Source organism: Aeromonas veronii, assembly GCF_040215105.1.
Lineage (GTDB): Bacteria > Pseudomonadota > Gammaproteobacteria > Enterobacterales > Aeromonadaceae > Aeromonas > Aeromonas veronii_G.
Genome location: NZ_CP157875.1, coordinates 4,318,708 through 4,376,378, shown reverse-complemented (window position 1 = coordinate 4,376,378; position 57,671 = coordinate 4,318,708). Strand labels below are relative to the sequence as shown.

Here is a 57,671-nt window from a genome sequence, read left to right as displayed (position 1 = left end):
CGAAGAAGGGATCCCGGTTGTCGATGGCGAACACTTCGGGCGCTTCGCTCGGGCGGAACAGGGCGATCTGGCGTCCTTCCAGCAGGGCGCAGACGCCGGTACCCGGGAATATGTCATTGAGTTGGCATGCGAGTTTCATCACTTTGCCTCCATTTCTATCTGGTAGACGGGGATGCGCTCGGCCGGGGTGGCCGGTCTGTGCTGCTCCCGCTCGGTGACGAACTGCACGTCCGGATCGCGCTTGTCGCTGTTGATGAAGTGGCTGAAGCGTTTGAGCTGCTCTTCTTCATTCAGGGTGCGGGACCACTCGCATTCGTAGCTGTCGATGAGGGCCTGGATGTCGCGCTCCAGGGTCTCGTTCAGTCCGAGCTTGTCATCGACGATCACCTCGCGCAGGTAGTCGATACCGCCTTCCAGGCTGGTGAGCCAGCTGGCGGTACGCTGCAGTTTGTCGGCGCTGGTGACGTAGAACATCATAAAGCGGTCGATCAGCGTGATCAGGGTCTCGCGGTCGAGATCCGAGGCGAGCAGGTCGGCGTGGCGCGGTTTCATGCCGCCGTTGCCGCCGACATAGAGGTTCCAGCCCGCGTCGGTGGCGATGATGCCGACATCCTTGCCCTGGGCCTCCGCACATTCGCGGGTACAGCCAGAGACACCGAACTTCATCTTGTGGGGGGTGCGAATGCCCTTGTAGCGGTTCTCGAGGAAGACCCCGAGGCCGACGCTGTCCTGCACCCCAAAGCGGCACCAGGTGCTGCCGACGCAGGTCTTGGCCATGCGCAGCGCCTTGGCGTAGGCCTGGCCGGTCTCGAAACCGGCGGCCAGCAACTTGCGCCAGATGGCGGGCAAGTCGTCTTTCTGGGCGCCGAACAGGCCGATGCGCTGGGCACCGGTGATCTTGGTGTAGAGCTGGTAGTCGCGGGCCACCTCGGCTACCGCCAGCAGGCCTTCCGGCGTGACTTCACCACCGGCCATGCGCGGGATGACGGAGTAGGTGCCGTCCTTTTGCATGTTGCCGAGGAAGATGTCGTTGGTGTCCTGCAGCTGGGTGTTCTGCGGGGTCAGCACATAGTCGTTCCAGCAGGAGGCGAGGATGGAGCCGACGGTGGGTTTGCACACCTCGCAGCCATGGCCGTGACCGTGCTTGGCCAGCAGCTCGTCGAAGCTCTTGATCCCCTCCACCTTGACCAGGTGGAACAGCTCCTGACGGGAGTAGGGGAAGTGGCCGCAGAGGTGGTTGTTGACCTCGATGCCCTGCTTCACCAGCTCGGCGTTGAGCACCTGGCTGATGAGGGGTACGCAGCCGCCGCAGCCGGTACCGGCCTTGGTGTGCTGCTTGATGGCGGCGAGCGTGGTGTGGCCCTCGGCGACCGCCCGGGCGATGTCGCCCTTGGAGACGTCGAAGCAGGAGCAGATCTGGGCGGATTCCGGCAGGGCGTCGACCCCCAGGGTCGGCTTGGCGCCGGCATAGGCGGGCAGGATCAGCGCATCCGGGTGGGCCGGCAGCGGCAGGGCATTGAGCATCATCTGCAGCAGGTTGCCGTAATCTTCCACGTCACCCACCAGCACGGCGCCGAGCAACCGGCTGTTGTCCTCGCTCACCACGATTTTCTTGTAGACGCCAGCCTGATCGTCCTGGAACACATAGCTGTGACTGCCGGGCGTGCGGCCATGGGCATCGCCGATGGAGCCGACGGAGACGCCGAGCAGCTTGAGCTTGGCGCTCATGTCCGCCCCTTCGAAGCGGTTGTCGCCGCCGAGCAGGTGGTCCACGGTGACCTGGGCCATCTTGTAGCCCGGCGCCACCAGACCGAAGAAGCGTCCCTGCCAGGCGGCGCACTCGCCGATGGCATAGATGTCGGGATCCGAGGTGAGGCAGTGATCGTCGATCAGCACACCGCCACGGTCGGCGATGGTCAGCTCGCAGTAACGGCCGAGGGTGTCTTGCGGACGGATACCGGTGGAGAAGACCACCACGTCCACTTCCAGCATGCTGCCATCGGCGAAGGCGAGGCGATGCTTCGCCTCCTTGCCGCCGTGCATCAGGATCTCGCTGGTGCTCTTGCTGGTGTGAACCTGCACCCCCATGGATTCAATCTTGCGGCGCAGCAGCTGGCCGCCCTGGCCGTCGAGCTGTTCCGCCATCAGCACGGGAGCGAATTCCACCACGTGGGTCTCGAGGCCCAGCGCCTTGAGGGCTCCCGCGGCTTCCAGACCGAGCAGGCCGCCGCCGATCACCACACCGCTCTTGCCGCTTTTGGCGGCGCTGCGGATCTCTTTCAGATCCTCGATGGTGCGATAGACGAAGCATTCGTGGTGCTGGCTGCCCTGGATGGGAGGGACCCAGGGATAGGAGCCGGTCGCCAGGATCAGCTTGTCATAGGCGACCACAGTGCCCTTGTTGGAGTGCACCTCGCCCTTGGCGCGATCGATGAGTTTGACCGCCTCGCCGAGCAGCAGGCGGATGCCGTGTTTCTCATAGAAGCCGGGTTTGACGAGGGAGAGATCTTCGCTGGTGTGGTGGGAGAAATAAGAGGAGAGATGGACACGATCGTAGGCGGGGCGGGGTTCTGCACCGAAGACGGTGATCTCGAACTGGCCGGGGTCGGCCCGTTCGATCAACTCTTCGATGAAGCGGTGCCCCACCATGCCGTTACCGATGACGGCCAGTCTGACTTTGCTCATGATTGCCTCTGGTTTGGAGTAATAAAACATCAATCTGACGTTAGGCTACCCAGTTGCAGGGGGCGGGCAATTGATGCAAATCAACTGTCTATTTATATATCTCCTATGGGGTAATTCGAACAGGTTGAAAGGCTATCCATAAATGGGTGCCTGAATGGCTCTACTTCCCATGGCGAATGGGATTGGGGTGTGTCGGCGTCGCGACCTCAGGGGGGCGGGAACTGGCCCCAGTGGTGGGGCTGGAAAACCAGGGTGAGTGCAGGGGCGTGGCTAATTTTTATACCGGGACTGTCGTTAACTTTCGTCGGTCAGTTGCCATAGGGTGGGCGGGCACAGAGATCCCGGATGAGATGGCGTAGCCAGCGATGGGCCGGATCGGCGTCCAGTCGCGGGTGCCAGAGCAGGGCCAGGGTGATGGCGGGCAGGGAAAAGGGCAGGGGAAGCCTCACCAGATCCGGGTAGAGGCTGGCGCAGTGCAACTCGGGCACGGTCGCCACCAGATCGCTGGCCTGCACCAGCGCCAGGGCCGTGGCAAAACCCAGCACCAGGGTCGCGACATGGCGCTCCAGCTTGAACACGGCGAGGGCGTCGTCGATGGGGCCGTGCTCCCGCCCGCGCCGCGACACCATGACGTGCTGGGCGGCGGCATAGCGTGTGGCGCTCAGAGGGCCCTGGCACAGGGGATGATCGGGGCGCACCACGGCGACGAAGTGATCCCGGAACAGGGCCTGGGTATGCAGCTCGGGTGCCGTGCTGGCGCCTATCACCCCGGTTTCGAAGTCCAGTTCACCGTGGCGCAGGGCGCCGCTCTCCTTGTCGGGCTTGGCCACGAAGTGCAGCCGTACCCCGGGGGCTTCGGCGGCGAGCCGGGCCAGCAGGGCGGGGCCGACGGTTTCCACGAAGCCATCGCTGGCACGCAGTCGGAAGGTTCGCACCAGCCTGGCGGGCTCGATCTCCTGCAAAGGGCTCAGCATGGCGCCCGCTTCCTGCACCAGCGCGCCGACCCGCTCCCGCAGCGCCAGGGCGCGGGGGGTGGGCACCAATCCGCGGCCCGCCCGTACCAGCAGGGGATCCCCCGTGGTGTCACGCAGGCGGGCAAGGGCCCGACTCATGGCGGAGGGGCTCAAGCCCAACCGCCTGGCGGCGCCCGCCACGCTGCCCTCGTCGAGCAGGGTAGTCAGGGTGATCAGCAAATTGAGGTCCGGTGTGCTCATGATGATGCCCTCGCCGAGTGATACCTTGAGCCCGCGGTGACGCTGCCAGCCCTTCTTGCTCATCATACAAGATGCCACGGCGGGATATATGGCGTGAGATGCACTGATTAGCTGCAAGCCGTGCGCCTTCCGCCCGCTCAGCCCCCTGACTAGGCTATCGGCATCTTCCCTCTGCCGAGATCCACCTATGTCATCCCCCATGGTCACCCCTGTTTTCACCGCTCGCTCCATGGGCCTGCCGGCCTTGGGGTTCTCGACGCTGTTGCCCATGCTGGCGGGCAGCATGGGCAACATGGCGCTGCCGGCATTGGGGGTCGAGTTGGCCATTCCCCTCGCCAGCCTGCAGTGGGTGCTGGTGGCCTACCTGCTGGGGATCACCAGTCTGTCCGTGGTGGCGGGCCGTCTGGGCGATCGTCTCGGCCGTCGCCAATTGCTGTGCTGGGGTGTGGTGTTGTTCACGCTGGCTTCCCTGCTCTGTGCCCTGGCGCCGAGCATGGGTTGGCTTGTCGCTGCGCGGGCTCTGCAAGGGGCGGGGGCGGCCTGCATGCTCTCCCTGGCGCTTGCCATGGTGGGGCGGCAAGTGGCCCCGCAGCGGCGCGGCTGGGGCATGGGGCTGCTCGGCACGCTGTCGGCCTGCGGCACGGCCCTCGGCCCCCTGATGGGCGGTTGGCTGGTCGACAGTCTGGGCTGGCAGGCCCCCTTCCTGTTGCTGGTGCCCCTGGGTCTGCTGGCTCTGGTGCTCGCGCTGCTCGGTCTGCCTGCCGACGAGGCTGGTCCTCGGGGTGATGGCGTGAGGCTGGGGAGCCTGCTGCCACTGGCACTGCTGCGGGAGGCACCCCTGCGGGACGGCCTGCTCGGCAGCGCCCTGGTGGCGAGCGTGATGGTGCTGACCCTGTTGATCGGCCCCTTCTACTTGCACGGAATGTTTGGTCTCAGCCTGACCGAGGTGGGCCTTTGGATCTCGGGCGGCCCCCTGCTGGCGGCATGTACAGGCCTGCCAGCCGGTTGGCTGGTGGACAGGCTGGGTAGCGGAGCCGTGTTGCGGATCGGTCTCGGGGGCATGCTGCTCGCCACCCTGGGGCTAGTGATGCTTCCGACATCCTGGGGGCCCCTCGGCTATCTGTTACCCATCTTGCTGCTGACGGCAGGGTATGCCCTGTTCCAGACCGCCAACAACGGCGCCGTGGTGGGTGGGGCGCACGAGCGGGATCGTGGCGCTGTGGCGGGTTTGCTGACCCTGGCCCGCAACCTGGGGCAGTTCGGTGGTGCGGCCGGACTCGGCGCCCTGTTCAGCGCCCTGGTCGGGAGCGAAATGGGGGGAGCCAGCGCCATGGCACTGAGAACGGGCATGCAGCTCAGCTTTGTGGCGGCCGGGTTGCTGCTCGGGCTGGCGCTCTGGTTGAATCGTCGGACCGGGTGAGAGTTGCCCCGGGCATGAATCGCGGATACAAAAACGCCTCCGCGAGGGAGGCGCTTTTACCGGGTCTGAGTGCACTTACAGGATGAAGCGGCTCAGATCCTCGTCCTCGATCAACTTGCCGAGGTGGGCGTTGACGTAGTCGGCGTTGATCACGAAGGTCTCACCGGATTTTTCGGAGGCGTCGTAGGAGATGTCTTCCATCAGTCGCTCCATCACGGTGTGCAGGCGACGGGCGCCGATGTTCTCGGTGCGCTCGTTGACCTGCCAGGCGGCCTCGGCCAGGCGACGGATGCCATCCTGGGTGAACTCGATCTTGACCCCTTCGGTAGCCATCAGCGCCTGGTACTGATCGGTCAGGGAGGCGTTCGGCTCGGTCAGGATGCGCTCGAAGTCTTCGGTGGTGAGCGCGGTCAGCTCGACCCGGATCGGCAGACGGCCCTGCAGCTCGGGGATGAGGTCGGACGGACGGGCCACCTGGAAGGCGCCGGAGGCGACAAACAGGATATGATCCGTCTTCACCATGCCGTGCTTGGTGTTGACGGTGCAACCTTCCACCAGAGGCAGCAGATCCCGCTGCACCCCCTCGCGGGAGACGTCGGGACCCGAGCTCTCGCCGCGCTTGCAGATCTTGTCGATCTCGTCGAGGAAGACGATGCCGTTGTTCTCCACCGCGTGGATGGCCTTCTGCTTCAGCTCTTCCGGGTTGACCAGACGGGCCGCCTCTTCTTCGATCAGCGCCTTCATGGCCTCCTTGACCTTGATCTTGCGCTTCTTCTTCTGCTGCTGGCCCAGGTTCTGGAACAGGCCCTGCAACTGGTTGGCCATCTCTTCCATGCCCGGCGGGGTCATGATGTCGACGCCCATGGGGCTGGCGGAGAGCTCCAGCTCGATCTCCTTGTCATCCAGCTGACCTTCCCGCAGTTTCTTGCGGAAGATCTGGCGAGTGTTGGAGTTGTCGGCCTTTTCTTCCTCACCCCAGCTGTTGCGCGGGTTCGGCAGCAGGGCGTCGAGGATGCGCTCTTCGGCGGCCTCTTCGGCGCGGTACTTCATCTTCTCCATCTCGGTCTCGCGCACCAGCTTGATGGCGACATCGGTCAGGTCACGGATGATGCTGTCCACTTCCTTGCCCACATAGCCCACCTCGGTGAACTTGGTGGCTTCCACCTTGATGAAGGGGGCGTTGGCCAGCTTGGCCAGACGACGGGCGATCTCGGTCTTGCCGACGCCGGTCGGGCCTATCATCAGGATGTTTTTCGGAGTCACCTCGTGGCGCATCTCCTCGGAGAGCTGCATGCGGCGCCAGCGGTTGCGCAGGGCCACGGCCACCGCGCGCTTGGCGTCGGCCTGACCAATGATGTGGCGGTCCAGCTCGTGGACGATTTCTCTCGGGGTCATCTCGGACATGATGCAATTCCTGTATCCGGGGCGGGCAGGGCCCACCCCTTGCAAAATGGGGTCGCCTTATTTCGGCTCGACTTCTTTCGGCGCATAGTCCAGCACTTCAATGGTGTGGTTGCCATTGGTGAAGACGCAGATATCGCCCGCGATCTTGAGGGACTTCTCGACGATGCTCCTGGCATCCAGGTCGGTATTTTCCAGCAGGGCGATGGCGGCGGACTGGGCGAAGTTGCCGCCGCTGCCGATGGCGATGAGGTCATGCTCCGGCTGCACCACGTCACCGTTGCCGGTGATGATGAAGGACTTGTGCTCATCGGCCACGGCCAGCAGGGCCTCGAGGCGACGCAGGGCGCGGTCGGTGCGCCAGTCTTTGGCCAGGGCCACGGCGGCACGTTCCAGGTTGCCCTGGTGGGCCTGCAGCTTGGCCTCGAAGCGCTCGAGCAGGGTGAAGGCATCGGCGGTGCCGCCGGCGAAACCAGCCAGTACCTTGCCGTTGTAGAGGCGGTGAACCTTGCGGGCGTTGCCCTTCATGACGGTGTTGCCCAGGGAGACCTGGCCATCGCCACCGATCACGACTTGGCCGTTGCGGCGGACAGAAACTATGGTAGTCACTTTACTTACCTCGCTTGAGCCGAAAAACGGCCTGACTGTGCATGGCAAGAAAGATGGGGGTCGGATCCGGGCTTTTCAACCCTGAGTCGCAAGGGGGGCAAAAGGGGGCTCGTTTGGGTTGAAGGTCACATTGCAGATAAAAAGAAGGCAGGGCGCCGGCCCTGCCTTCCTGTTTTCGGTGAAGGGATCAGCCCTTCTTGGGGATACAGCCGCTGATGCCGGCCCCCTGCAGCTTGCGGTTGGCGCCATCGGCGGCGGCCTTGCCATTGAAGGGGCCGACCATCACCTTGTAGACGGCGCCATTGGCACCATTGACCACCTGCAGGCTGGAGGAGAGCCCGGCGGTGAAGGCGATGCGGGCCTTGAGCGACTCGGCAGAATCCTGCGAGCGCAGGGCGGCGCACTGCATCATGTAACGCCCGCTGTCGGCCGCTGCCGCGGTCTGGGAGGCGGCCTTGGCCTTGGCGGCCTGTTCCCGCTCCATCTCGGCGCGCAGCTCCCGCTCCATCCGGTCACGTTCGGCCTTGCGATCGATCACCTGCTCCTGGGCGCTGGCCACCGGCGCGCCGGTGGCGGGCTTGGTCGGCTGCACCGGCTGCGGCTGATAAGGCTTCACCTGCCCGATGGGGGTGCCCGGTTGCGGGATGGCGGTCTCCACCGGTTTGGGCAGCTTGTCCGGCTGCAGGGTCAGGGTCTCGGCAGGAGGCGGTGGCAGTACGCCCGGCTGGGGCGGCGGCTCGATGACGTCCACCTGCTTGTTCTCCAGTCGTTCGATGTAGCTCCACTTCTCCTGGGGCAGGCCATTGCCTTGGGCTTTGGGCTTGTTGGCCTTCACCTGCTCTTCGATGGTGGGGGCATCGGCCCCCTTGCCATTGATGAGGTAGAGGAAGGCGCCAAAGCCGACCACCAGGCCCCCGGCCAGCAGTGCCGGGATAACAGGAAAGCGGCGAGGTGCCGCTTTCTTGGTGTTACGACCACCGGCCCGACGTCTCGGGCTGTTGCCGACGTAATCCCGGGTTGCCATCTATTACATGCGCTCCAGGGTGTGGATGCCCAGTACGCCGAGGCCGAGTTTCAGTACCTTGGCGGTGGCGGCGCACAGCAGCAGACGGCTGTTGCGGGTGGCTTCGTCGACGCCATCCTTGTTGATCGGGCAGGCTTCGTAGAAGGTCATGAAGTTGCCGGACAGCTCGTACAGATAGGTGCAGAGCAGGTGCGGCATGCCCTTGTCCGCGACGCTGTTGACCGCGTCGGAGAACTGGATCAGCTTCTGGGCCAGGGTCTCTTCCGCTTCCTCGTTCAGCACTATCTTGCCGGTCAGGCTGGCTTCGTTGACGCCGGCCTTGCGGAAGATGGACTGGATCCGGGTGTAGGCATATTGCAGGTAGGGTGCGGTGTTGCCTTCAAAGGAGAGCATCAGATCCCAGTCGAAGATGTAGTCGGTGGTACGGTTCTTGGAGAGATCCGCATACTTGACCGCGCCCATGGCGATGGCGTGCACCACCTTGGCCTTCTCTTCGTCGGAGAGATCGCTGTTGCGGCTCTCCAGCAAGGCCTTGGCGCGCTCTTCGGCCTCGTTCAGCAGCTCGACCAGCTTGACGGTGCCGCCGGAACGGGTCTTGTAGGGACGACCGTCCTTGCCCAGCATCATGCCGAAGGCGTGGTGCTCGAGGGGCACGGAGGCCGGTACATAGCCCGCCTTGCGGGTGATGGTCCAGGCCTGCATCAGGTGCTGGTGCTGACGGGAGTCGATGAAGTACATCACCCGATCGGCGCCCAGGGTTTCATAACGGTACTTGGCACAGGCGATGTCGGTGGTGGTGTAGAGGAAACCGCCATCGCTCTTCTGGATGATGACCCCCATGGGCTCCCCATCCTTGTTCTTGTACTCGTCCAGATAGACGACGGTGGCGCCTTCGCTCTCGACCGCGAGGCCACGGGCCTTCAGATCGGTCACGATGGCGGGCAGCATGTCGTTGTACATGGACTCGCCCATGATGTCCTTCTCGGTCAGAGAGACATTCAGGCGGTCGTAGTTGCGCTGGTTCTGCTCCATGGTCATGTCGACCAGCTTCTTCCACATGGTGCGGCAGTATTCATCACCACCCTGCAGCTTGACCACGTAGTTGCGAGCGCGCTCGGCGAAGGCCTCGTCTTCGTCATACAGACGCTTGGCCTGGGTGTAGAAGGCTTCCAGATCCTTGAGCTGCATGTCACTGGCGTGCTCGTTTTCCATCTTCTCCAGATAGGCGATCAGCATGCCGAACTGGGTGCCCCAGTCGCCGATGTGGTTGGCACGCACCACCTTGTGGCCGAGGAACTCCAGGGCACGGGCCGCCACGTCACCGAGGACGGTGGAACGGATGTGGTGCACCGCCATCTCCTTGGCCACGTTGGGGGCGGAGTAGTCCACCACCACGGTTTGCGGCGCGGGCAGCTTCACGCTGGCGTTGTCGCTGTGCACCATGGTCTCGACCTGACCGGCCAGCCAGCTGGTGTCGAAGAAGAAGTTGATGAAGCCGGGACCGGCGATCTCCACCTTGGCGACGAGGTCGGAGGCGGGCAGATGCTCGATGATGGCGGCAGCCAGCTCGCGGGGGTTCTTGCGGGCCGGTTTGGCCAGCAGCATGGCCAGGTTGGTGGCCAGGTCACCGTGAGCTTTTTCCTTGCATCGATCCACTTGCACCCGGGCTTCCAGGTCGGCGGGCAGGACGCCAGCGGACTTGAGATTGGCTACCGTTTGTTCAAGTAGATGATGAATATGCTCTTTCATAACTGACCACCGAGGTTGCGCGTCGAAAAATGACTGACTGGATAAGGGCGTGAATTTTACCCGCATCGGGCCGAGAAAACTACAGGAATGGCCCGCCCCTGTCGGGGTGGCGGATATTTCACTGCTTTTGACCGATAATTCCAGAATATTACGTGGAATAACTGGTGCTTATCCATTTCTACTGCATATCGAAGCGACTTGTCCAGGCTATTTTCCCCTGTTTGTTAAAGGGTCTTTCGGCCGCCATTGTCATGAATGATCTCCTCGCCCCGGGCGGTCGTATCATTAGGTGACATCGACCGAGGATGATTTCGATGAAACTGGCGCTCTTCCCCCTCTCCGCTCACCTGCTGCCCGGCGGCATCATGCCGCTGCGTATCTTCGAGCCTCGCTATCAGCGCATGGTCGCCGAAGCCGAGCGCAGGGAGTTTGCGCTCTGCATGCTGGATCCCCGCCAGCCCGAGGCGCTGCGCAACATGTATCCGATCGCCACCCGGGTGCGGATCGCCGACTTCGATCTGCTGCCGGACGGCCTGCTCGGCATCACGGTGCTCGGGGTGAGCCGGGTGCGGATCACCGATCTCTGGCAGGAGTCCGATGGCCTGCGGGTGGGGGAGGTGGAGCCCCTGCCGCCCTGGCAGACCAGTCGGCTCAACGCCGATCAGCACTCCCTGGCCAAGGCGCTGCAGGATGTGTTCAACGACTACCCGGAGTACGCCGCCCTCTATGTCCAGCCGGACTGGGACGATGCCAGCTGGGTGGTGCAGCGCTGGCTCGAGGTGCTGCCGATCCCGGTGGAACACAAGCAGTGGCTGGTGGCGGCGGAGAACAACCAGCCGGCGCTCTCCTTGCTGAGCGGCCTGCTGGTAGCAAGCCACTGAATCCGGGTGCCTCGTGATCTTTTTCTGGCGGACGTCGTATCTCTTTGCATCTATGGATGGGTGACCACCGAGGCAGGGCGAGATGACATATACTAGCCAACCATCACATGTTCCATTCAGGACCTCGTCCCCCATGGATAATCCCGATGGTGATCTGACCGCCCAGCTGCTGCGGGTGGCGGAGCAGGCCGACAAGGCCGCCTTTGCCGCCCTGTTCCACCACTTCGCGCCGCGCATCCGGGGTTATGGCCTGCGCCACCTCGGCAGCGAGGCCAATGCCCTCGAACTGGTGCAGGAGACCATGCTGCTGGTATGGCAGAAGGCGCGACTCTATCGCCCCGACAAGGGGGCCCCCACCACCTGGATTTACACCGTCATGCGCAACCAGTGCTTCGACATGTTGCGCCGTCGCCGTGCCAGTAAAGAGGATCTCTGTGCCGAGGAGCTCTGGCCCCTGCTGGAGTTCAGGGCGCAGGAGGATCAGCTGAGTGACGGGGAGGGGAGCGTGCTGACGAGCCAGATGGCCCATCACCTCGCCATCCTGCCGCAGGCCCAGCAGCAGGTGGTGCGCGGCATCTACCTGCAGGAACTCTCCCAGCAGGAGCTGGCGGAGTTGCTCGGCGTGCCGCTCGGGACCATCAAGTCGCGGCTGCGGCTGGCACTGCAGAAACTCAAGGAACAAGTGGAGCAAGACCATGATTAAAGCCCATCCCACCCCGGCCCTGCTGCGCGCCTACGCGGCCGACGAGCTGCCGCTGCCGCTGACGGTCGGGGTCGCCGCTCACTGCGAGCTTTGCGCCGAATGTGGCGCCGACGTGAACGTCTGGGAGGCGGAGCTGGCGGCCAGCCATCTGGAAGAGGCGGCCCCGGCCCCCGCGCTGGATGCCGTGCTGGCGGCCATCTTGCAACAGCCGGCCGCTCATCAGGAGGTTCAGGCCCGCCCGGCCACGGAGCTGAGAGTCGGGGATCGGGGCTATCCCTTGCCCCGAGCGCTGGCCCGCTATCACCAGGCGAGCTGGCGGCGTATCGGCGGCATCCGCCACTGTCGCCTGCCGCTGGCGGAACAGGGGATACGGGCCAGCCTCTTGCACGTGGCGACGGGCGGGCAGATCCCGGATCACACCCACCAGGGCTATGAGCTGACTCTGTTGCTGGCCGGCAGCCTGCAGGAGGGGGAGGTGCGCTATCAGGCGGGAGACTTCATCTGGCGGGATGCCCGCCACCATCACAGCCCCCATACGCCGGACGGCTGTCTCTGCTACATAGTGCAGGATGCCCCCATCCGCTTCACCAAGGGGTTGCCACGGCTGCTCAACCGTATCAGCCATCGTCTTTATTGAGCTATCAGACCCATAAAAAAGGGACCCTTGCGGTCCCTTTTTTCATGGCGGCTCGGCCCTGTCAGGCGACGAATACCAGGTAGACGGCGAAGGCCACCACGAAGCGGTAGATGGCGAACGGGATGAAATCGAGACGACGGATCAGCGCCAGGAAGGTCTTGATGGCGATCATGGCGACCGCGAAGGCGGTGATGAAGCCCACCGCAAACATGGGGAAGTCCGCCATGGAGAGAAAGTCCCGGCTCTTGTAGAGATCCAGGCCGCTCGCGGCCACCATCATGGGCACCGCCAGGATGAAGGAGAACTCGGCCGCCGCCTGACGGCTGATCCCCATCAGCATGCCGCCGCTGATGGTGGCGCCGGAGCGGGAGAAGCCCGGCCAGAGCGCCAGACACTGGAACAGGCCGATGCCGAGCGCCTGCTTGTAGCTGATGTCATCCAGGGTTTCGGAGCGCACGGCGGGGCGGCACTTCTCGGCGATGATGAGCAGGATGCCGCCGGCCACCAGGGCGTACATGACGGTCTCGGGTCCGAACAGATTGGCCTTGATCCAGCTGTGGATGGCCAGACCGATGATCACCGCGGGCATCATGCCGAGGATGATGTGTACCAGGGAGAGGGTGGCGTGGCCAGGCGCCGGTTTCTGACCGAAATGAATACCGATCAAGCCGAACAGGCGGCGCCAGAACACGGCGACCACCGCCAGAATGGAGCCCAGCTGGATCACGACTTCGAAGGTGGCAGCCTTGGGGCCCTCGAATCCGAGCAGGTGGCCGACGATGATCATGTGGCCGGTGGAGGATACGGGTAAAAACTCGGTCAGGCCTTCCACTATGCCCAGCACGAAGGCGACAAACAGGGCGTAGGAATCGGTCATGGATCAGGTCTCTTGGTTGATGGTGCCGGATAAAATCAGCCCCGAGCGGAGTCGGGGCAGCCAATGATGGCGGAAAAGCCCGCTGGCAACCAGAGAATATTTTGGCGTCACTCGCTGGTGCTGGCGGGATATTTTGCTGCCATTTTCCATCCCATGATGGCATGGCAATAATTAAGGAAGAATTAACCCTCTCAACATTCTGCTCAATCCATGATGGTCAGGATCTTCTGCTGCAGCTCTGCCTCCAGGGGGGGCAGACTCAGGGCATCCACCGCGCTGACAATCTGCTGCGCACTGCTGGCACCGATCAGGGCGCAGCTCACCACGGCGTCCCGCAGTACCCATTGCAGGGCGAGCTGTGACAGGGCTTGTCCCCGCTGCCTGGCCAGGGCGTGCAGGGCGCGGATTTTCTCCAGCTTGTCCGGGGTGATCTGGTCGGGCTGCAGGAAGGGACTGGCGCTGGCGGCGCGAGAGTCGCTCGGGATCCCGGCCAGATAGCGATCGCTCAGCAGGCCGCCCGCCAGGGGGGAGAAGGCGACCACGCCCACCCCTTGTTCACGGCAGACTGGCAGGGTCTGCGCCTCGATGTCCCGCTGAAACAGGGAGTACTTGAGCTGATTCACGAGGCAAGGGGTGCCGAGCTCGGCCAGCCGGGTCGCGGCCCTGGCGGCAAGCTCGGCGGGGTAGTTGGAGAGACCGATGTAGAGCGCCTTGCCCTGACGGACCATGAGCGCCAGCGTCTGGCAGGTTTCCTCCAGCGGCGTGCGGGGATCCGGCCTGTGGTGATAGAAGATGTCCACATAGTCGAGACCGAGCCGGCGCAGGCTCTGGTGCAGGCTGGCAAACAGATATTTGGCGCTGCCTCCGTCACCGTAGGGGCCGTCCCACATCACATAGCCCGCCTTGCTGGCGATGATGAGCTCGTCCCGATAAGGGGCCAGGCTGCCCTTGAGCAGGGTGCCGAACGTGGTCTCGGCGCTGCCCGGCGGGGGGCCGTAGTTGTTGGCCAGATCGAAGTGGGTGATCCCCAGATCGAACGCCTGATGCACCATGGCCTTCACCCTGGCGGGATCGCTCCCCTCGCCGAAGTTGTGCCAGAGCCCGAGGCCAATGCTGGGCAGACGCAGGCCATGGCGGCCAGCGGGTCGGTAAGGTTGGCGCTGATAGCGGTCAGCGGCGGCCTGGTAGTGCGCATCCATGTCCATCAAGACTCCTGTGTCGATTCGACGCTGATGGCCCCTGGCCCGCTTCCTGAGACACGGGCCAGGGCGGCATCAGCCGGCGGGAATAAAACGGTAACGGGTTTGGTGGTGATAACGCTGGCCCGGCAGCAGCCAGGGATCCCCCAGCGCCGGGCGATTCGGGCTGTCCGGCAACTGCTGCGCCTCCAGGCAGAAGCCGGCGTGATCCCCGTAGCCCCGGCCGGTGCGATCCGGTGTGTTGGCGAGCCAGTTGCCGCTGTAGAACTGCAAGGAGGGCTGATTGGTATAGACCTCCATCGCCAGCTGCCGATCGGCGGAACGCACGCGGGCCGCCCAGGTCTGCCCGGACTTGCCCTGCTGCTCCGCCCCATGCAGCAGATAGGCGTGATCGTACCCCTTGGCCTGCATCTGCTGGGCATGGCTCAGCCAGGCCTGGCCGATAGGGCGCTCGGCGCGCAGATCGAAGGGGCCCTCCACCGGGGTGATGGCCAGCGGCAACCCGCTGGCATCGGTGGGCAGGAAGCTGTTCGCCCGCAGGGTGATGGCATGCTGACGCACATCCCCAGCGGGGCTGTCCCCATCCAGGTTGAAATAGGCGTGGCTGGTGAGGCTGACCGGGGTGGGGGCATCGCTCTTGGCCTCGAAATCGATCACCAGATCCTGCCCCTCCAGCCGATAGGTCAGCGTGACCCGCAGCTGACCGGGGAAGCCCTGATCCCCCGCCGGAGAGACCAGGCTCAGGCTGATGCTGTCGCTGGTCTGCCGAACCCGCTGCCAGCGGCGGCGATGAAAGCCATCGCGGCCGCCGTGCAGGCAGTGGGGGGGCTGGTTGGCATCCAGCTGCCAATGTTGACCGTTTCGGGTCAGTTCGGCGCCGCCGATGCGGTTGGCAAAGCGCCCCGCCACCGCCCCCAGCCACACCTGCTGGGCGGGGTAATCCTCGTCGGCGCAGCCGAGCAGCACCTCTCGTCGCTCTCCCCTCACCAGCAGGCTGAGGGAGGTCAGGGTCGCGCCGAAGTCGAGGCCGCGCAGGCGCAGCCCCGTCTCGTTCTCCAGTTCGAAGGGGATCAGGGGGTCGTGCGCCTGTCTGGCCTGGGTCATAGCCTGCCCGCCCCGGCCTTGGCGCTGCAGACATAGCAATCGGCCTTGAGACCGAAGCGGGCCGGGTATTCGGACTCGACCCTGGCGATCACGGCGTCCACCTGTTCCGGGCGCAGCAGGGCGACGATGCAGCCGCCAAAGCCACCCCCCGTCATGCGCACGCCGCCCTCAGTGCCGATCTGGGCCTTGATGATCTCCACCAGACCGTCGATGGGGGGCACGGTTATCTCGAAGTCGTCCCGCATGGCGGCGTGGGACTCGGCCATCAGTTCGCCGAGGCGCACCAGATCGCCGCTCGCCAGGGCATCGGCGGCGGCCAGGGTGCGACCATTCTCGCCCACCACGTGGCGGGCGCGGCGATAGCTGGTCTCATCGAGCCCCTCCTTGCCTGCTTCCAGCGCGGCCAGATCCAGGTCGCGCAGCGCCTTGACCCCGTAGTGGCGGGCGGCGTGCTCGCACTGCTGGCGGCGGGTGTTGTATTCGCTGTCCACCAGGCCGCGACGCACGTTGGAGTTGACGATGAGCACCGCCAGGTTGGTTGGCATGGGGATGAGGCGGGTTTCCAGGGATCGGCAATCCAGCAGCAGGGCGTGATCCACCTCGCCGCTGGCGGAGATCATCTGATCCATGATGCCGCAGTTGCAGCCGACGAACTGGTTCTCCGCCTGCTGGCCGTTGAGGGCGATCTCGGCCTGACTGATGTCGAGCCCCAGCGCCTCCTTGAAGGCCTGGCCGATGGCCACTTCCAGGGAGGCGGACGAAGAGAGCCCCGTGCCCTGAGGCACGTTGCCGGAGACCACCAGGTTGAGGCCGCGCAAGGCATGACCGCGCGCCTGCAGGTATTTCACCACGCCGCGGATATAGTCGCTCCAGCGCTGATCCGGGTGGTGGGTGATGGCTTCATCCAGGTTGAACAGGTCGCGCTGGTTGCCGTAGTCGGCGGCGATCACATGGACCAGGTGGTCATCGCGCAGGCCGATGGCGACGCAGGTCTCGTAGTCGATGGCGCAGGGCAGCACGAAGCCGTCGTTGTAGTCGGTGTGCTCGCCGATGAGGTTGACGCGGCCGGGGGCGCGCACCAGCAGATCGGGCTGGCGTTCAAACTGTTCTGCGAAGACGGCGCTGACGCGTTGGCTGGGGGTCATGGGGTCACCTCATTGGCTTGCTGCTTGTAATGAATGGGGGAGAGCGCGCGCAGCCGCTCTGCGGCCTGTTCCGGCGTCAGGTCTCGCTGGGTTTCCGCCAGCATCTCGAAGCCCACCATGAACTTGCGCACGGTGGCGGAGCGCAGCAGGGGCGGGTAGAAGTGGGCGTGCAGCTGCCAGGCCTCGGGGCTATCCGTGTTCGGCGGGGCGAAGTGCCAGCCCATGGAGTAGGGGAAGCTGCACTCGAACAGGTTGTCGTAACGGCTGGTGAGCTCCTTGAGGGCCACCGCCAGATCCTGTTGCTGGGCCGGGGTGAGGTCCAGCATGGAGGGCACATGGGCCTTGGGCAGCAACAGGGTCTCGAATGGCCAGGCCGCCCAGAAGGGCACTACCGCCAGCCAATGTTCCGTCTCCACCACGATGCGCGAACGATCCGCCAGCTCCCGCTGCACATAGTCGACCAGCAGCGGGCTGCCGTGATCGGCCAGCCAGGCGCGCTGATTCGCCTCCTCACGGGCTATTTCGTTGGGCAGGAAGTCGCTGCCCCACAGCTGACCGTGGGGATGCGGGTTGGAGCAGCCCATGACGGCGCCCTTGTTTTCGAACACCTGCACCCATTCCCACTGCCGGGACAGCTCGGCCACCTGGCTCATCCAGGTGGTGATCACCGCCTCGATGGCGGGCAGAGACAGCTCCGGGAGTGTCTTGCCATGATCCGGCGAGAAGCAGATGACCCGGCTGGTGCCGCGGGCGGCTTCCAGCTTGAGCAGGGGATCCTGTTCGGTGGCGGCGGCCGGGGTGTCCTGCATCAGGGCGGCGAAGTCGTTGGTGAAGACGAAGGTGTCCCGATAGTCGGGGTTCTGGTCGCCGGAGACGCGCTTGTTGCCCGCGCAGAGGAAGCAATCGGGATCGTGGGCCTGGCTCGGCGTCTGGCTTATCTTCTCGATCTGACCCTGCCAGGGGCGTTTGGCCCTGTGGGGGGAGACCAGCACATACTGGCCGGTCAACGGGTTGAAACGACGGTGCGGGTGATCAATCGGGTTGAACATCATCACTCCAGATAATGAGGTAAGAGAACATCGTGGGGAGCCGGCCTGGGCCTACTCTTCGTAACCGTTCGGGTTGGCGGATTGCCAGCGCCAGCTGTCGGCACACATGGCCGCGAGATCCCGGCTGGCACGCCAGCCCAGCTCGCGCTCGGCCTTGGCCGGATCGGCCCAGCATTCGGCGATATCCCCCGGGCGTCTTGGCTCGATGCGATAAGGCAGGGGACGACCGCTGGCTGCCTCGAAGGCCGCCACCATCTGCAACACGCTCTGCCCCTGGCCGGTCCCCAGATTGTAGGTATGGACGCCACCCCGACCCGCACAGTGATGCAGCGCCTTGACGTGTCCCTCGGCGAGATCCATCACGTGGATGTAGTCGCGTACCCCAGTGCCGTCCGGGGTGTTGTAATCGTTTCCAAAGATGGAGAGGTGCTCGCGGCGACCGATGGCGACCTGGGTCAGGAAGGGCATCAGATTGTTCGGTACGCCCTGGGGATCTTCCCCCATGGTGCCGGATTCATGGGCGCCGACCGGATTGAAGTAACGCAGCAGCGTCATGCTCCACTGGGGTTCGGCGGCCTGCAGATCCTCGAGGATCTCCTCGATGATCAGCTTGGATCGCCCGTAGGGATTGGTGGCGCTGCGGGGGAAGGCTTCCCGGATGGGAGTGCTGGCCGGATCGCCGTAGACGGTGGCGGACGAGCTGAACACCAGATTGTGGACGCCGGCCTGCTTCATGGCCTGCAGCAGGCAGAGGGTGCCGGCGAGGTTGTTCTGGTAGTAGGCGAGGGGAATGCGGGTGGACTCGCCGACGGCCTTGAGGGCGGCGAAGTGGATGACGGCGGTTATCTCCTGCTCGGCGAAGATGCGGGTCAGCAGGGCCTCGTCGCGGATGTCTCCCTCGTAAAACAAGGGCGCCTGGCCGCTGATGGCGGCGATCCTGGCCAAGACGGCTTGCTTGCTGTTGCAGAGGTTGTCCACCACCACCGGCTCCATGCCGGCGGCCTGCAAGGCGAGACAGGTGTGGCTGCCGATATAGCCGCAACCGCCGGTGACCAACACTTTTATCCTCTTCTCCACGTCTGTGCTCCCTACTTGAACAGTCTGAGCAGGAGTCTAGCCGAGGGCTTCATTCCCAAACTGTGAGCGGGGTAACATATTTATGTAAACGATTACACTGATGATGGTGGGCAAAACCCGGGTCATCTCGGTTTTTCCCCTGTTATCAGTGGGATTGCTCGGTATAATGGCCCCGTCTTGCACAGTGAAATAAGTGAAAACAGCATGAGTACCATCAAGGATGTCGCCCGTTTGGCCAATGTTTCGGTGGCAACGGTTTCACGGGTGATGAACAACTCACCCAAGGCCAGTGCCGCCTCCCGCGAGGTGGTCCAGAAAGCCATGGCCGAGCTGGGTTATACCCCCAATGCCAACGCTCGGGCCCTGGTCAGCCAGACCTGCGATACCATGGGGGTGGTGGTGGGTGACGTGGCCGATCCCTTCTTCGGTGCCCTGGTCAAGGGGGTCGCCGGGGTGGCGGTGGAGCAGGGGTTACACCTCCTGATGGGTAATGGTTTTCACAAGGCGGAGCCGGAACGAGCCGCCATCGAGCTGTTGATCGGCAAGCGCTGCGATGCGCTGGTGGTCCACAGCAAGGCGCTGAGCGATGAGGAGTTGATCGATTATGCCCAGCGCTCCCCCGGCATGGTGCTGATCAACCGCGACATTCCGGCGCTGAAGGGGCGCTGCATCTCCCTCAACAACCGCCAGGGGGCGGCGACCGCCACCCGCCATCTGCTGGATCTGGGACACCGCCATATCGCCTTCGTCAGCTCGGATCACGCCATCGAGGATGCCATCTTGCGTCATCAGGGCTACCAGGATGCCCTGCTGGAGGCGGGTATCTCGGTGGATCCCGAACTGGTGGAGAATGGCGTGCCGAACGAGGAAGGGGGCGAGCGGGCCATGCTCAACCTGCTGGCCAAGGGGCTGCCCATCACGGCTGTGGTGGCCTACAACGATGCCATGGCGGCGGGAGCCATCTCGGTGCTGGCGGACAACGGCCTCAAGGTGCCGGAAGAGGTCTCCGTGGTCGGTTTCGATGACATCATTTATGCCAGATACCTGAGACCCAAGCTCTCTACCATGCGCTACCCCATCGAGCTGATGGCGGCCCAGGCGGCCAAGCTGGCTCTGCAACTGGCAGCCGGAGAGAGCGAGGCGGTGGCGAGCCGCGTCTACACGCCGACCCTGATCAACCGCCACTCGGTCGCCCCGGTCAGGCTCTGACCCCGGTGTGACAGGGGGCACGCTGGTCGATAGGGCCGCCCCTGCACGGCATATCGTGGATCCATCTCCATCTGCTGACTCCGGCCAGCCTCTGACCTAGTCGCTCGTCAGAAGGCGCGAGATCGGTAGCATCTGCGGCTGCACGAGACATCACAGATCAATCACCACCCGATGGAGCGGTCAGATACTGATCTCTCCTCTCGCCAGCAGACACAGGACTGGCAATGTCTGCGTCTGCACGACTCGCGGATCAATTTCCATCCAGTGACCCTGGCCAGGCCTGACCCCGGTGTGGCAGGGTTATGTGGCTGCTGGCATAAATCATCCCTGCATGCTCACCCCTGACCCACAACCCCGGTGATATCGGCCAGACACTGAGCTTGTTTTCAACACGAAGGCGGGCGGTGCTATCCCCTGCGCCCCATACCCAGACTCGCGTCATGCTTCGGGTTGCACCGGGGTGAGGGCGCGGCTCCCTCTCTCTACTTCAGGCCCTCTTCCACCCCCTGTTTCCCTCCTTTTCATCCGTCATCGGTTATCTCATGACGCAGATCTGGTTTTTACTTATCTTTAATCGTTTTTACCTCGTTTTACTTAACATTTGCAGTGTAATCGTTTACACCTGTGTGAGCGGGATCGCCGTTTCCCGAATCAAACTCTCCTACACTGCAGACGTTTTCATAGACACGACTCAATGCAGGGAGAGATAAGGATGCTCAGGGAGATCTTGGCCCGTCAGGATTGGCAAACCCAGGCGATCACATCCGTCAACCGGTTGCCTGCCCACACCCCCTTGTCCAGCTGGCGCAGCGAGGCGGATGCCCGGACCGGGATCCCGTCCCCTTCGCGCCTGCTGCTGGATGGCGACTGGCAGTTCTCCTTCTTCGATGCCCCCGAGCAGGTGCCGTCGGAGTGGATCGAACAGGACCTGGCGGATGCCACCACGGTGCAGGTTCCCGGCAACTGGCAGTTGCAGGGCTTCGATCGCCCCATCTACACCAACATCAAGTATCCCTTCCCCTGCGATCCCCCCAGGGTGCCTGCGCAAAACCCTACCGGCTGCTACTCCCGCACCTTCAGCCTGCCCGCCGACTGGCTGGCTGAAGGTCAGGTCCGCATCACGTTTGATGGGGTGGACAGCGCCTTCTATCTGTTCTGCAACGGCTGCTGGGTCGGTTACTCCCAGGACAGCCGCCTGCCCGCCGAATTCGATCTGACCCCCTTCCTGCAGGCCGGTCAGAACCGGCTGGCAGCCCTGGTGCTGCGCTGGTCCGATGGCTCCTATCTCGAAGATCAGGACATGTGGCGCATGAGTGGCATCTTTCGCTCCGTCACACTGCTGCATAAACCGGAACGCCAGCTGATGGACGTGCGGCTGACTCCGGTGCTGGATGCCTGTTACCGGGATGCCCGCCTCAAGCTGGAGGTGCAGGCGAGTGTCGGCGCCGGCCTTCTGGTGGAGGCGGCCCTCTATTTCGGCGACGCCCTGGTGGTGAGCAAGCGCCAACCCCTCGGCACGGCACCCATCGACGAGAAGGGGGCCTTTGAGGACAGGAGCGAGCTGTGGCTGGAGGTGCCCGCCCCCCACAAGTGGAGCGCCGAGACCCCCCATCTCTACCGGCTGACCCTGGCCCTGCTGGACGAGCAGGGTGAGTGCATCGAGTGCGAGGCCTATGACGTGGGCTTTCGGGCGGTGGAGATCCGTGGCGGCCTGCTGCGGGTCAACGGCCAGCCCCTGCTCATTCGCGGCACCAACCGCCACGAGCACGATCCGGCCCTCGGCCACGTGGTGACCCCCGCCGCCATGGCGCTGGATCTGCGGCTGATGAAGCAGAACAACTTCAATGCGGTGCGCTGCTCCCACTATCCCAACCACCCGGAATTCTATCGGCTGTGCGACAGGCTCGGCCTTTACGTGGTGGACGAGGCGAATCTGGAGACCCATGGCATGACCCCCATGGGGCGGCTGGCGCGGGACCCCGCCTGGAGCGGCGCCTTCCTCGAGCGGGTGACCCGCATGGTGGCGCGGGACTTCAACCATCCCAGCATCATCATCTGGTCGCTCGGCAATGAATCCGGCTATGGCCCCGCCCACGACGCCATGTATCAGTGGGTCAAGGGGAGCGACCCGAGCCGCCCGGTCCAGTACGAGGGGGGCGGCGCCGATACCCCGGCCACCGACATCATCTGCCCCATGTATGCCCGTACCCATCAGGATCAACCCTTCCCGGCGGTGCCCAAGTGGGCGCTGGCCAAGTGGATAGGCCTGCCCGGCGAGACCCGGCCGCTGATCCTGTGCGAGTACGCCCATGCCATGGGCAACAGCCTGGGAGGCTATGCCGAGTATTGGCAGGCGTTTCGCACCCATCCGCGTCTGCAGGGCGGTTTCGTCTGGGATTGGGTGGATCAGGGGCTCGACAAGCTGACCGATGACGGCCGCCATTTCTGGGCCTATGGCGGCGATTTTGGCGACACCCCCAACGACCGCCAGTTCTGCTGCAACGGGCTGCTGTTCCCGGACAGAAGTCCCCATCCCTCCCTGGCCGAGGCCAAGCGGGCCCAGCAGCTGTTCGAGCTGAGACTGGTGAGCCAGCAGCCATTGGTGGTGGAGGTGGTGAGCGACTATCTGTTCCGTGCCACGGACAACGAGCGGCTGCACTGGCAACTGCGAGAGGATGGCCGCGTACTGCAGGAAGGTGAATGCCCACTCAGCCTGGCTCCCCAGGCTGGCGCGGCGCTGACCCTGCTGGCATCGCTGCCGGCCTTTGCCCCGGGGAGCCTGGTCTCGCTGGACCTGGCCATAGTGCAGCCCGCGGCCACGGCCTGGGCCGAGGCGGGCCACGAGGTGGCTCGTCAGCAGTTTATTCTGCCATCCCCCCTGGCATTGCCAGTGGCATTCCACTGCACGGCCTTGCTTGAGCAGCCGGATCATTGGCTTGCTGCCGCTGCAGGCAGTGAATGGCAACTGGACAAGGTGAGCGGCCGTATCCGCAACTGGCGCAAGCAGGGGCGGGAGCAGTTGAAGGAGGCCATCGCCGATCACTTCTACCGGGCGCCGCTCGACAACGACATCGGCACCAGCGAGGCGGATCACGCGGACCCCAACGCCTGGATTGCCCGCTGGCAGGAGGCTGGCCTTAACGGGCTGCAACACCGCTGCCTCGGCATGACGGCGAGCCCGGAGCAGGGGGTGATTGTGGTCACCCACGGTTATTTCGCCGATGACAGCCTGAAACTGCTGACCCGCTGGCGCCACGCCTTCTCAGCCGATGGGGCCATGCAGCTCGCCATCGAGGTGGAGGTGGCCCCTGGCATGCCTTCTCTGCCCCGGATCGGCGCCAGGCTCTGGCTGGTGGACGAGGTGATGACGGCAACGGATGGGGTGAGCTGGCTGGGACGCGGCCCCCATGAGAACTACCCGGACCGGCTGCTCGCCGCCGATCAGGGCCGCTGGCAACTGCCGCTCGATGGGCTGCACACCCCCTATGTATTCCCGACCGACAACGGGCTGCGCTGCGACACCCGCCAACTGCAGCTGGGGGATATCGACATCCAGGGCCGCTTCCATTTCAGCCTCAGTCGCTACAGCCAGCAGCAACTCGCCCTGGCCCGTCACCAGACCGATCTGGTGGCCGAAGGGGGATTGCACCTCTGCCTCGATGGCTTCCACATGGGGATCGGCGGGGATGACTCCTGGAGCCAGAGCGTGCGACCGGAATATTGGCTGCGGCCGGGGAGCTACTATTGGAACTGTGTTCTACGCTGAGTCTGGCCCGCCAGAATAGGCGATAAGCGTCACTAGAGCCCCATTGGTTTGTATTGCATTGATTTTTAAGCGTTTCATGTCTATGTAACAGAGTGTAAACGTTTTCATTTTGTTGTCAGGATCACAGAACATTGGACAACAAATTGATTACATTAGGCTGGCGCCAGCTCAGATGGTGTACAGCATTCCCTACAAAAACAGATATAGAGATCGGAGCATAACAATGAAAAAACTCACGACAGTCGCCACCCTGCTGATGGGACTGATGGCGGGAGCCCAAGCCCAGGCTGATACCCGTATCGGGGTCACCGTCTACAAATATGACGACAACTTCATGGCCGTTGTGCGCAAGGCCATCGAGAAGGAAGCAACGGCCAACCCGGATGTTGAGCTGTTGATGAATGACTCCCAGAACGACCAGTCCAAGCAGAATGACCAGATCGACGTGCTGTTGGCCAAGGGCGTGAAAGCGCTGGCCATCAACCTGGTCGACCCGGCGGCGGCCTCTGTCGTGATCGAGAAGGCGCGTGCCGACGAGATCCCCGTGGTGTTCTACAACAAGGAACCGAGCGCGGCGGACATGGCCAGCTATGACAAGGCCTACTACGTGGGTACCGACTCCAAGGAGTCAGGCATCATCCAGGGCCAGCTGATCGCCAAGCACTGGAAGGCACACCCCGAGTGGGATCTGAACAAGGATGGCGTCATCCAGTTCGTGCTGCTCAAGGGCGAGCCGGGCCACCCGGATGCGGAAGCCCGCACCACCTATGTCGTCAAGACCCTGAATGACGGCGGCATCAAGACCCAGCAGCTGCACATGGATACCGGTATGTGGGATACCGCCATGGCGAAAGACAAGATGGACGCCTGGATCTCCGGCCCGAACGCCAACAAGATCGAAGTGGTCATCGCCAACAACGACGGTATGGCGATGGGGGCTGTTGAATCCCTGAAAGCCCAGGGCAAGAGTGCCATTCCGGTGTTCGGCGTCGATGCCCTGCCGGAAGCCCTGGCCATGGTCAAGAGCGGTGCCATGGCGGGTACCGTGCTGAACGATGCGGCCAACCAGGCCAAGGCGACCTTCGACCTGGTCAAGAACCTGGCTGAAGGCAAGCCGGCCGGTGAAGGCACCAACTGGAAGATCGACAACAAGATTGTGCGTGTTCCTTACGTGGGCGTGGATAAAGACAATCTGTCCCAGTTCGAGTAATTCCCTCCTCCCGGGCAAGGGTCACCCCCTTGCCCTTCGTTTCAACCAGATGTGATGGCTGATATGACAACACGGCAACAATCAGAATGGCTGTTGGAGATGATTGACGTCAGTAAGAGTTTCCCTGGCGTCAAGGCACTCGATAAAGTCAATTTACGGGTCCGTCCTCATTCTGTGCATGCGTTGATGGGCGAGAATGGCGCGGGGAAATCCACGCTGCTCAAGTGCTTGTTCGGCATCTACGAGAAGGATGAGGGCAAGATCTTCTTCAAGGGGGAGGAGATCAACTTCACCTCTTCCAAGGAGGCGCTGGAGAACGGCGTTTCCATGGTGCACCAGGAGCTGAACCTGGTGTTGCAGCGCACCGTGATGGACAACATGTGGCTCGGCCGCTACCCCACCAAGGGCTGGTTCATCGATCACGGCAAGATGTATGAAGAGACCAAGCAGATCTTCGACGAGCTGGACATCGACATCGATCCGCGGGTCAAGGTCGGCACCCTGTCCGTCTCCCAGATGCAGATGATCGAGATCGCCAAGGCGTTCTCCTACGACGCCAAGATCGTCATCATGGATGAGCCCACCTCCTCCCTGACCGAGAAAGAGGTCAATCACCTCTTCAAGATCATCAACAAACTCAAGGAGAAGGGCTGCGGCATCGTCTACATCTCCCACAAGATGGAAGAGATCTTCCAGCTGTGTGACGAGATCACCATATTGCGGGATGGGCAATGGGTAGCGACTCAGCCGCTCAAGGGCATGACCATGGATCAGATCATCGGCATGATGGTCGGCCGTGAGCTCACCCAGCGCTTCCCGGAGAAAACCAACCAGCCGAAGGAGGTGATCCTCGAGGTCGAACACCTGACGGCGAAGAACCAACCCTCCATTCAGGACGTGACCTTCAACCTGCACAAGGGGGAGATCCTCGGCATCGCCGGACTGGTGGGGGCCAAGCGTACCGACATCGTCGAGACCCTGTTCGGCATCCGCGATCGCAGCGAGGGCACCATCAAGCTGCACGGCAAAGCGGTGGCGAACCATAATGCCCACGAGGCGATCCAGAACGGTTTCGCCCTGGTGACCGAGGAGCGTCGCTCCACCGGCATCTATTCGCGTCTCGACATCGCCTTCAATTCCCTGATCGCCAACATGGACAGCTACAAGAGCTCCATGGGGCTGCTCAGCGACAACAAGATGAAAAGCGATACCCAGTGGGTCATCGACTCCATGCGGGTCAAGACCCCGACCCAGCAGACCCAGATAGGCTCCCTGTCCGGCGGCAACCAGCAGAAGGTCATCATAGGCCGCTGGCTGCTGACCCAGCCCGAGATCCTGATGCTGGACGAACCGACCCGCGGTATCGACGTGGGGGCCAAGTTCGAGATCTATCAGCTGATCCTGGAGCTGGCCAAGAAGGACAAGGGGATCGTCATCATCTCGTCCGAGATGCCCGAATTGCTGGGGATCACGGACAGGATCATGGTCATGAGCAATGGCCGGGTCGCGGGGATCGTCAACACCAAAGAAACTGACCAGAGCGAGATCCTGCGCCTGGCATCTCTGTACCTATAAGACAGGAAGGCATTTATGGAGTCGGCTAAAAATTTCAATCTGATGCAGGCGCTCAAAGAGAACGGCATCTATGTGGTGTTGCTGGTGTTGCTCATGGTCATCGTGATCAAGGAACCCTCCTTCCTGAGCCTCACCAACCTCAGCAACATCCTGACCCAGTCCTCGGTGCGGGTCATCATCGCCCTCGGGGTGGCAGGCATTATCATCACCCAGGGGACGGATCTGTCGGCTGGCCGTCAGGTCGGTCTGGCAGCGCTGATTGCGGCGACCATGCTGCAGGCCACAACCAACATCAACAAGGTGTTCCCAAGCCTGGGAGAAATCCCCATCCCGGCGGTGATCCTGCTGGTCTGCGTCGTGGGTGCGGTGATTGGTCTCATCAACGGCCTGATCGTGGCCTATCTGAACGTGACCCCCTTCATCACCACCCTGGGGACCATGATCATCGTCTACGGCATCAACTCCCTCTATTTCGACTCCGTGGGTGCCTCGCCGGTAGCGGGTTTTGATCCCCGTTTCTCCAGCTTTGCGCAGGGTTTTATACGGATAGGGGGCTTTAAACTATCGTATCTGACCTTCTATGCGGCCATAGCTAGTATCTTCGTCTGGGTTCTGTGGAACAAGACTCGCTTTGGCAAGAACATCTTCGCCATCGGCGGCAACCCGGAAGCCGCCAAGGTCTCCGGCGTCAACGTGGCCGTCAACCTGGTGATGATCTATGCCCTGGCCGGTATCTTCTACGCCTTCGGCGGCATGCTGGAAGCGGGCCGGGTCGGCAGTGCCACCAACAACCTTGGCTTCATGTATGAACTCGATGCCATCGCGGCCTGTGTGGTGGGCGGGGTATCGTTTGCCGGTGGTGTGGGTACGGTGGCCGGGGTCATCACCGGTGTGCTCATCTTTACCCTGATCAACTACGGTCTGACCTACATCGGGGTCAGCCCCTACTGGCAGTTCATCATCAAGGGCGGCATCATCATACTGGCGGTGGCGCTGGATTCCATGAAGTACGCCAAGAAGAAGTAAGCATTGCGAAGAGGGCTGGAGCAATTCCAGCCCTCTTTATTTGGAGGGATCCATCCCATGCCGTTCAAAGTCAAAATCAACGTCCTGCTGCTGCTCGCCATCCTGGCCACCATCGGTACCGCCTGGCTCAGCGTCAATCACTTCATCAGCAACTACATCCGCACCCAGGCCACCCAGAACATCAACGAGCAGATCACCCTGGTCAAGGAGAAGCTGGCGGGAGACATCAACCAGCGAGTGCTGCTGGCGGCTAACCTCAACCTCGGGGTCACCAGCGTCAAGAAGGCCCTGCAGGAGACCGGCTTCCACAACATCGTCAAGCTGGTGGGAGACATGGCGTTCGACGTGAACGGGGTCATTGACGACAGCGCCAGGGTGGAGGCCCTGCGCAAGCTCATCCCCGCCGCCAACAACCAGATCACCGTGAGCCCGCTGGAGCAGCTCGACGGCAAGCCGGTCATCTCCATCCTGGTGCCCAGGGGGGCGGATTCGGCCTACCTCTATTACCTAGACATGAGCGAATTCAAGCACCTGCTTGAGAAGGTGAGCGGGGAGGGGCGCTACTTCTCCCTGACCGACAGCCAGGGCAACGTGCTCCTTGACGGCAAGCCAAAGGGGGAGAGTGAGACGCGTCCCAATTCGCTGGATATCCGTGGCAGTCAGTGGACCCTGACCGGCTACGTGGATCTGGACCATATCCAGACCATGACCCAGGCCCTCAACGGCAAGATCACCATGGCCCTGCTCGGGGTGGCAGTCCTGGTGCTGATTATTTCCGTGGTGGCGCTCAATCTGGCCTACCGCCCCATCCTCTCACTGCGGGATCTGGTGCAGGAGCTCTCTCAGGGCAGCGGGGATCTGACTCGCCGCCTGGCGGTCACCAGCAAGGACGATCTGGGCCAGATCTCCGCCGGCATCAACCGCTTCATCGAGCGGCTGCAGGAGATGATGGGAGAGGTGAGCAAGGCTAGCGGCCAGCTCAACGAGGGGATCTCGGATCTCGCCAGGCAGACGGGCTCGGCCCAGGGGTTGCTGGCGGAACATGTGCGCGAGACGGAACTGGTGGTCACCGCCATCAACGAGATGAGCCGTACCGCCATCTCGGTATCGGAGAGTGCGGCCAGCACGGCCCAGCTGACCGGTCAGAGCCAGCAGCTGGCGAGTGAGTCACGACTGGTGGTGGACAGAGCCATGAACAGCGTGACCGCGCTGGTGGCGGAGGTCGAGACCACCGCCAGCTCCATCGCTGCCATGCAGCAGGATGTGCAGCAGATAGGCTCCATCCTCGGGGTCATTGGCGGTATTGCCGAGCAGACCAACCTGCTGGCCCTCAACGCGGCCATCGAGGCGGCCCGGGCTGGAGAGCAGGGTCGCGGTTTCGCCGTGGTGGCAGACGAGGTGCGTTCTCTCGCCGGGCGCACCCAGCAGAGCACCGCCGAAATCCAGACCATGCTGAGCCGGTTGCAGCGCGGCACCCAGACGGTGGTGGAGGCCATGGGCAACACCCGCCAGAGCTGTCAGGATGCGGCGCAGAATACCAACAAGGTGAATGCCTCCCTGGATGCCATGGCGGGAGAGGTGGTGGAGATCAACGATCTCATCAGCCATATCGCCACTGCGGCCGAGGAACAGAGCGCGGTGGCGGAGGAGATCAATCGCAACATGAGCGCCATTGCCGAGGTGATCACTCAGCTCAAGGGTAACGGCGAGCGGACGGTGGACAGTTCGGCGTCCATGCAGCGCACCTATGACAGGCTGAGGGAGATAGTGGGGCACTTTCGCCTGCAATGAGCGGCAGCCATGACCGTTGGCAGTGAGATTTTATCGGTGAGGCATTAAGAGGCTGGTCGGGGTTGCCCCGGCCGGCATATCGGAAAAACCAGAAAACGGGCAAAAAAGATGGGGGCGACTTGCGTCGCCCCCGATAGTCTTATCGCTCATGTCCTTGAACGAAGTTGCTCCCTGCAATCCCTGACTATACCTCTTCCTTTAGGTTTCCCCTTCCCAATCCTTTGGGGTGTCCTTTAGCCATCATGGCCTGACGAGTCATCCATTCCCGTCGCACTTTCTCCGTCCTGGGAGGTGTCCTTTACCACTTCCTGTGGTGAGTCCATTTGCCCAACCCTGGCAGCCAATCGTCCTGATCGACTTCATTGCGTCCGTGCAGGAGTAACTATAAGGATTTCGCGGGGGACGACAACGGCATGCTGAAAAACGTTTTTACTCAACTCGTTTCTCAGGAAACAAAGAAAGACTTATATCTTTATTTATCAATAAATTATTGTTTTTTATGGCAGGTTTTTCGATCCGTTATTCCGACTATGGCGGGATCTTGTCGGGAGTCTGACTTACGCATGCAATGGCGAATGTCTCACACGCCATTTAACTGGGGTTCAGGAACCTGACAAATGGCGGAGTCGTTTGCGAAGGAGAGCCGGAACGCCAGCCATCTGACCCGAGTCGCAGCACCAGGCCATTCCTCCCAAAGGGCACCCGGCTAGCCTTCCCGAGAGAGGAAACCATCTTGCAAGGAATGGTGACACGGAGAGGGCCAGAGACTTGCCCATCAACGGCGGTGAGCGGGAAACGCTGGCCCCGATGCCTGTGGCGAGCTCTGATGGTCTGGATGAATGAAGGTATACGCGGGGAATGATGGCGCTCGCGGGGAGCTGGCCAAGAGGAGGAAGAAACCTCCCCTTGGGCTCAGGGGTTAATAGTGCTGGCTGCCGCCATGCCATTGGCACACATATTCGGGTACCAGCATCTGGGGAGCCTGGCCGACATGACAGACCACCAGGGGAATGGCGGGAGCGCCCTGGGCGCTGACCAGAGTCGGGGTGGCAGGCAGGACCAGGGCGATGAGCAGAAACAGCGATTTGATCTTCATGGATATCTCCTTGGTGACAGGACTCGGTGTGATCTGAATCACTTTTTGAGTTAAGTCGAGGTGGGGGACGCCGCAAGGAGGGACGATAAATTCAACTAATGAAAAAAGTTTAAAATCGGGTCGCCATCATCGGGTTGAAAAAAGCACCGTTCGGATGCGAACAAAATGCATATCCATATAAATGACATAGGACGAATCTTGTCATTTGGAGTACTGGGAAGGCGGCTTGGCGTCATTGCCATGATCTTGGACAAGAAACTGATTATGCAGGCTCGGTGATGCGAGCGACTATTTATGTGGAGGCCGGGCGGGATTTTTTTGGCGATCCATTCACTCTTCATCATAGAAAATTCAATTCATCTGTAATTTGCTTTTATCTGGTTGATTTTGTTCTGTATTTATTATCTGGCATTTCCCTTTGTAGATATTTCACGTGAATGAAAACGGTCTCTAATTGAAATAAACAAGGTGTTTTTTGCTTATCGATTCGGATGGGGTGAATGGCTAAATGCCAGTTATGTAAACTCCATCAAAAATTAACTCATGGTTTTATTCAGTTCGGATTGAATGTGATCAATGTCTAAGTTTGCAGTGATTTGCAGGCCTAATCTCTGCGTCGAAAGGCAAGGGCAGGATAGAACACAAGCTGAGTACCCTACATAAAGAATATCCCGCCTTAGCCACGAGCCAGAATAGAAGGAATCTATTCAATCACTCGCAGGGACCACTGCTAGACGGAATATAATCATGAGCAAATTTTATGTAGGTTCTGAAGTTGGCCAATTGCGCCGTGTCATGCTGCACCGCCCCAACCTCAGTCTGAAGCGTCTGACCCCTTCCAACTGTCAGGATCTGCTGTTCGATGACGTCCTGTCCGTGGAACGCGCCGGCCAGGAGCACGACAAATTCGCTCAAGTGCTGCGCGATCAGAATGTCGAAGTCTTCCTGCTGACCAATCTGCTGGCCGAAACCCTGGATGTGCCGGAAGCCAAAGCCTGGCTGCTGCAAAACCAGGTCTCCGATTATCGCCTCGGCACCGCACTGGCCAATGACGTGCGCTGCTTCCTGGCTGACATGCCGCACCGCGAGCTGGCCCGCATCCTCTCCGGCGGCTTGACCTACTCCGAGATGCCCTACAGCGGCGTCAACATGGTCGTGGGCATGCACGCTCCGACCGACTTCATCATCGAGCCGCTGCCCAACCACCTCTTCACCCGTGACACCTCCTGCTGGGTCTACGGTGGCGTCTCCATCAACCCCATGGCCAAGGCCGCCCGTCGCCGTGAAACCAACCATGTGAAGGCCATCTACCGCTGGCACCCGCAGTTTGCCGGTCAGGACTTCATCAAGTACTTCGGTGACGAAGAGCGTGACTACGACAACTCCACCATCGAAGGGGGCGACGTCCTGGTCATCGGCCGCGGCGCCGTACTCATCGGTATGTCCGAGCGCACCACACCGCAGGGTGTCGAGCATCTGGCTCGCGGCCTGTTCAAACACGGCCAGGCCAAGCAGGTCATCGCCATGCAACTGCCGAAACACCGCAGCTGCATGCACCTGGACACCGTCATGACCCACATGGACATAGATACCTTCTCCGTCTATCCGGAAGTCATCCGCAAGGATGTGAACTGCTGGAGCCTGACTCCGGGCGGCGCCACCGGCATGAACATCAAGGAAGAAGGCTACTTCGTGACCGCCATCGAGAAGGCGCTGGGTGTGGATCAGCTGAAACTCATCACCACCGGCGGCGACACCTTCGAGGCCGAGCGTGAGCAGTGGAATGACGCCAACAACGTGCTGACCGTGCGTCCTGGCGTGGTCGTGGGTTACGAGCGCAACACCTACACCAACGAGAAATACGACAAGGCCGGCATCACTGTGCTGCCCATCCCGGGTGAAGAGCTGGGACGTGGCCGCGGCGGCGCCCGCTGCATGAGCTGCCCGATGGAACGTGACGGCATCTAACCGACGGCGTGGCGCCGGCGGAGGCTGGCGCCACACAGACTCACTTTCGAGATCAATATCATGAAAAAACCAACTGTCGTCGTCGCCCTGGGTGGCAATGCCTTGCTCCGCCGCGGTGAGCCCCTCGAAGCGGACATCCAGCGCAAGAACATCGCCACCGCTGCCAAGACCATCGCCCGCATCGCCGAGGATTACAACGTGGTGCTGGTGCACGGCAACGGCCCGCAAGTCGGTCTGCTGGCCCTGCAAAACAGTGCCTATACCAAGGTTTCTCCCTATCCCCTGGATGTGCTGGGCGCCGAGTCCCAGGGCATGATCGGCTACATGCTGATCCAGGAGCTGAAGAACCTGATGCCGAGCCGCAACGTCACCGCGCTGCTGACCCAGGTGCAGGTTGATCCCAAGGATCCCGCCTTCGCCAACCCGACCAAGTTCATCGGTCCCGTCTACGAAGAGGCGGAAGCCCGTGCCCTGGCTGCCGAGAAGCAGTGGAGCGTCAAGGCTGACGGCAAGTTCTTCCGCCGTGTGGTGCCGTCCCCGCTGCCCCAGCGCATCGTCGAAGGCGACGCCATCGAAACCCTGATCGCCCAGGGCCATCTCATCATCTGTACCGGTGGTGGTGGCATTCCGGTGACCTGGGATGGCCAGAGCCTGACCGGCATCGAAGCCGTCATCGACAAGGACATGTCTGCCGCCTACCTGGCCAAGCAGATCAAGGCCGACGCCCTGCTGATCCTGACCGACGCCGATGCCGTCTACCTGGATTGGGGCAAGCCGACCCAGCGTCCGCTGCGGATCACCAGCCCGGACGAGCTGGCTGGCGTCAAGTTCGATGCCGGTTCCATGGGGCCCAAGGTCGAAGCGTCCTGCGAATTCGTCAAGGCGACCGGCGGCATGGTCGGGATCGGTTCCCTGGAAGATGGCCTGGCCATCCTGAGGGGCGAAGCCGGCACCAATATCGTCGCCACCAATACCGTGAATGCCTGAGTCGTTGAATCACTGCGTAGTCAATAACACTGCCCACATTGGTCTGAACAAATATAGAGAGAACTCATCATGGCTTTTAATCTGCGTAACCGTAACTTCCTGAAACTGCTGGACTTCACCCCGCGCGAAATCCAATACATGATCGATCTCGCCATCGACCTGAAGAAGGCCAAATACGGTGGCTATGAGCGCAAGCACCTCACCGGCAAGAACATCGCCCTGATCTTCGAGAAGACCTCCACCCGCACCCGTTGCGCGTTTGAAGTCGCGGCCTTCGACCAGGGGGCACAAGTCTCCTACCTCGGCCCAAGCGGTTCCCAGATTGGTCACAAGGAGTCCATGAAGGATACCGCCCGCGTCCTCGGTCGCATGTATGACGGCATCGAGTACCGTGGCTTCGGTCAGGAGATCGTGGAAGAGCTGGGTGCCCATGCCGGTGTGCCGGTCTGGAACGGCCTGACCAACGAATTCCACCCGACCCAGATCCTGGCCGACTTCATGACCATGCTGGAGCACGGCAAGGGCAAGCGTCTGGACCAGATCAAGTTCGCCTACCTGGGTGACGCTCGCAACAACATGGGCAACTCCCTGATGGTCGGTGCCGCCAAGATGGGCATGGACATCCGTCTGGTTGCGCCCAAGGCCTTCTGGCCGGAAGAAGAGCTGGTCGCCCAGTGCCGCCAGATCGCCGAAGAGACCGGTGCCCGCATCCACCTGACCGAAGACGTGAAAGAGGGCGTGCTGGGTGCCGACTTCCTCTACACCGACGTCTGGGTCTCCATGGGTGAAGCGAAAGAAGCCTGGGATCAGCGCGTCAAACTGATGACCCCCTATCAGGTCAACATGGACGTCATCAACACCACCAAGAACCCGGATGTGAAGTTCATGCACTGCCTGCCGGCGTTCCACAACGACGAGACCACCATGGGCAAGGAAGTGGCCGACAAATACGGCATGAAGGGTCTGGAAGTGACCGAGGACGTGTTCGAATCCGAACACAGCATCGTATTCGACGAGGCCGAAAACCGGATGCACACCATCAAGGCAGTGATGGTTGCTACGCTGGGCGACTAAGGTCGCAGTAGTGGTGCCGGGGGGTGACCCCCGGCTTTTCGACCATGTGACAGCGGCACAATACCTCTAACCCTACACCCGCAGATTGCATGGATACCACACCCACAGAAGGAAGCTGGACCATGACCAAATTCAAGTTCCCGTCAGCCTACACGATACTGTTTGTGCTGATCGCCCTGGTGGCCGCCCTGAGCTGGATAGTCCCGGCGGGCAAATATGACATGACCATGAATGAGTCCCTCGGCAAGGAAGTACCGGTGGCCGGTACCTACAAGCTGGTGGATGCCAATCCCCAGGGGATCGTCGACGTGCTGCTGGCACCCATCGACGGCCTCTACAACCACGATACCTATGAGGCTGGCGCCATCGACGTCTCCCTCTTCATCCTGATCATCGGTGGCTTCCTTGGCATAGTGACCAAGACGGGTGCCATCGATGCCGGTATCGAGCGCGTCACCGATCGTCTGCGTGGCCGCGAGGAGTGGATGATCCCCATCCTGATGGCGCTGTTCGCCGCAGGGGGCACCATCTACGGCATGGCGGAAGAGTCCCTGCCGTTCTACACCCTGCTGGTGCCGGTGATGATGGCCGCCCGTTTTGACCCCGTGGTCGCCGCCGCCACTGTGCTGCTGGGCGCTGGTATCGGCACCCTGGGCTCCACCATCAACCCCTTCGCCACTGTGATTGCCGCCAACGCGGCGGGCATCTCCTTCACCGACGGCATCTGGCTGCGTGTCGCCATGCTGGTGGCCGGCTGGCTGCTGTGTGTGGCCTATGTGATGCGCTACGCCAAGATGGTGCGCAACGATCCGAGCAAGTCCCTGGTGGCTGACAAATGGGAAGAGAACCGTGTCCACTTCCTCGGCAACCGCAGCGACGAGATGCTGGAGTTCACCCTGACCCGCAAGATCGTGCTGGGCATCTTCGTCGCCGCCTTCGCCGTGATGATCTACGGGGTGGCCGTGCTCGGTTGGTGGATGGCGCAGATCTCCGGCGTCTTCCTGGCTGCCGCCATCATCGTCGGCGTGATCTCCCGCATGAGCGAGGAGGAGCTGACCTCCAACTTCATCGACGGTGCCCGTGACCTGCTCGGCGTGGCCCTCATCATCGGTATCGCCCGCGGTATCGTGGTGGTGATGGACAACGGCATGATCACCCACACCATCTTGCACAGTGCGGAAGGCATCGTGACCGGCCTCTCCACCGTGGTGTTCATCAACGTGATGTTTGTGCTGGAAGTGGTGCTCTCCTTCCTGGTGCCGTCCTCCTCCGGTCTGGCGGTGCTGACCATGCCGATCATGGCGCCGCTCGCCGACTTCGCCAACGTGGGTCGCGAGCTGGTAGTGACGGCCTACCAGTCTGCCTCCGGCCTGGTGAACCTGGTGACCCCGACCTCTGCCGTGGTCATGGGTGGCCTGGCAATTGCCAAGGTGCCCTATGTGCGCTGGCTGAAGTGGGTAGCCCCGCTGCTCGGCATCCTGACCGTGCTGATCGTGGTCTGCCTGAGCCTGGGTGCCATGTTGGCCTGATGGGACATACGCTAAACAACGGGAGCCACTGGCTCCCGTTTTTTTATTGCGGCTGGGGAAGGTCATGCCGGCCGGAGAGTCGGTTCGAAAGCCGGCAGGCGTGCGGTTGAGGGAGAGGGGCGGCAAGCGAGAGACGGCGCGAGCGGGCATAACAAAGGCGACCCCGGGGTCGCCTTTGTTATTTGCATGGGAGGAGAAAAACTTAGCGGGCCTGGGCCAGGGTGCGCACCACGGCGGCGTGGGCCTGGCGGGTGCGGCTGATGTGGCGGGGGGCGACCAGCACCACGTCGTTGCCGGCCACGGCTCCCAGGATCTCGGGATCGGCGTTGCGATCCAGCAGGCGAGCCACCACGGTGGCAGCCCCCGGGGTGGTGTGGACCAGCACCATCTGCTGGTTGTGAACCACGCCGCGCACCATGTCGTGGATGGAGCGGGTGCTGCCGGCGGGTTCCAGCTGCTCGTCCACTAGGGTGTAGACCTTCTTGCCGTTGGCATTCTGGGCCTTGGCCACGCCGAGGCGGCGCAGCAGGCGGGAGATGGTGGACTGGCTGATGTCGGCGAAGCCCCGGTCGGCCAGCTCGCGGCGGATCTCCTCCTGGGTGCTGTAGCAGTGCTGGCCGATGATCTGGCGACAGGCGTCCAGCTGGGCCTGGTCGGACTCGATTTCGACGGGACGGCTGAGGGTCTTGACCACGGGGATGTCCTTTGATGATGACCGGAGGCTAGGCTTCACCACTACCTTATGTCCGTTTGCTAGCAAAAAATGCTGTTGAAAAAGAATCGGGCAGCGAATGAGCGGCGTTTAGCCGTTATGGGATGGCAAATTATAACCAAAGGGGGAATAAGTGATGTGACAGGGGTCAAAAATGGGCCCCGTGGGGCCCGCTTGGCTATTAGTAACGTTCGCTGACGATGTCCTGGGTGAAGGATTTTTCGCAGTATTTGCACTTCATGCGCACCGCGCCCTTCACCTCGCGTACCCGGAAGTAGCTGTCCACCGGCTCGTTGTGGGAGATGCAGTTGGAGTTCGGGCAGTGGAACACCCCGGTGATGAACTCCGGCAGCGCCAGCTGATGCTTCTTCACCACCACGAAGTCTTCGATGATGTTGACGGTCGCCTTGGGGGCGAACAGGGCCAGCTGGTTGGCCTGCTGTTCGGTCAGCCGGGTGTGCTCGATCTTGATGAGATCCTTCTTGCCGAGGGCGCCGGATTTGAGGTTGAAACCGACGGTGATGCGCTCCTGGGTCTCGATCAGCTGGAACAGCTTGAGGATCTTGATGCCCTGGCCGGCGGGGATGTGGTCGATGACGGAGCCCTGACGGATGGCTTCGACTTGCAGTTGGTTCTTCTCGGACATGATGTTCCCCTTTCCCTTAGACGGTTTCGTTCAGTACCAGTGCCAGCAGTGCCTGGCGCGCATAGACCCCGTTCTCCGCCTGCTGGAAGTAGTAGGCGTGGGGCGTCTTGTCGACCGCGACTTCGATCTCGTCGACGCGGGGCAGGGGATGCAGGATCTTCATGGTCGGCTTGGCCCCTTCCAGGGTGGCCAATTCCAGCACGAACTTGGCGGCCATGTGCTTGTACTCGGTCTCGTCGAAGCGCTCCTTCTGGACCCGGGTCATGTAGAGGATGTCGAGCTCCGGCATCACCTCTTCCATGGTCTCGTGCACGCTGAACTGGATGCCCTTCTCTTCCAGCTCCTCGCACAGGTAGTCCGGCATCGCCAGCGCTTCCGGCGAGATGAAGAAGAAGCGGCAGTTGAACAGGCTGAGGGCCTGGGCCAGGGAGTGCACGGTGCGGCCGTATTTCAGGTCGCCGACGAAGGCGACGTTGAGGCCGTCCAGCTTGCCTTGGGTCTCATGGATGGAGAAGAGGTCCAGCAGGGTCTGGGTCGGATGCTGGTTGGAGCCGTCGCCGCCGTTGATGACGGGCACCCGGGAGAACTCGGAGGCGAGGCGGGCCGCCCCTTCCTTCGGATGACGCATCACCACGGCATCGGAGTAGGAGCCGATGATCTTGATGGAGTCCGCCAGGGTCTCCCCCTTCTTGGCGCTGGTGTTGCCCCCGTCGGCGAAGCCGATGATGTTGCCGCCGAGGCGCTGTACCGCGGTCTCGAAGGAGAGGCGGGTGCGGGTGGAGGCTTCGAAGAAGCAGCTGGCGACCAGCTTGTCTTTCAGCAGGCGGGTGTCGGGTTCGGCCTTCAACCGCTGTGCGGTGGCGACCACCAGTTCCATGTCGGACCGGGTCAGATCCGAGATGGAGATGACGTGTTTGTTATAGAGTGGATTGGTCATCGTCTGCATTCCCTTTGGCATCAATGAAGGTTTTTCGGGCACAAAAAAAAGCCCCTGAAACAGGGGCTCTTTTTAAAAACAATTGGGGATCTGTGGGTCGGGAACCGGAAACAACGGGGCCGCTCTGGTGCGTTCCACTCGTCTGCAAGGCTGCTTTTTTCATTAAAAACGGCATCGTCCTGTCCTGACCTTTTTCAAAACCGCAACGATTATAGAGTCGGTTTTTGAATTGTCAAAAATTTATTTCTGAGGCATTTTTTCGACAAAAAAACGTTTAACTGGCGCGAACGGGTCGGCAAACCCAGACCTGGTGCTCATCCTGCAACGGCAGCCCATCCTGCGCCATGCTGCGCAGATAGCCGAGTCTGTGGTGCCCCTCCAGCAGGCAGTAGGGGCCGGGCAGGGGCTGGCCATCCGGGGAGCTTGCGACGAGGGCGGGATCCAGCACTATGATGGGCTCGGTCCAGGTGCCCAGGGTCAGCATCTTCTCCCCGAGCCAGGAGCGGCGCACGTAGCGATTGTGGCGCAGCAGCTCTCCCCAGCGCTCGATCACTTCCATGTGGCGGGAATCGATGTCGGCCAGGATGCGCGCCGTGAGCCAGTGTTCGCACTGGAAGTCGTGGCTGGCGAGATCGATAAAGCTCCAGTTGGACTCGAAACCGCGCCAATGACGGTAAATCCACTGGCTCAGCACATTGGGGGGAATGAAGGGGACCGCGGGGCCGACCCGTGCCAGATAGTCGGGCAAGGGCTCGGTTTTGCTCTCGTCCCTGAAGTTGAGCGGTGCAAGTTGTTGAAGTAAGCGGTAATTGAGCATGAGCACTCTCCTCTTGCCTAGCCCTTGATCCCACCCTACCTCCATTTTGGTGGCTTTCCTACCCTGACAAGGCTGTAAATACAGCGAGTTACCCCCCGAGGCTGCCAAAATCGACGGCATCTGCTCGTGATTTGCGCAATCGCATCGAAAGTGCGAAAAAAGCCTTTACCTTTGATCCCGGCTTTGTATAATTCGCCTCGTTTGTTGCAGGGGCGTAGTTCCAATTGGTAGAACAGCGGTCTCCAAAACCGATGGTTGCGGGTTCGAGTCCTGCCGCCCCTGCCATTTTTCAGAAAGGCCAGCTCATTGAGCTGGCCTTTCGCATTTCCGTCCCGCCACTTTTCTGTGGCCAGTGCCTTGCCTCTTCTGTCCTGCTCGCTCGATCCAGAAAAAATACCCGTTATTTTTCAATTTCTTGTCTGCATGCTCCTGCGCTAGTCCCAGTCGCGCTTTCCTGCCATGTCGTTTCTGGCAGTCGTGTGCTCTTGCCCCCTGTGCTACACCACATGGGCTGCGCCACTCGGCACCATGATCCTGTCTGAGTCGGTCGCCTGCATGGATGCGCCAGCCCTAGCTGGCATTGAGGACATCGCGAGGAGAGTCATCATGAACAAGGCCGTTGAAACCCGCTTGAACAAGTCCCGCCCCGGTGGCTGGGTGCCACAGGATCAGCACCACATCGATCGCTGGATCAAGCGGTTGCAGGCATATGTGGCGCAGCAACCGCGGCCGCTGGTGGCCCCCATCGCCCAGTTGCAGGATCTGGTGAAATCCGATCCCCTGCTGCACGCCCAGGCAGATGCCATGTTCAAGGAGGCCTGGCGCCACGAGCATCTGACCCCTCTCGGGCAGATTGCGCTGAAAGATTTCGACGAATTTCTGGTCCTGCTCAACGGCATCATGACCACGGCCCCGGAAGCCTATCAGGACATCCCGAGCCAGGAGCCCTCCGGTCTCATCGGCTTCCCCATCAATGCCCTGCTGGATTGGCCCATGGCCACCCGCTCCGGCTACCTGTTCTTTGCCAACACCCTGGTCAACCAGCAGTTCAAGAAGATCCTCGGCTACTGGTCGCAGTTTCTGCAGAGCCCGGCCTCCCGCTACGTGCTGACCGAGCCGGTCAGCCGGCTGGACAAGGAGACCCTGATCGTCCCCTGGCTCGGAGAGGTGGCGCAGGCCGAGATGGTGAAGGTGGCCGGTTCGGCCCGGGGGGAGGGCAGCAATCCGACCCCGGCCCGTTTTGATGCCATCTTCCAGTGCCATCCGGCGGAGCCGTACCATGGCTTCGGCTGCTGGGATGATTTTTTCACCCGCACCTTCCGTCCCGGCGTACGGCCGGTCTCCTCTCCCGGGGATGACGGCGTCATCGTCAATGCCTGCGAGTCGGCACCGCTGCAGGTCAAGACCGGGGTGAGCCGCAGCGATCGCTTCTGGCTCAAGGGGCAGCCCTATTCCCTGGACAACATGCTCGACTTTGATGACACCGCGCCCCTGTTCGACGGCGGTACCGTCTACCAGGCCTTCCTCAGTGCCTTGAGCTATCACCGCTGGCACAGCCCGGTGAGCGGCACCATCCGCAAGGTGCGCATCGTCAACGGCACCTACTACCTGGAAAACCAGTACGAGGGCTTCCTCGACGCGGACGGGGCCGATCCCAGCGCCCCCAACAACTCCCAGCCCTTCCTCACCTCGGTGGCAACCCGGGCGCTGATCTTCATCGAGGCGGACAACCCCAGAATAGGCCTGATGTGCGTGGTGCCGGTGGGCATGGCCGAGGTGTCGAGCTGCGACATCACGGTGAAGGCGGGGGACAGGGTGAAGAAGGGGGATCAGCTCGGCATGTTCCACTTCGGCGGCTCGACCCACTGTCTGGTGTTTCGCAAGGGGGTGGAGCTGGCCTTCGACTTCCATGGCCAGACCCCGGGCCTCGACGCCATCAACCTGCGGCTCAACACCGCCATCGCCAGGGTGAAGTAGCGCCGTCCCGAACGCCATTAGGCCGCCATCTGGCGGCCTTTTTCATGGGCGAAACAGAGGGGGGTGGCATCATTCGGGGCATGACACCCTGGCCAATCGAATCAATGGCCCCATCCCCATAGCCTGAGCGAATGGTGCCGATACGCTGATCAAAATTCACCGGGCGGGCCGGGCTGGCCATAATCGGGGGCCGCCATCCGGCTCACTCACAGGAGATCCCATGTCCCCCCGCTTCACCGAATGGACCCAACCCCTGCAACTGGGGGAGGCGCGGCTCGAGATCGCCGCCATCGGCCGCCCCGGCCTGCGCGCCCCCGTCGTCTTCCTGCACGGTTTCGGCTCCACCAAGGAGGATTACGCCGATCTCGTCCACCATCCCGATTTCGAGGAGAGACCCTTCCTCGCCTGGGATGCACCGGGCTGTGGCGCCTCCACCATCGACGTCCCGGCCCGCATCGATCTGGATCTGCTGGTGCAGATTGCTGTGCGGATGACAGAGAGCAAGGGGTTCGAGCGCTTCCATCTGGTGGGTCACTCCATGGGCGGGCTGACTGCCCTGCTGCTGGCCCATCGCCATCCCGAGCGGGTGCTCAGCCTCACCAGCATCGAGGGCAACCTGGCACCGGAGGATTGCTTCCTGAGCCGCCAGGTGCACGCCCATCCGGCAGAGAGTGACGAGGCCTTCTTCGCCGACTTCATCGCGCGCACCCGCCACGGCCGGGACATGGCGAGCGCCCTTTACGCCGCCAGCCTGCAGCACAAGGTGCGTAGCGGGGCGGTGCGGCCCATCTTCCGCTCCATGGTGCAGCACAGCGATGAGGGGGATCTGCTCGGCAAGTTCCTCGCCCTGCCGTGCCCCCGGCACTTCATGTACGGGGAACAGAACGCCCATCTCTCTTATCTCGGGGCGCTGTCGCAGGCCGGAGTCAGGCTGACCGAGATCCCTCGCTGTGGCCACTTCCCCATGTATTCGAACCCGGTGCTGATGTGGTGGGCCCTTGCGGAGTTCTTCGAGGAGAGCGAGCGCTACCTCGGCCAATAGCAGGCATCGCGCACCGGACCGTTTGACGCCGCGGTCACGCTGCGTCGACCCGGTGCGCGCAACCCGGGATGGCGGGTGCGGTCAGCCCCGCAGCAGCACCAGGGCGAGCAGCAGGAAGGCGAGGGCGCTGATGCGGTTGATCCAGCGCCCGCCGCCCCCCTGCAGCCAGCGCCGCGCCTTGCGGGCCGAGAGGATGTAGCCGCCGTGGACCCCCATCATCAGCAGACAGAAACTGGAAACCAGTAGCACAAACTGTGGCAGATAGGCCCGCTGGTGGTCGATAAACTGGGGCAGTATGGATAGGAAGAAGATCAGCGCATTGGGATTCGTGAATTGCAGCATGACCCCCTCCAGAAACAGATGGCGACGGGCGGTCGGTGGCACCTCACCGAGGGGGCGGGGGACGCTGCGCCACAACTTCACCCCGAGCCAGGCCAGGTAGAGTACGCCGCCGTAGCGCACCCACTGGAAGGCGGTGGGGGAGGTGGCGATGAGCACGCCCAGGCTGGTGGCGGAGAGGATGGCCACCCCGAGCACCCCGCAGGTGAGGCCAAGCATGCCGACCAGGGCCGCCCCCAGGCCGTGGTTGAGGGCATTGGTGAGGGACTTGAGGGTGCTGGGGCCCGGGCTCAGTATGGTGAGCCCCGCCAGGGTGAGAAACATGAGGTAGAGTTGCACTGCGCTTCCTGTGCCGCGTTGCGAGAGGTGATCGCCATTGTTGTGAGGCGCCACCTATACGTAAAATCCAAAGAAAGTAACGACCCGATTCGAACAGGCTATCGACCATGATCAACTTCCGACTCGTCCGCCATCTCTGGCTGTTTCTGGCGGTGGCCGAGGAGCGCCATTTCGGCCGCGCCGCCCGCCGTCTCGGCATGACCCAGCCGCCCCTGACCGAGCAGATCAAGGTGCTGGAGCACGCCCTGCGGGTGAAGCTGTTCGATCGCACCCCCAAGGGCGTGCAGCTCACCCCTGCGGGGCAGGCCATCCTGCCCGCGGTGCGGCGGCTGGCGGATCAGCTGGAGCATCTGGAGCTGGCGGTGCGGGAGGCAGCATCGGGTCAGGTGGGATTGCTGACCATCGGGGCCATCACCTCCGCCATGCTGGATGAACTGCCGGCGGTGATCGAGCGGCTCAAGCTGAGCCACCCCGGCGTCACCGTCTCGGTGCGGGAGATAGACAGCGCCGATGCCATCCCGGCGCTGGAGAGCGGCGAACTGGATCTGGCGCTGGTGCGGCTGGCCGGGCGGGACGAGGGGAGCATCAGGGGGCGCCCCCTGAAGCAGGATCGGCTGGCGGTGGCGCTGCCTGCCACCCATCCGTTGGCGCAGGACGCGGCGGTGCCCCTCGCCGCCCTGGCGGAGGAGCCGTTCGTGTTGTTCCCCCGGGCCCTCAACCCGGCTTATTTCGATACCCTGATGGCCTGCTGCCACGAGGCGGGGTTCGCCCCCCGGGTGCTGCACGAGGCGCGCACCGTGGCCTCACAGGTTGCCTTCGTCGGCTGCGGCCAGGGGGTGGCCCTGGTGCCGGAGACCCTGCACAAGAGCGCCCCGGCCAACGTGGTGATCCGCCCCCTGGCGGGGGAGGTGCAGGTGGTCACCACGGCGCTGGCCTGGCACGGGGAGCGCCCGCCAGCCCTGCTGGATCTGCTGCTGAGTGAACTGGGAGGCGCCGGTCTGCGGCAGCAGGAGGCAGAGCCAGAAGCGTGATCGGCAGTACAGTATGCGGAAAATTATCAATAAATAGATCAGATTCACTAAAGTCCTGCCCCGTCAGCGCCGATAGTCCTACCAAGATGGAGGTATCTCTGCCTCCCGTCACCACAAGGATCTGTAGTCATGACACTCTCGTTGCGCGGCAAGCTGCTCGCGACCAGCCTGGGGGTAGTGCTGTTGATGGCGGCGTTGCTCGGCGTGGTCGCCTTCCAGACCCTCAAGTCCCGTACCCTGGAGGCCATCCGGAGCGAGGCCGTCAACTACGGTCATGCCCACGGGGTGGCCATCGGCAACTGGATGGAGGACCGCAAGCACGCGGTGGATGCCCTGGCCGCCGTCATCGCCGAGAACCCGCAGGCGACCCTGGTTCCCCATCTGCTGCAGACCCGCACCTCCGGCGGCTTCGGGCTCACCTACTTCGGTGGCAGCGACGGGCAGATGACCCGTCATGACCCTTCTCTCAACACCGCCAACTATGACCCGCGCGCCCGCCCCTGGTACCAGAACGCGGTCAAGGCGGGCAAGTTCATCGTCACCCCGCCCTATGTGAGCGTGACCATGCAGCAGATGGTGGTGACCCTGGCCGAACCCGTGCTGCATCAGGGTCAGGTGATCGGTACCGTCGGGGCGGATCTCTCCCTGGATGCCCTCATCGACGAGGTGCTGGCCATGAAGGTGCAGGGGGAGGGCTATGCCATGCTGCTGGACCGCACCGGCCTCATCGTCGGCCACCCCCAGAAGGAGCTGGCCCTCAAGCAGGTGGCCGAGCTGGCACCGGATCTCTCGGGGGCGGCCCTGACGAGCTGGAGCCAGAGCGGCGAGCTGCACCCGGCCACCATCGACGGCCGCGCCGTGCTGCTGTCGGTACAGGCGGTGCCCGGTACCGACTGGCTGCTGGCCATGGTGATGTACCAGGATGTGCTGGAGGCGCCCTTCGCCACCCTGCTGTGGCAGCTGGTGGGGCTGACACTGGTGCTCCTGCTGCTGTTCAGCGCCCTGCTCATCGCCACCTTCAACTACCTGTTCGCCGATCTCGGCCGGGTGTCGAAGGCGCTGGCCGACATCGCCCACGGGGAGGGGGATCTGACGGTGCAGATCGCCACCCGCAGCCAGGACGAGGTGGGCCAGCTCGCCCAGAGCTTCAACCAGTTCGTGGCCAGGTTGCACGGCATCGTCAGCCGCCTGCGGGAGGTGACCATCGAACTGGCGGATCAGTCCCGCGCCCAGGCCCGGGGTGCCGAGTCCCGCAGCGAGCGGGTGCGCCAGCAGCAGGACGAGATCGTGATGGTGGCCACCGCGGTGACCGAGATGGCCTCCGCCACCCAGGAGATCGCCGGCAACGCCGAGTTTGCCGCCACCACCTCCGGGGAGGCGGTGCACCTCGCGGTGGCGGGCCAGTCCCAGGTCGGCCAGAGCCAGCGCAGCATCACGAGCCTCGCCGATGAGGTCGCCGATGCCAGCCAGACCATTCATGAACTCGACGCCCATGCCCAGAAGATCAGCGGCATCCTGGCCACCATCAGCGGCATCGCCGAGCAGACCAATCTGCTGGCCCTGAACGCCGCCATCGAGGCGGCCCGGGCCGGGGAGCAGGGGCGCGGCTTTGCGGTGGTGGCGGACGAGGTGAGGGTGCTGTCGCGGCGCACCCATGACTCCACCGCCGAGATCCAGCAGATGATAGAGGCGCTGCAGCAGACCACCCGCCGTGCCGTCAGCGGCATGGAGAGCAGCCGTCAGCTGGCGGGCACCAGCGTGGAGGATGCCGAAGCGGCGAACCAGAGCCTCGGCCAGATCAACGAGGCCATCGGTACCATCAGCGACATGGCGACCCAGATTGCGGCGGCGGCGGAGGAGCAGACTTCGGTCACCGGCGAGATCAGCCGCAACACCGAGAACATCCGCCACGTCTCACAGGAGCTGGCGGAGCAGGCGCGGGAAGAAGCGAAGCAGGCGGCGACCCTCAAGGGATTGACCGAGCGACTGGAGCAGGAGATTGGCCGCTTCCGGCTCTGAACGGGGCGTCACGACGATCACAAAGGCGGCACAGGCCGCCTTTATTCATGGTGAGAATGGAAACTGCAACCGCATGCACCGGATGAATAATGGGTACTCATCCGGCCCTGTGGCGCTGCCAGAGGGACTCCGCGCATGAAAGTTAGCCACGGCCATTCGGGATCCCGGCGATGACCGTGGACAAGGAAATCACCCCTCCATGATGCGCAGTTGCCCGTCCCGAAAGCGGGAGGCCTGATCCGTGGGGGTGCTGCCGAAGAAGCGCTTGTACTCCCGGCTGAACTGGGAGCCGCTCTCGTAGCCGACCCGGGCCGCCGCCGCCCCGGCCTTGATGCCGTCGTGCAGCATCATCATCCGCGCCTTGTGCAGCCGGAACGACTTGATGTACTGCAGGGGCGAGGTGGCGGTGACCGCCTTGAAGTGGTGATGGAAGGCGGACACGCTCATGTTCACCTCCCGCGCCAGCTCCTCCATGGTCAGGGTGTCGGCGTAGCGCTGCTCGATGAGCCGCAGCACGCGGGCGATCTGCCCCATGTGGTTGTGGCGGTTGGCCAGGGCTTGCAGGGCCGGGCCGCCCCCCTCGTGCAGGGCGTAGAACAGCATCTCCCGTACCGTCTGGGGCCCCAGCACCCGGGCGTGATGGGGCTTGTCCATCAGGTCGATGAGTCGCTCGGCGGCGCAGAACATCTGCTCCGAGAGGGGCACCGCCAGCACGCCGCTCTTCTGGGGCGGCGGGGGCGGCAGATTGTCCCCCAGTTCCAGCAGCAGCTCCTGCAGGGTGGCCACGTTGATCTCCAGGGAGAAGCCGATGAGGGGCTGCTCGGGGGAGGCGAAACACTCGCACTCGCAGGGCAGGGGCAGGGTCATCAGCAGGTAATGGCTGGGATCGTAGCGAAACACCTGATCCGCCAGGTAGCCCACCTTGTGGCCCTGCAAGATCACTATCATCCGCGGCTGGTAGAGCACCGGCAGGCGGCCGTGGGGCTCGGTGGTGTAGATGAGATTGACCTGGGAGACCGGGGAGGGAGTGATGCCCGGGGCCGCCACGTGGCGGGTCAGCCGGGCGGCGAGGTCGGCGTAGCGGTCGGACATAGGTACTCCAGGTAAATTTCAATGTTTGCAGAAATAGGCAAGCAATCTGCAGAATGTTGCCTTGATGGTAAGGTCTGACTGTAGAAAAATGCAATCATCATTTTGCGGCCAGGCCGCGCAGCCATCCAGAGGTAATCCCAATGTACAACTTCACTCTGCACACTCCGACCAAGGTGTTGTTCGGCAAGGGCCAGGTCGCCCATCTGCGCGAGCAGCTCCCCCAGGACGCCCGCATCCTCATCACCTACGGTGGTGGCAGCGTGGTGCGCAGCGGCCTGCTGGCCCAGATCAAGCAGGATCTGGCGGGCATGACCCTGTTCGAATTCGGCGGCATCGAGCCGAACCCCACCTATGAGACCCTGATGGGCGCCGTCGAGCTGGCCCGCGCCGAGAAGGTCGACTTCCTGCTGGCGGTCGGTGGTGGCTCCGTGCTGGACGGCACCAAGTTCATCGCCGCCGCCGCCCACTACGATCTGGCCAAAGACCCCTGGCACATCCTCGAGACCGTTGGCGGTGAGGTGGCTTCCGCCATCCCCCTCGGCGCCGTGCTGACCCTGCCGGCCACCGGCTCCGAGATGAACATGGGCGCCGTCATCACCCGCAAGAGCAGTGGTGACAAGCAGCACTTCTTCTCCCCCTTCGTGATGCCGCGCTTCGCCGTGCTGGATCCCGTGCTGACCTATACCCTGCCGGCCCGTCAGGTCGCCAACGGCGTGGTGGATGCCTTCATCCACACCCTGGAGCAGTACCTCACCTTCCCGGTCGACGCCAAGGTGCAGGATCGCTTCGCCGAAGGCCTGCTGCTGACCCTGGCCGAGGAAGGTCCCAAGGCGCTGGTGGAGCCGGAAAACTACGACGTGCGTGCCAACATCATGTGGAGCGCCACCCTGGCCCTGAACGGCCTGATCGGTGCCGGCGTGCCGCAAGACTGGGCGACCCACATGCTGGGCCACGAGATCACCGCCCTGCACGGCCTGGATCACGCCCAGACCCTGGCGGTAGTGCTGCCGGCCCTGCTGCAGGCCAAGCGTGAGCAGAAACATGCCAAGCTGCTGCAATACGCCGAGCGAGTCTGGGATCTGCGCAGTGGCACCGAGGAAGAGCGCATCGACGGCGCCATCAAAGCCACCCGCGACTTCTTCGAGCGGATGGGGATCAAGACCCGCCTGCGGGACTATGGTCTGGCGGATGCGGGCATCGATACCCTGCTGGCCAAGCTGGAAGAGCACGGCATGACCAGCCTGGGTGAGCACGGCGACATCGATCTTGCCCAGAGCAAGCATATTTATGAGGCTGCCTGGTAAGCGGCGCCCAGCTACTGCCAGTGCCACTCGGCTATGTATAGCGGGGCCCTTCCTCAGCCTGTGGGCGGGGAAGCGGCCCCGTTCTCGTTACAAAACGGTTACTTTTTTCCGCTTCGTCTCATCCCATGCGCCAACGGCAGATTTCGTAAGAACAAAAAACGCTAAGATAGAGGGCCGGTTAAACATTTTTTTTGACTGGTTGGATCACTTTTTTTGGTGCTTTTTGCTGGTATAAGTCGCTAATTTAGTTTGTTTTTTTTAATCATGGGTCGGGTTGGGCTGAATTCTGTACCGACGCCGTCCGGGCTGCGGTTGTAATAAAACTCCAAAATTTGATACTAATCACCTTCGCGCCTGAAAAGCGGGGGCCTGACCATGACAGGAGGTTGAGGTAAAGCCTGCTGATTTTCATAACAAAGGGCCCGTGACCTGTACTTTGGTCATGCCTTGTCTGCTCAGACATGAGAGACTGGGCAATGATTGTTTATTAACCATCAGGGAATAGTCATGCAGATTGGAATACCGAGAGAGAGTCTCGCCGGTGAGACCCGGGTCGCAGCGACCCCGGCCACCGTCGAGCAGCTGAAAAAGCTCGGCTTCGAGGTTGCCATCGAGGCCGGTGCCGGCCAGCTGGCCAGCTTCGATGATGCCGCCTTCGAGGCTGCCGGTGCCAGCGTGGTGCCGAGCGTCTGGCAAGCCGACCTCATCTTCAAGGTCAATGCGCCGACCGACGCCGAGATCGCAGAAATTAAGGATGGCGCCACCCTGGTGAGCTTCATCTGGCCCGCCCAGAACCCCGAGCTGGTCGAGAAGCTGTCCGCGCGCAACATCAATGTGATGGCGATGGACATGGTGCCGCGGATCTCCCGTGCCCAGTCCCTGGATGCCCTCTCCTCCATGGCCAACATCGGTGGCTATCGCGCCGTGGTCGAAGCCGCCCATCAGTTTGGTCGCTTCTTCACCGGTCAGATCACCGCCGCTGGCAAGGTTCCCCCTGCCAAGGTACTGGTGATCGGTGCCGGCGTGGCCGGTCTGGCCGCCATCGGGACCGCCGGTTCCCTCGGCGCCATCGTGCGTGCCTTCGACACCCGTCTGGAAGTGGCAGAGCAGATCGAGTCCATGGGTGGCGAGTTCCTCAAGCTGGACTTCGGCGGCGAAGATGGCGCCTCCAGCGACGGTTACGCCAAGGTCATGTCCGATGAGTTCATCAAGGCCGAGATGGAGCTGTTCGCCCAGCAGGCCAAGGAAGTGGACATCATCATCACCACCGCCCTGATCCCGGGCCGCCCTGCTCCCAAGCTCATCACCAAAGAGATGGTGGACAGCATGAAGCCGGGTTCGGTGATCGTGGATCTCGCGGCCGCCACCGGCGGCAACTGCGAATACACGGTGCCGACCGAGCTGTTCGTCACCCCGAACGGCGTCAAGGTGATCGGTTACACCGACCTGCCGGGTCGTCTGCCTGCCCAATCCTCCCAGCTCTACGGGACCAACCTGGTCAACCTGATGAAGCTGATGTGCAAGGAGAAGGACGGCAACGTTGCCATCGACTTCGAGGACGTGGTCCAGCGCAACATGACGGTGATCCAGGCCGGTGAAGTGACCTTCCCGCCCCCCGCGATCTCCGTCTCCGCCGCTCCCCAGAAGCCGGCCGCCAAGGCTGCGCCGAAGAAGGTTGAAGAGAAGAAACCCTCCAACAAGAAGTTCGTGTTCGGTGCCCTCGGCATCGCCGCCTTCGGTTGGGTGGCTGCGGTGGCCCCTGCCGCCTTCCTCTCCCACTTCACCGTCTTCATCCTGGCTTGCGTGGTCGGTTACTACGTGGTGTGGAACGTCTCCCACTCCCTGCACACGCCGCTGATGTCGGTCACCAATGCCATCTCCGGCATCATCGTGGTCGGTGCTCTGCTGCAGATAGGGCAAGGGTCGACCCTGGTCACCGTGTTGGCCTTTATCGCCGTGCTGATTGCCAGTATCAACATCTTCGGTGGCTTCACCGTTACTCAGCGCATGCTGAAGATGTTCCGTAAGGATTAAGGGGGTTTAACGTGTCTCAAGGACTGGTAACAGCATCCTATATCGTTGCCGCCGTGCTCTTCATCCTCAGTCTCGCGGGACTGTCGAAGCAAGAGACGGCCAAGCATGGCAACCTGTTCGGTATCGCGGGGATGGCCATCGCCCTGCTCGCCACCGTCTTCAACCCGGAAACCAGTGGCGTGCACTGGATCATCCTGGCCATGGTCATCGGCGGCGCCATCGGCGTGCGGCTGGCACTCAAGGTCGAGATGACCGAGATGCCCGAGCTGGTGGCCGTGCTGCACAGCTTCGTGGGCATGGCGGCGGTGCTGGTGGGCTTCAACAGCTTCATCGACCTGCACCCGTCCGCCCCTGCCGAGGTGGTGGTCTCCGTCGGTTCCAACCTGGATGCCACCCTGGCGGCAGCCCGGGCGGCGTTCGAGCAGGCGGCCAGTGTCGCCCAGGTCGAGCACCTGTCTGGCGCCATGCTGAACATCCACCTGGTGGAAGTCTTCCTCGGCGTCTTCATCGGTGCCGTGACCTTTACCGGTTCCATCGTTGCGTTTGGCAAGCTGCGTGGCCTCATCTCCTCCAAGCCGCTGCAACTGCCCCATCGCCACAAGCTGAACCTGCTGGCCGTGGTCGTGTCGCTGGCGCTGATGATCCACTTCGTGAACGCCGGTGGCTCCACCTTCGCCCTGTTGCTGATGACCCTGATCGCCTTCGCGTTCGGTTGGCACCTGGTCGCCTCCATCGGTGGCGCCGACATGCCGGTCGTGGTCTCCATGCTGAACTCCTACTCCGGCTGGGCGGCGGCGGCGGCGGGCTTCATGCTCTCCAACGACCTGCTGATCGTGACCGGTGCCCTGGTGGGATCCTCCGGTGCCATCCTCTCTTACATCATGTGCAAGGCGATGAACCGCTCCTTCATCTCTGTCATCGCCGGTGGCTTCGGCTCCGACGGCGTGGCCTCCACCGCCGACCAGGAACTGGGCGAATACCGCGAGACCAATGCTGAAGACGTGGCCGAGATGCTGAAAAGCGCCAGCTCCGTCATCATCACCCCGGGCTACGGCATGGCGGTGGCACAGGCTCAGTATCCGGTGGCCGAGATCACCCAGAAGCTGCGTGATCGTGGCGTCAAGGTACGCTTCGGCATCCACCCGGTGGCCGGTCGTCTGCCGGGTCACATGAACGTGCTGCTGGCGGAAGCCAAGGTCCCGTACGATATCGTGCTGGAAATGGACGAGATCAACGAGGACTTCAGCGATACCGACGTGGTGCTGGTGATCGGTGCGAACGACACCGTCAACCCGGCCGCCATGGAAGATCCGGGCAGCCCCATTGCCGGCATGCCGGTGCTGGAAGTGTGGAAGGCGCAGAACGTCATCGGCTTCAAGCGCTCCATGAACACTGGCTACGCCGGTGTCCAGAACCCGCTGTTCTTCAAGGAAAATACCCAGATGCTGTTTGGCGATGCCAAGGCCAGCGTCGAGGCGATCCTCAAGGCGCTGTAAGCGTCAGCGGAATGGAAAAAGGAGGCTTCGGCCTCCTTTTTTATTGCCCGGCATTGGGCGTTCGGCCCGAGCACAGACGGTTGGGCCGGGGGCCGGGGGAAGTTTTGCATCGGCGACGAGCAGGTTCGTTTGGACTCCAAATGGAGATCCGGATCGCAATCCGGTGACGTTCCTCCTGCTGGAAGGCATAATGGCGGCAAAAGGCGAACGGCTTCAATTTTATTTGATTCTGACGTCATTAAAATCAAATAAAGTTACAGGAACGGGCGGGCCCGCAGCGGCCCTCCTTCCACCAGATCCATCCGCCGGGCCAGCAATGTCACGCGGCACAGTGAATACGAGAACCACAGATGAAAGCACAATGGACCGATTTCATAACCCTGCTCAAGCGTGAAGTGGTGCCGGCCCTTGGCTGCACCGAACCCATGTCGGTGGCGCTGGCGGCGGCCAACTGCCGCAGGCTGCTGGGACAGGATCCCGCCCGCATCAGCGTCTGGGTGAGCGGCAACCTGTTCAAGAACGGCATGGGGGTGGGCGTGCCCGGCACCGGCATGATCGGTCTGCCGGTGGCCGCCGCCGTCGGTATCACAGGAGGCAACCCGGATGCGGGCCTCGAGGTGCTCAAAACCCTGACGCCAGCCCAGGTGGAGGCGGCCAAGACGCTGCTCCCCCTCATTCAGGTGGATGTGAAGGATGTGCCGGATGTGCTCTACGCCGAGGTGCTGGCCGAGGCCGATGGCCACAGCGCCCGGGTGGTGATCTGCACCGATCACACCCGCATCGTGCTGATGGAGAAGGATGGCGAGGTGCTGATGGAGCAGGACAGCGCCCCCGGGGTGCAGATCCAGCCCGCCAAATCCGACAAACCCACCATGACCCTGAAGGAGATCGTGGAGTTTGCGCTGGAAGCGCCACTGGCGGAGATCGACTTCATTCGCGAGGCGGCCAGCATGAACCAGGCGCTGGCGGATGAGGGGTTGCAGGGCTATGGCCTGCGCATCGGCAAGATCCTGACCGATCAGGTGGAGCGCAAGCTGCTCTCCGACGACCTGATGACGCTGGCCATGCGCCTCTCCTCTGCCGCTTCCGATGCGCGCATGGATGGCGCCATGCTGCCCGCCATGTCCAACTCCGGCTCCGGCAATCAGGGCATCGCCGCCACCATGCCGGTGGTCGCCGCCGCCCGCTTCCTCAACGCGAGCGACGAGCAGCTGGCCCGGGCCCTGGTGATGAGCCACCTGGTGGCCATTTATATCAAGGCCTATCAGAACAAGCTGTCGGCCTTGTGCGCCGCCAGTACCGCCGCCATGGGTTCGGGTGCCGCCATCACCTGGCTGCTGGGCGGCCAGTTCGAACAGATCAGCCACTGCATCAACAACATGATTGGCGACGTTTCCGGTATTATCTGCGACGGAGCGGGCAGCGCCTGCTCCATGAAGGTCTCCACTTCCACCTCGGCGGCGGTCAAATCCTCCCTGATGGCCATCAACAACCTGAGAGTGCCCCAGAGCGAGGGGATCGTCTCCGATGACGTGGACCAGACCATCGCCAACCTGGGCCGGCTCTCCAAGCAGGGGATGCTGGATACCGATATCGAGATCATCAACATCATGCGGGCCAAGCAACAAGGCAAGGCGAGCTGATGAAGAGGGTGGCGCAGGCCACCCTCTGTCTTTGACTGGCGCCACCCCGGCCATACCGGGGGGTGTGCCGCCACGATGCGGCCAGTTTCAGGGCGGATGCACATGAGGTGCTCGTCCATTCATCCCGGGCCAGGCCCGGTCATTTGGGGAATATCATGACACTTAGCGTTATCGGTAATCTGGCCATCCTGGTCATGTTGCTGCTGTTTCTCTATCGCCTGCAGCAAACCCACGTCAGCTTCACCCGCCGGGTCTTCGCGGGTCTGGGCCTCGGCATCCTGTTCGGCGGCGCACTGCAGCTGCTGTATGGTGTCGGCGCCGATGTACTGGTGAAGACCGTCGACTATCTGGATATCGTCGGCAGCGGCTATGTGAAGCTGCTGCAGATGATCATCATCCCCCTCATCATGGTCTCCATCATCGGCGCCATCCTGAAACTCTCCGGCGGCAGTGCACTCGGCAAGATCAGCGGCCTGACCATAGGGGTGCTGATCTTCACCACCATGATTGCGGCCGGTGCGGGTATTCTGATGTCCAACCTGTTCGGCCTGACGGCCGAGGGGCTCACCGCCGGCGCCGCCGAGACCGCCCGCGGGGCCGCCTTGCAGACCAGCCTCGGCAGCGTCGAACACATGTCGTTTGCCAAGATGGTGCTGGAGTTCATTCCGGCCAATCCCTTCCTCGACATGACGGGGGTGCGCAAGACGTCCACCATCGCCGTGGTGATCTTCTCCATCTTCATCGGCCTGTCGGCCACCGGCATCGCCCGCAAGCAGCCGGAGATCTTCGCCAGCTTCGAGCGCTTCATGCAGGTGGCCCACGCCATCGTCATGCGAATGGTGACCCTGGTGCTGCGCCTCACTCCCTACGGCGTGTTGGCGCTGATGGCCAAGGTGGTGTCCGGCTCCAACTATGCGGACATCCTCAACCTGCTGAACTTCGTGCTGGCCTCCTACGGCGCCATCGCCATCATGTTCGCCGTGCACCTGCTGCTGGTGAGCCTGGTGGGGATCAATCCGGCCCGCTTCCTGAAGAAGATCATGCCGGTGCTGGCCTTCGCCTTTACCTCCCGCACCAGCGCGGGCTCCATCCCCATGAACGTGCAGACCCAGACCAAGGCGCTCGGCATCCCGGAGGGGATCGCCAACTTCGCCGCCTCCTTCGGCGCCACCATAGGCCAAAACGGTTGCGCCGGTATCTACCCGGCCATGCTGGCGGTGATGATAGCCCCGACCGTGGGGGTCAATCCTCTGGATCCCGGCTTCATCATGACCCTGATCGCCATCATCACCGTCAGCTCATTCGGGGTGGCCGGGGTCGGGGGCGGCGCCACCTTCGCGGCGCTGATCGTGCTCTCCGCCCTGGACTTCCCGGTGGCCCTGGCGGGTCTGCTCATCTCCATCGAACCCCTCATCGACATGGGCCGCACCGCCCTCAACGTCTCCGGCTCCATCACGGCGGGCACCATCACCAGCAAGCTGATGGGACAGACCGACATGACGGTGTTCAATAACGATGCCGAGATAAGCCTGGATGGGGAAGAATCCAGGGTCTGAGCTGGCCCACGTTCTTAATCATCGAACTATGAAACGGGGAGGCGATGCCTCCCCTGTCGTTACAGGAGTCAAGCAATGCGTATTGTCATCATAGGGGGCGAAGCCGCCGGCATGAGTGCGGCCGCCAAGGCTCGCCGGCTGGCCAAGGATGCGGAGATCCTGGTCTATGAGGCGTCCGAAGTGATCTCCTTCGGTGCCTGTGGTCTGCCCTATTTCGTCGGCGACGACTTCCAGGATCCCGGCTTCATGGCCGAGCTCAGCGTCGAGCAGTTCGCCGCCAAGGGGATCGAGGTCAAGACCGGTCACCGGGTGCTGAGCCTGGATGCGGCGGCCCAGACCCTGGTGGTGGAACACGACGGTGACACCTTCACCGATCGCTACGATCGGCTGATGATCGCCACCGGCGCCCGTGAGGTGATGCCTCCCATTCCCGGCCTGCAGCAGGAGGGCGTATTCGGCCTGCGCCGCATGGCGGACGGCCTGGCCCTCAAGGCTGCGGTGCAGAACAAGGCCAACAAGAAGGCGGTCGTCATCGGCTCCGGTTTTATCGGGCTGGAGGTGGTGGAGGCGCTGGTCCATCAGGGCAAGGAGGTGCGCCTCATCGAGTTGGCCGAGCGGGTCATCCCGGATGCGTTCGATAGCGAGATCACCCAGCACATCGAGACCGAGCTGCGGGAGCAGGGCGTCTCCCTGCATCTGGGCGAGCGGGTCGAAGCCTTGCTGGGGGAAGGGCAGGTGAGCGGTGTGCGCACCAATCAGGGCGTGTACGAGGCCGATATCGTGGTGGTCTGCACCGGGGTCAGGCCCAACACCGAGTTTCTGGTCGAGACCGGCATCAAGCGGCTGGCCAACGGCGCCATCGAGGTCGACCGTCAGGGCCGCAGCTCCTTGCCGAACGTCTGGTCGGCGGGGGATTGCGCCAGCGTCTGGCACGGCGTCAAGCAGCAGCAGGTCTATGTACCGCTTGCCACCATCGCCAACAAGCTGGGTCGCATGGTGGGGGAGAACCTGGCGGGGGCCGAACAGGTGTTCCCGGGGACCTTGGGCTCGGCGGCCCTCAAGGTGCTGGGGCTGGAGGCGGGTCGCACCGGGCTCTCTGAGAAAGAGGCCCAGCAGATGGGCATCGACTATCGTACCGTGGTCATCAAGGACAAGTGCCACACCAACTACTGCCCAGGCCAGTCCGACATCCATATCAAGCTGGTGTATGAGGCAGGCAGCAAGCGCATGCTGGGGGGACAGATCCTGGGCCGCAAGGGAGCCGTGCACCGTATCGACGCCCTGGCGGTCGCCATCACCATGGGGGTGACGACGGAGCAGCTCGGCATGCTGGACTTCGCCTACGCCCCGCCCTTCTCCCGTACCTGGGATGCCCTCAACGTGGCGGGCAACGTGGCCAAGTAAGAGGTGACGCGATTCGTCGGCCCCATCTCTCCCCATGCTGGGGCCGATATGGATAAAAACGCCCATAAAAAAACCGGAGCCCAGGCTCCGGTTTTTTTATGGCAGAACGATGCGCGTCAGCCGCGGCCGAGGCGATTGTCCGGGTAGTTCTTGGCCAGCACTTCGCGGGCGTGGCGTGCCAGGGTCGGCATCTTCAGGGTGTCGTAGGATTCGACCATGATCTCCAGCGCCTTCTCGGTTTCGACCGTGTCGGGGTAGGTCTCGACGATCAACTTGGCACGGTTGGCGGCGGCGATCAGGGCATCACGCTTGACGTAGTACTCTGCCACGCTGAGATCGTAGCGGGCGAGACGGGTCTTCAGACCAATCATGCGGGCACGGGCATCGGCGGCATACTGGCTGGTCGGGTAATTCTGCAGCAGAGTCTTGAAGTCCTGGAACGCCTGACGAGCGTAGGCCGGATCCTTGTCATCCCGGTTGATGCCGAGGAAATCCTGGAAGAAGTTGTAATCCGCCGCCATGTTGGTCAGCCCGCGCATGTAGAACACGTAGTCGATGTTCTTGTGGGCAGGGTTCAGACGGATGAAGCGGTCGATATTGGCGATGGCCTGAGCGGTATCGTCCTGCTTGTAGTAGGCGTAGATGAGATCGAGCTGGACCTGGTTGGAGTAGGCACCGAACGGGTAGCGAGAGTCGAGGGCTTCCAGCAGTTCGATGGCGTTCAGGTAGTTACCAGTGTCCAGTTTGAGGCGGGCTTGCTGGTACAGAACTTCCGGCGGCTCGTCGGGAACCTTGGGTTTGGTGCTGGAACAACCAGTGATCAGGGTAGCGATCAAGGCGAGTGACATCAGCAGGTGAGACTTCTTTCCCATCAACAACATCCGGTCCATTTCCACGAAATTGGCAAAGTATCCGTTATGCTTGGCTAAAAGAAAAGCTAGAATACCCGGATTATTTCGAATTGATACCCCCGCTCAAGAGACCATACATGAGCCAGCATATTGAACTGACAGGCGAATTTCAGGATCACCAATTCGGGCAGCGACTCGACCAGGCCCTGGCTGAATTGTTTCCAGACTACTCCAGAACCCGCATCAAGGAGTGGATTTTACAGGACAGAGTGACCCTGGATGGTCAGGTTGCCAATACCCCGCGCGAGAAGATCCTGGCCGGGCAACAGGTACATGTAGATGTCGAACTGGAAGACGATACCCGCTGGGATGCCCAGCACATCGAACTCAACATCGTCTACGAAGATGAACACATTCTGGTGATCGA

Annotated in this window: 46 protein-coding genes and 1 tRNA gene (2 of these 47 only partly in view); 26 read left to right on the top strand and 21 right to left on the bottom strand. The window is 62.5% G+C overall.

What is annotated here, in order from left to right; translation table 11 throughout:
* The 3 genes from nirD to ABNP46_RS20215 all read right to left on the bottom strand — a co-directional run.
* Positions 1 to 139, bottom strand: the beginning of a protein-coding gene (gene nirD / locus ABNP46_RS20225; protein WP_349920213.1) for a nitrite reductase small subunit NirD. The gene continues 179 nt to the left of window position 1, outside the view; the window shows 139 of its 318 coding nt (coding positions 1-139); the start codon lies at positions 137 to 139; the stop codon falls past the left edge of the window.
* Complete coding sequence (gene nirB, locus ABNP46_RS20220; RefSeq protein ID WP_349920212.1) at positions 139 to 2,685, bottom strand: nitrite reductase large subunit NirB; 2,547 nt, start codon at positions 2,683 to 2,685, stop codon at positions 139 to 141. The genes nirD and nirB overlap by 1 nt, the downstream gene beginning before the upstream one ends.
* A gap of 308 nt (positions 2,686 to 2,993) precedes the next feature.
* Positions 2,994 to 3,899 carry a LysR family transcriptional regulator gene (locus tag ABNP46_RS20215; RefSeq protein WP_349922597.1) on the bottom strand — a complete coding sequence of 302 codons (906 nt, stop codon included), beginning with the start codon at positions 3,897 to 3,899 and terminating at the stop codon, positions 2,994 to 2,996.
* 187 nt (positions 3,900 to 4,086) lie between these two features.
* Between ABNP46_RS20215 and ABNP46_RS20210 the strand changes: the two genes are divergently transcribed.
* A complete protein-coding gene (locus ABNP46_RS20210; protein WP_349920211.1) occupies positions 4,087 to 5,319 on the top strand; it encodes an MFS transporter in 1,233 nt (410 codons plus the stop codon).
* Positions 5,320 to 5,394: 75 nt separating this feature from the next.
* Here ABNP46_RS20210 and hslU read toward each other — a convergent pair whose 3' ends face one another.
* The 4 genes from hslU to argS form a co-directional block, all read right to left on the bottom strand.
* Complete coding sequence (hslU, locus tag ABNP46_RS20205) at positions 5,395 to 6,723, bottom strand: HslU--HslV peptidase ATPase subunit (protein ID WP_349920210.1); 1,329 nt, start codon at positions 6,721 to 6,723, stop codon at positions 5,395 to 5,397.
* Between the two features lie 57 nt (positions 6,724 to 6,780).
* Positions 6,781 to 7,329, bottom strand: coding sequence for an ATP-dependent protease subunit HslV (gene hslV, locus ABNP46_RS20200; protein ID WP_349920208.1), 549 nt, complete (start codon positions 7,327 to 7,329; stop codon positions 6,781 to 6,783).
* A gap of 187 nt (positions 7,330 to 7,516) precedes the next feature.
* Positions 7,517 to 8,353: an SPOR domain-containing protein gene (locus ABNP46_RS20195; protein WP_349920207.1), complete on the bottom strand. Its 837-nt coding sequence runs from the start codon at positions 8,351 to 8,353 to the stop codon at positions 7,517 to 7,519.
* A gap of 3 nt (positions 8,354 to 8,356) precedes the next feature.
* Entirely contained in the window at positions 8,357 to 10,102 is a 1,746-nt protein-coding gene (argS, locus tag ABNP46_RS20190; RefSeq protein WP_349920205.1) for an arginine--tRNA ligase, read from the bottom strand.
* 314 nt (positions 10,103 to 10,416) lie between these two features.
* On the opposite strand from argS, the gene ABNP46_RS20185 reads away from it, so the two are divergent.
* The 3 genes from ABNP46_RS20185 (at position 10,417) to ABNP46_RS20175 (ending at position 12,323) form a co-directional block, all read left to right on the top strand.
* Positions 10,417 to 10,983, top strand: a complete 567-nt coding sequence (locus ABNP46_RS20185; protein ID WP_349920204.1) for an LON peptidase substrate-binding domain-containing protein — start codon at positions 10,417 to 10,419, stop codon at positions 10,981 to 10,983.
* A 133-nt stretch (positions 10,984 to 11,116) separates the two neighbouring features.
* Complete coding sequence (locus ABNP46_RS20180) at positions 11,117 to 11,686, top strand: sigma-70 family RNA polymerase sigma factor (protein WP_349920203.1); 570 nt, start codon at positions 11,117 to 11,119, stop codon at positions 11,684 to 11,686.
* On the top strand, positions 11,679 to 12,323 hold the full coding sequence (locus tag ABNP46_RS20175) for a ChrR family anti-sigma-E factor (RefSeq protein ID WP_349920202.1): 645 nt from the start codon (positions 11,679 to 11,681) through the stop codon (positions 12,321 to 12,323). Before ABNP46_RS20180 ends, ABNP46_RS20175 begins: the two co-directional genes overlap by 8 nt.
* 61 nt (positions 12,324 to 12,384) lie before the next feature.
* Here the strand turns inward: ABNP46_RS20175 and bacA are convergent, their stop codons facing one another.
* The 6 genes from bacA to galE form a co-directional block, all read right to left on the bottom strand.
* Positions 12,385 to 13,200, bottom strand: coding sequence for an undecaprenyl-diphosphate phosphatase (bacA, locus tag ABNP46_RS20170; protein WP_349920201.1), 816 nt, complete (start codon positions 13,198 to 13,200; stop codon positions 12,385 to 12,387).
* A gap of 203 nt (positions 13,201 to 13,403) precedes the next feature.
* A complete protein-coding gene (locus ABNP46_RS20165) occupies positions 13,404 to 14,399 on the bottom strand; it encodes an aldo/keto reductase (protein WP_349922596.1) in 996 nt (331 codons plus the stop codon).
* A gap of 75 nt (positions 14,400 to 14,474) precedes the next feature.
* Positions 14,475 to 15,503 carry a galactose-1-epimerase gene (galM, locus tag ABNP46_RS20160; RefSeq protein WP_349920199.1) on the bottom strand — a complete coding sequence of 343 codons (1,029 nt, stop codon included), beginning with the start codon at positions 15,501 to 15,503 and terminating at the stop codon, positions 14,475 to 14,477.
* Positions 15,500 to 16,648, bottom strand: coding sequence for a galactokinase (galK, locus tag ABNP46_RS20155; protein WP_349920198.1), 1,149 nt, complete (start codon positions 16,646 to 16,648; stop codon positions 15,500 to 15,502). The genes galM and galK overlap by 4 nt, the downstream gene beginning before the upstream one ends.
* Positions 16,645 to 17,697, bottom strand: a complete 1,053-nt coding sequence (locus ABNP46_RS20150) for a UDP-glucose--hexose-1-phosphate uridylyltransferase (RefSeq protein ID WP_349920196.1) — start codon at positions 17,695 to 17,697, stop codon at positions 16,645 to 16,647. The genes galK and ABNP46_RS20150 overlap by 4 nt, the downstream gene beginning before the upstream one ends.
* A 51-nt stretch (positions 17,698 to 17,748) precedes the next feature.
* The gene (gene galE, locus ABNP46_RS20145) at positions 17,749 to 18,762 is read right to left on the bottom strand and encodes a UDP-glucose 4-epimerase GalE (protein ID WP_349922594.1); all 1,014 of its coding nucleotides are present in this window, start codon (positions 18,760 to 18,762) and stop codon (positions 17,749 to 17,751) included.
* A gap of 216 nt (positions 18,763 to 18,978) precedes the next feature.
* On the opposite strand from galE, the gene ABNP46_RS20140 reads away from it, so the two are divergent.
* The 6 genes from ABNP46_RS20140 to ABNP46_RS20115 all read left to right on the top strand — a co-directional run bounded on the left by ABNP46_RS20140 (position 18,979) and on the right by ABNP46_RS20115 (position 29,351).
* Complete coding sequence (locus ABNP46_RS20140) at positions 18,979 to 19,983, top strand: substrate-binding domain-containing protein (RefSeq protein WP_349920195.1); 1,005 nt, start codon at positions 18,979 to 18,981, stop codon at positions 19,981 to 19,983.
* 712 nt (positions 19,984 to 20,695) lie between these two features.
* Positions 20,696 to 23,749, top strand: a complete 3,054-nt coding sequence (locus ABNP46_RS20135) for a beta-galactosidase (RefSeq protein WP_349920194.1) — start codon at positions 20,696 to 20,698, stop codon at positions 23,747 to 23,749.
* A gap of 223 nt (positions 23,750 to 23,972) precedes the next feature.
* Positions 23,973 to 24,959, top strand: a complete 987-nt coding sequence (mglB, locus tag ABNP46_RS20130) for a galactose/glucose ABC transporter substrate-binding protein MglB (protein WP_349920193.1) — start codon at positions 23,973 to 23,975, stop codon at positions 24,957 to 24,959.
* A gap of 54 nt (positions 24,960 to 25,013) precedes the next feature.
* Positions 25,014 to 26,534, top strand: coding sequence for a galactose/methyl galactoside ABC transporter ATP-binding protein MglA (gene mglA / locus ABNP46_RS20125; protein ID WP_349920192.1), 1,521 nt, complete (start codon positions 25,014 to 25,016; stop codon positions 26,532 to 26,534).
* Between the two features lie 15 nt (positions 26,535 to 26,549).
* Entirely contained in the window at positions 26,550 to 27,560 is a 1,011-nt protein-coding gene (gene mglC, locus ABNP46_RS20120) for a galactose/methyl galactoside ABC transporter permease MglC (RefSeq protein WP_349920191.1), read from the top strand.
* A gap of 57 nt (positions 27,561 to 27,617) precedes the next feature.
* Positions 27,618 to 29,351 (top strand): methyl-accepting chemotaxis protein, encoded by a 1,734-nt coding sequence (locus ABNP46_RS20115; RefSeq protein WP_349920190.1) that lies wholly within the window; start codon positions 27,618 to 27,620, stop codon positions 29,349 to 29,351.
* Between the two features lie 919 nt (positions 29,352 to 30,270).
* Here the strand turns inward: ABNP46_RS20115 and ABNP46_RS20110 are convergent.
* A complete protein-coding gene (locus ABNP46_RS20110; RefSeq protein ID WP_349920189.1) occupies positions 30,271 to 30,447 on the bottom strand; it encodes a hypothetical protein in 177 nt (58 codons plus the stop codon).
* A 747-nt stretch (positions 30,448 to 31,194) separates the two neighbouring features.
* On the opposite strand from ABNP46_RS20110, the gene arcA reads away from it, so the two are divergent.
* The 4 genes from arcA to ABNP46_RS20090 all read left to right on the top strand — a co-directional run bounded on the left by arcA (position 31,195) and on the right by ABNP46_RS20090 (position 36,005).
* Positions 31,195 to 32,415: an arginine deiminase gene (gene arcA / locus ABNP46_RS20105; RefSeq protein ID WP_332502980.1), complete on the top strand. Its 1,221-nt coding sequence runs from the start codon at positions 31,195 to 31,197 to the stop codon at positions 32,413 to 32,415.
* 60 nt (positions 32,416 to 32,475) lie between these two features.
* On the top strand, positions 32,476 to 33,402 hold the full coding sequence (locus tag ABNP46_RS20100; RefSeq protein WP_349920187.1) for a carbamate kinase: 927 nt from the start codon (positions 32,476 to 32,478) through the stop codon (positions 33,400 to 33,402).
* 69 nt (positions 33,403 to 33,471) lie between these two features.
* Positions 33,472 to 34,476, top strand: coding sequence for an ornithine carbamoyltransferase (gene argF / locus ABNP46_RS20095; RefSeq protein WP_349920186.1), 1,005 nt, complete (start codon positions 33,472 to 33,474; stop codon positions 34,474 to 34,476).
* 122 nt (positions 34,477 to 34,598) lie between these two features.
* Entirely contained in the window at positions 34,599 to 36,005 is a 1,407-nt protein-coding gene (locus tag ABNP46_RS20090) for a YfcC family protein (protein WP_349920184.1), read from the top strand.
* Between the two features lie 202 nt (positions 36,006 to 36,207).
* Here the strand turns inward: ABNP46_RS20090 and ABNP46_RS20085 are convergent, their stop codons facing one another.
* The 4 genes from ABNP46_RS20085 to ABNP46_RS20070 all read right to left on the bottom strand — a co-directional run bounded on the left by ABNP46_RS20085 (position 36,208) and on the right by ABNP46_RS20070 (position 39,117).
* Positions 36,208 to 36,699: an arginine repressor gene (locus ABNP46_RS20085; protein WP_349920183.1), complete on the bottom strand. Its 492-nt coding sequence runs from the start codon at positions 36,697 to 36,699 to the stop codon at positions 36,208 to 36,210.
* A 199-nt stretch (positions 36,700 to 36,898) separates the two neighbouring features.
* Positions 36,899 to 37,363, bottom strand: a complete 465-nt coding sequence (pyrI, locus tag ABNP46_RS20080) for an aspartate carbamoyltransferase regulatory subunit (RefSeq protein WP_349920181.1) — start codon at positions 37,361 to 37,363, stop codon at positions 36,899 to 36,901.
* A 16-nt stretch (positions 37,364 to 37,379) separates the two neighbouring features.
* Positions 37,380 to 38,300 carry an aspartate carbamoyltransferase gene (pyrB, locus tag ABNP46_RS20075; RefSeq protein ID WP_349920180.1) on the bottom strand — a complete coding sequence of 307 codons (921 nt, stop codon included), beginning with the start codon at positions 38,298 to 38,300 and terminating at the stop codon, positions 37,380 to 37,382.
* A 274-nt stretch (positions 38,301 to 38,574) separates the two neighbouring features.
* Entirely contained in the window at positions 38,575 to 39,117 is a 543-nt protein-coding gene (locus tag ABNP46_RS20070; protein ID WP_349920179.1) for a hypothetical protein, read from the bottom strand.
* A gap of 208 nt (positions 39,118 to 39,325) precedes the next feature.
* Here ABNP46_RS20070 and ABNP46_RS20065 point away from each other — a divergent pair.
* From ABNP46_RS20065 to ABNP46_RS20055, 3 genes are all read left to right on the top strand, one after another.
* Positions 39,326 to 39,402: transfer RNA gene (locus ABNP46_RS20065), tRNA-Trp, on the top strand.
* Positions 39,403 to 39,723: 321 nt separating this feature from the next.
* Positions 39,724 to 41,094: a phosphatidylserine decarboxylase family protein gene (locus ABNP46_RS20060; protein WP_349920178.1), complete on the top strand. Its 1,371-nt coding sequence runs from the start codon at positions 39,724 to 39,726 to the stop codon at positions 41,092 to 41,094.
* 220 nt (positions 41,095 to 41,314) lie between these two features.
* The gene (locus tag ABNP46_RS20055) at positions 41,315 to 42,136 is read left to right on the top strand and encodes an alpha/beta hydrolase (RefSeq protein ID WP_349920176.1); all 822 of its coding nucleotides are present in this window, start codon (positions 41,315 to 41,317) and stop codon (positions 42,134 to 42,136) included.
* 81 nt (positions 42,137 to 42,217) lie between these two features.
* Here ABNP46_RS20055 and ABNP46_RS20050 read toward each other — a convergent pair whose 3' ends face one another.
* Entirely contained in the window at positions 42,218 to 42,814 is a 597-nt protein-coding gene (locus ABNP46_RS20050) for a LysE family translocator (RefSeq protein WP_349920175.1), read from the bottom strand.
* Positions 42,815 to 42,921: 107 nt separating this feature from the next.
* Here ABNP46_RS20050 and ABNP46_RS20045 point away from each other — a divergent pair, with 107 nt between their 5' ends.
* Together ABNP46_RS20045 and ABNP46_RS20040 are read left to right on the top strand one after the other, a co-directional pair.
* A complete protein-coding gene (locus tag ABNP46_RS20045; protein WP_349920173.1) occupies positions 42,922 to 43,845 on the top strand; it encodes a LysR substrate-binding domain-containing protein in 924 nt (307 codons plus the stop codon).
* Between the two features lie 129 nt (positions 43,846 to 43,974).
* Positions 43,975 to 45,864 carry a methyl-accepting chemotaxis protein gene (locus ABNP46_RS20040; protein WP_349920172.1) on the top strand — a complete coding sequence of 630 codons (1,890 nt, stop codon included), beginning with the start codon at positions 43,975 to 43,977 and terminating at the stop codon, positions 45,862 to 45,864.
* Positions 45,865 to 46,053: 189 nt separating this feature from the next.
* Here ABNP46_RS20040 and ABNP46_RS20035 read toward each other — a convergent pair whose 3' ends face one another.
* Complete coding sequence (locus ABNP46_RS20035) at positions 46,054 to 46,956, bottom strand: AraC family transcriptional regulator (protein WP_349920171.1); 903 nt, start codon at positions 46,954 to 46,956, stop codon at positions 46,054 to 46,056.
* Between the two features lie 140 nt (positions 46,957 to 47,096).
* Here ABNP46_RS20035 and yqhD point away from each other — a divergent pair, with 140 nt between their 5' ends.
* The 6 genes from yqhD (at position 47,097) to ABNP46_RS20005 (ending at position 56,393) form a co-directional block, all read left to right on the top strand.
* Positions 47,097 to 48,260, top strand: a complete 1,164-nt coding sequence (yqhD, locus tag ABNP46_RS20030) for an alcohol dehydrogenase (protein WP_349920169.1) — start codon at positions 47,097 to 47,099, stop codon at positions 48,258 to 48,260.
* A gap of 507 nt (positions 48,261 to 48,767) precedes the next feature.
* Complete coding sequence (locus tag ABNP46_RS20025) at positions 48,768 to 50,294, top strand: Re/Si-specific NAD(P)(+) transhydrogenase subunit alpha (RefSeq protein WP_349920168.1); 1,527 nt, start codon at positions 48,768 to 48,770, stop codon at positions 50,292 to 50,294.
* Between the two features lie 11 nt (positions 50,295 to 50,305).
* Positions 50,306 to 51,790, top strand: a complete 1,485-nt coding sequence (gene pntB / locus ABNP46_RS20020) for a Re/Si-specific NAD(P)(+) transhydrogenase subunit beta (protein ID WP_349920165.1) — start codon at positions 50,306 to 50,308, stop codon at positions 51,788 to 51,790.
* Positions 51,791 to 52,140: 350 nt separating this feature from the next.
* A complete protein-coding gene (locus ABNP46_RS20015) occupies positions 52,141 to 53,433 on the top strand; it encodes a serine dehydratase subunit alpha family protein (protein ID WP_349920164.1) in 1,293 nt (430 codons plus the stop codon).
* Between the two features lie 155 nt (positions 53,434 to 53,588).
* Positions 53,589 to 54,989, top strand: coding sequence for an L-cystine transporter (locus ABNP46_RS20010; RefSeq protein ID WP_349920163.1), 1,401 nt, complete (start codon positions 53,589 to 53,591; stop codon positions 54,987 to 54,989).
* A gap of 75 nt (positions 54,990 to 55,064) precedes the next feature.
* Positions 55,065 to 56,393, top strand: a complete 1,329-nt coding sequence (locus tag ABNP46_RS20005) for a CoA-disulfide reductase (RefSeq protein WP_349920161.1) — start codon at positions 55,065 to 55,067, stop codon at positions 56,391 to 56,393.
* Between the two features lie 116 nt (positions 56,394 to 56,509).
* Here ABNP46_RS20005 and ABNP46_RS20000 read toward each other — a convergent pair whose 3' ends face one another.
* Positions 56,510 to 57,265 (bottom strand): outer membrane protein assembly factor BamD, encoded by a 756-nt coding sequence (locus ABNP46_RS20000; protein WP_349920160.1) that lies wholly within the window; start codon positions 57,263 to 57,265, stop codon positions 56,510 to 56,512.
* A 116-nt stretch (positions 57,266 to 57,381) separates the two neighbouring features.
* On the opposite strand from ABNP46_RS20000, the gene rluD reads away from it, so the two are divergent.
* Positions 57,382 to 57,671, top strand: partial view of a 23S rRNA pseudouridine(1911/1915/1917) synthase RluD gene (gene rluD, locus ABNP46_RS19995; protein WP_349920158.1) — the beginning only. The gene runs 691 nt beyond the window's last position; 290 of the gene's 981 nt are visible here — the first part of the coding sequence; it begins with the start codon at positions 57,382 to 57,384; the stop codon falls past the right edge of the window.

Excerpts from the sequence above, each read along its gene's own strand:
- ABNP46_RS20210 (WP_349920211.1), top strand. The coding sequence starts at position 4,087 with ATGTCATCCCCCATGGTCACCCCTGTTTTCACCGCTCGCTCCATGGGC.
- ABNP46_RS20090 (WP_349920184.1), top strand. The coding sequence starts at position 34,599 with ATGACCAAATTCAAGTTCCCGTCAGCCTACACGATACTGTTTGTGCTG.
- nirB (WP_349920212.1), bottom strand. The coding sequence starts at position 2,685 with ATGAGCAAAGTCAGACTGGCCGTCATCGGTAACGGCATGGTGGGGCAC.
- mglC (WP_349920191.1), top strand. The coding sequence starts at position 26,550 with ATGGAGTCGGCTAAAAATTTCAATCTGATGCAGGCGCTCAAAGAGAAC.
- yqhD (WP_349920169.1), top strand. The coding sequence starts at position 47,097 with ATGTACAACTTCACTCTGCACACTCCGACCAAGGTGTTGTTCGGCAAG.
- ABNP46_RS20110 (WP_349920189.1), bottom strand. The coding sequence starts at position 30,447 with ATGAAGATCAAATCGCTGTTTCTGCTCATCGCCCTGGTCCTGCCTGCC.
- ABNP46_RS20055 (WP_349920176.1), top strand. The coding sequence starts at position 41,315 with ATGTCCCCCCGCTTCACCGAATGGACCCAACCCCTGCAACTGGGGGAG.
- argF (WP_349920186.1), top strand. The coding sequence starts at position 33,472 with ATGGCTTTTAATCTGCGTAACCGTAACTTCCTGAAACTGCTGGACTTC.
- ABNP46_RS20180 (WP_349920203.1), top strand. The coding sequence starts at position 11,117 with ATGGATAATCCCGATGGTGATCTGACCGCCCAGCTGCTGCGGGTGGCG.
- ABNP46_RS20195 (WP_349920207.1), bottom strand. The coding sequence starts at position 8,353 with ATGGCAACCCGGGATTACGTCGGCAACAGCCCGAGACGTCGGGCCGGT.
- ABNP46_RS20100 (WP_349920187.1), top strand. The coding sequence starts at position 32,476 with ATGAAAAAACCAACTGTCGTCGTCGCCCTGGGTGGCAATGCCTTGCTC.
- ABNP46_RS20015 (WP_349920164.1), top strand. The coding sequence starts at position 52,141 with ATGAAAGCACAATGGACCGATTTCATAACCCTGCTCAAGCGTGAAGTG.
- arcA (WP_332502980.1), top strand. The coding sequence starts at position 31,195 with ATGAGCAAATTTTATGTAGGTTCTGAAGTTGGCCAATTGCGCCGTGTC.
- ABNP46_RS20025 (WP_349920168.1), top strand. The coding sequence starts at position 48,768 with ATGCAGATTGGAATACCGAGAGAGAGTCTCGCCGGTGAGACCCGGGTC.
- ABNP46_RS20165 (WP_349922596.1), bottom strand. The coding sequence starts at position 14,399 with ATGGATGCGCACTACCAGGCCGCCGCTGACCGCTATCAGCGCCAACCT.
- bacA (WP_349920201.1), bottom strand. The coding sequence starts at position 13,200 with ATGACCGATTCCTACGCCCTGTTTGTCGCCTTCGTGCTGGGCATAGTG.
- ABNP46_RS20000 (WP_349920160.1), bottom strand. The coding sequence starts at position 57,265 with ATGGGAAAGAAGTCTCACCTGCTGATGTCACTCGCCTTGATCGCTACC.
- ABNP46_RS20045 (WP_349920173.1), top strand. The coding sequence starts at position 42,922 with ATGATCAACTTCCGACTCGTCCGCCATCTCTGGCTGTTTCTGGCGGTG.
- ABNP46_RS20035 (WP_349920171.1), bottom strand. The coding sequence starts at position 46,956 with ATGTCCGACCGCTACGCCGACCTCGCCGCCCGGCTGACCCGCCACGTG.
- ABNP46_RS20005 (WP_349920161.1), top strand. The coding sequence starts at position 55,065 with ATGCGTATTGTCATCATAGGGGGCGAAGCCGCCGGCATGAGTGCGGCC.
- galM (WP_349920199.1), bottom strand. The coding sequence starts at position 15,503 with ATGACCCAGGCCAGACAGGCGCACGACCCCCTGATCCCCTTCGAACTG.
- ABNP46_RS20040 (WP_349920172.1), top strand. The coding sequence starts at position 43,975 with ATGACACTCTCGTTGCGCGGCAAGCTGCTCGCGACCAGCCTGGGGGTA.
- ABNP46_RS20060 (WP_349920178.1), top strand. The coding sequence starts at position 39,724 with ATGAACAAGGCCGTTGAAACCCGCTTGAACAAGTCCCGCCCCGGTGGC.
- ABNP46_RS20070 (WP_349920179.1), bottom strand. The coding sequence starts at position 39,117 with ATGCTCAATTACCGCTTACTTCAACAACTTGCACCGCTCAACTTCAGG.
- ABNP46_RS20135 (WP_349920194.1), top strand. The coding sequence starts at position 20,696 with ATGCTCAGGGAGATCTTGGCCCGTCAGGATTGGCAAACCCAGGCGATC.
- galK (WP_349920198.1), bottom strand. The coding sequence starts at position 16,648 with ATGACCCCCAGCCAACGCGTCAGCGCCGTCTTCGCAGAACAGTTTGAA.
- mglA (WP_349920192.1), top strand. The coding sequence starts at position 25,014 with ATGGCTGATATGACAACACGGCAACAATCAGAATGGCTGTTGGAGATG.
- ABNP46_RS20140 (WP_349920195.1), top strand. The coding sequence starts at position 18,979 with ATGAGTACCATCAAGGATGTCGCCCGTTTGGCCAATGTTTCGGTGGCA.
- ABNP46_RS20185 (WP_349920204.1), top strand. The coding sequence starts at position 10,417 with ATGAAACTGGCGCTCTTCCCCCTCTCCGCTCACCTGCTGCCCGGCGGC.
- hslU (WP_349920210.1), bottom strand. The coding sequence starts at position 6,723 with ATGTCCGAGATGACCCCGAGAGAAATCGTCCACGAGCTGGACCGCCAC.
- ABNP46_RS20175 (WP_349920202.1), top strand. The coding sequence starts at position 11,679 with ATGATTAAAGCCCATCCCACCCCGGCCCTGCTGCGCGCCTACGCGGCC.
- ABNP46_RS20115 (WP_349920190.1), top strand. The coding sequence starts at position 27,618 with ATGCCGTTCAAAGTCAAAATCAACGTCCTGCTGCTGCTCGCCATCCTG.
- pyrI (WP_349920181.1), bottom strand. The coding sequence starts at position 37,363 with ATGTCCGAGAAGAACCAACTGCAAGTCGAAGCCATCCGTCAGGGCTCC.
- mglB (WP_349920193.1), top strand. The coding sequence starts at position 23,973 with ATGAAAAAACTCACGACAGTCGCCACCCTGCTGATGGGACTGATGGCG.
- ABNP46_RS20150 (WP_349920196.1), bottom strand. The coding sequence starts at position 17,697 with ATGTTCAACCCGATTGATCACCCGCACCGTCGTTTCAACCCGTTGACC.
- argS (WP_349920205.1), bottom strand. The coding sequence starts at position 10,102 with ATGAAAGAGCATATTCATCATCTACTTGAACAAACGGTAGCCAATCTC.
- pyrB (WP_349920180.1), bottom strand. The coding sequence starts at position 38,300 with ATGACCAATCCACTCTATAACAAACACGTCATCTCCATCTCGGATCTG.
- ABNP46_RS20010 (WP_349920163.1), top strand. The coding sequence starts at position 53,589 with ATGACACTTAGCGTTATCGGTAATCTGGCCATCCTGGTCATGTTGCTG.
- ABNP46_RS20215 (WP_349922597.1), bottom strand. The coding sequence starts at position 3,899 with ATGAGCACACCGGACCTCAATTTGCTGATCACCCTGACTACCCTGCTC.